This window comes from Isoptericola sp. NPDC019482 (assembly GCF_040632295.1).
Taxonomy (GTDB): Bacteria; Actinomycetota; Actinomycetes; order Actinomycetales; family Cellulomonadaceae; genus Isoptericola.
On sequence record NZ_JBEYBQ010000016.1, the window covers coordinates 1 to 57,671 of the forward strand.

The window sequence follows — 57,671 nt, forward strand, 5'->3', positions numbered from 1 at the left end:
GACGTGAACCGGTTGACGTACTCCCACACCCGCTCGTTCGACGTGTGGAACAGGTGCGCCCCGTACCGGTGCACCTCGATCCCCGTGTCCGGGTCGGTCTCGCTGTACGCGTTGCCGCCCAGATGGTCACGACGGTCGATCATGAGCACCTTGCGCCCCTGCTCGGCCATCCGCTCCGCGACGGTCAGGCCGAACAGCCCGGTACCGACGACGACGAGGTCAACCATTGGTGCCACGCCCCTTTCCGCGGACGAGACGCGCAAGCTTCGTCGGAACGTAGGTCATCGCACGACCGACTCGCCACGTCTCCGAGGCACGAATCTCATCAATCTTGGCCTTGTGGCGGTCGATCTCCCGCTCCAACTTGCGCATCTGCCTCACGAGCTCGTCCTCATCGTCCCGTGCAGCCACGTACTCCACCTTGTGGGACTTAGTGCCCCCTTCGCTGGCCTGGACAAAGGCGATGTCCCAGTAGGAGCCCGAACCGTGCTCCAACGAATGCCGAATCATTCCGAGCATCGCCCGTTCCTTCGGCTGGGTAAAGAAATCCAGCGGCTTGTCGGAAACTCCAAGCTCTGGAAGCCAGTCCGTGACCAAAGTCTTGTAGAAATCTTCCCGAGCATCCGCAGGGAGGTTGTTCAGGTGCCAGAGCAACAGGTGGAGACTGTAGTTGACAAACTTGCGCTGAAGCTGCGGGTAAATACCGCTGCGCATCAGTTGTTCCCGAATCGCGAGCAGGGCCCGGTATGCATTGTCGGGAGACTTCGTCGTCGAGTTCGAGATCGACGTGCTCACGTTCCTCCGGTGCGATATGAGCTCCTCGTCAAGGATCGTGATCCGATCGCAGCACACGAGCGCGGAGTAGACGAAGTAGGCGTCATTGGTTGACGTCAACTCCTGGAAGCGGAGACCAGTGTTCAGGAGGTAGGTCCGCAAGAACAGCTTGTCCCACGGCCAGCCCACGAACGTAAAGAACGGGTTGGCAGAAATCTGCATCCCTGAGAACGGGCGGTGCTTGGGCAGGTCCTTGATCTTGACGGCATGCCGGATCGGGCTGGTCTTGCCGGACTCCGTATCGAGATTGCGCGACCGGAACACGCAGATCGACGCGCGATCCGCCTTCGCCTTGCCGTAGGCCCTACCGAGCATGCCCCGATCGAACACGTCGTCTGCGTCCAGGAAGGCGACGTACTCCCCCTGCGCGTGCTCAAGCCCGAGATTGCGCGCGGCACCGGCGCCCTGGTGCTCCTGCGTCATGAGGATCACACGGTCGTACGGGTCAGACTCGGCGAAGTCCTGGAGGTACTCGAGCGAGCCGTCGGTCGAGCCGTCATCGACAAGGATGACCTCGACGTCGCGCAGCGACTGGTTTCGCAGCGACGCAAGGCACTCCTTCAGGTAGGGCATGGCGTTGTAGACAGGCATCACCACCGACACTCGAATCCGCCACTGCTCATACTGATAGAAGTACTCGTCCGGGTCCCGCATGATCCACTGGACGCGGTTCCACTCGCCGACGCCGAAGGCGGACTGGATCAGCGCCCCGCGCTCGTTATCCTCCTTCAACACCTCCGAGACCATCCTGCAGAACTCCCGGCGCAGACCGGGCGCGAGCCGCTTCATGGTGAAGTCGATGTTATGCCAACGCTTGAGCCCGTATACACCGGTGAACCTCTCAGCGAGCTCGGGTCGCTGGAGCAGCCACTCGCGAATCCAGTCGTACTCCTGCAACGCGACGTCGGCCTTGCCCGTCGACTTTACCGAAGAGTTCGGGTTGTCACGACGGTTCTCGTAGAACACATCGTTGATGTACATGATCCGACGTGCCTGGCACATCGTCTGGAAGAAGAACCCGTTGTCCTGATACGAGGCGCCAGGGGTCTCGTGGTGCCAGATGTCGTTCTCGAGGAGGAACTCGCGCCTGTAGATCCCGCACCAGGTGTTCATCGGGTAGCGGAAGACCGCGATCCGCTCACCCGGGTCGATCACCTCGCCGTAGACGGACGTGTCGTTGACGCACGGCACGACCACATCCGTCCGGTGCTCTTCGGCTCCGCGGAACCGCAGGTAGTCGGCCTTGACGATGTCTAGGTCGTGCTCGTTTCCCGCCTGCCACAAGGTCTCGAACATCGCGGGTCGCACGACGTCGTCGGGCTCCAGGATCCCGATGTAGTCACCGGTCGCATGCCGGAGCGCAACGTTCATCGCGACGCCGTACCCAGCGTTCTCCTGAGTGATGACCTTCAGGCGGTCGCCATGGGCCTCCGCGTAGCGCCGCAGGATGGTCGGGCTGGAGTCGGTCGAACCATCATCAACGCAGATGATCTCTAGGTCGGCCATCGTCTGTTCGATGAGGCTGTCGAGGGCAGCCTGGAGGTACGGCTCGACGTTGAACACAGGAACCAGTACCGAGACACGCGGACGGCCGGGATCGTGATCGGTCGCTACCGGAGTGTTCTTACGGTCGGTCATCGAATCAGGTTCCTATCTTCGCAGTTTGCTGAATGAAGCTGTCGGGAGCGGCATGAGGGATCGTCTGTCATGCGGCGACCCGTGTCTCGGTGATTGCGAGCGCTGCGCGAGCAGCGCCTTGCGGGACCTTCCGCTCGCGAATCGCATCACGCAGTTCGTCGGTGCGACCGCCCGCCATCATCTCGGCGATGGCGCGGCCAAGCCCTTCGGCACCATGGGCCACCAGGCCAAGACCCGCCTCAACGACGGCACGCGCGCGCTTCTCCTGGTCGTCCATCAGGGTCGTGGCACTGGGCAGGTAGACCCCTGGAGTGCTGGTGTGCAGATTCTCGTGTACAGAGTTGTACCCGGCGCCAGTGACCGTGTAGTCCCACGCCGCTGAGACGTCGACGAGGGGGAATTTGCCCTCGATCGTCATTGCGTCGGCTGCCACGGAGCGGGGTAGCAGCGGTGACCGCACTACCACTGGCACGATGTCGCCGGCGCCCCTGATCGCCTTCACCGCAGCGATCGTTGCCGTTCCGTCGGTGTTGCCTCCGGAGACCTGGACCAGCGCGTACCTTCGGGACGGGTCCAGACCCAAGGTCGCCAACGCGTTCTCTCGCGACTCCCGCTGACTAGGTGCCAGCGAGACCGGGTCGGTCCAGGTCGCATCGCGGAACGGCTCGGGGGCCGTCGCTCGAGTCTCCGCGACGTCTGCCGGGACCACGACGCCACTGACATGTTCCCTCCACGCCTCGACCTGGGCGAGGTCGGAATCCTCACGCCAGAGCCCTCGGCGCACCCAGACGAGAGGCACGTCCGCGTACTCGGCGACATCGGTGAGGGCGGGGTATACCCAAGTCCCATCGAAGGCGATCACGTCGACCGGATGCTCTGCCATGTCGCTCAAGAGGCGGCGCGCGAACTGCCGGCGCCAGCGATCGATGCCACCGTTCGTCGTGGCCGGGCTCGGGAAATATTCGACGGGGAACCCTGCGTCTCGGACCGTCGCGGCCGCCGTCGAGAGAGTCAGGATCCGCCCGGTGAGCTGACCTCGGGAGTGCCGGATGATGGCCGAACAGCGCGCAATGTGTCCCATACCGCCGCCGTTGCTCGTCACGAAGAGGACCCGCGGCACGTCCGACGTTGCGGTCCGCGCCTCCCCTCCCGGCCGGAACCACGCGAGTCCGGCCGTGGTCGCAGCTACCTCGCGCGTCGTCCGCTCGATCCGCGCCAGGGACAACTCCTGGTGGTACTCATGGCGAGAGGCCTTTGCCCGCGTGCTCTCGACGGACGCCTCGACGCGCTCGATCCGCCGCAGTGTCCGGCGCTCGGAGCGTGCGATCAGCACGCCGCTCACCACCGCCGTGCTCAGCGCGACCGCGACGAGTGCTCCCAGAACCGCGACAAACACCACCCACGGGCGGGGACGCACGACAGCGGCAGTCGCGCAAGCCGCCCCTGCCAATGCCGCGACGAGTGCCACTCCGGCGAGCAGCCACCGCTGCCGGCGCGCACCGAAAAGTAGCCTCACCGCAGCACGCCTCGGGTGTCGATGATCCGTGCGTCGGTCAATGGGTTCCGGAGGCGCTCTCGGAAGGTGCTGTGGTCGACGAGGATGACGACCGCGTCCGCGACCGCAAGAGCAGTCTCGAGGTCTTCGAGCTGCACGTTGATCTTCTCGCCCAGGGCCGCGGGCAGGGTTCCGACATGGGGTTCGACGGCGAAGATCTCGGCGCCGGGGAGCCGGCATGCCAGATCCGCGACGATCGCCACCGCTGGCGACTCGCGCAGGTCATCGATGTCTGCCTTGAACGACAGGCCGAGAGCGGCGATGGTCGGCGACTCGATCCCTTCGACAGCGTCGAGCACCTTGTCCACCACCCAGTGCGGCTTGCTGTCATTGACAATCCGCGCGGTCCGGACGAGCCGGGCTTCTTCGGGCGCAGCATCGACGAGGAACCACGGGTCCACGGCGATGCAATGGCCGCCCACGCCCGGGCCGGGCTGCAGGATGTTTACGCGCGGGTGGTGATTGGCCAGACGGATAAGCTCCCACACGTCCACGCCGACCTTGTCGGCGATGACGGAGAGCTCGTTGGCGAAGGCGATGTTGACGTCGCGGAACGAGTTCTCGACCAGCTTGGCCATCTCCGCGGTGGTGGAGTCCGTGAGGAGGATCTCGCCCTGGCAGAAGACGGTGTACAGCTCCTTCGCCATCTCCGCCGCCTCGGGCGTGAGCCCGCCGACGATGCGGTCGTTGGTGACCAGCTCGATCATCACGCGACCGGGCAGCACACGCTCCGGGCAGTGCGCCACGTGGATCTGGGGGCGACCGTCCGAGCCATCCAGGGAGAGGTCGGGGCGAGCCTCGAGGACCCACTCCGCCATCTTGCGGGTCGCGCCCGGAGGCGACGTCGACTCGAGGATGAGGAGCTCGCCGCCTTGCAGCACGGGTGCCACGGCACGAGCTGCCGCCGCGATGTAGGAGAGATCCGGCTCGTGGTCCCCCTGGAACGGAGTAGGCACAGCGATGATGAAGGCATCAGCGTGCTCCGGAGCGTCCGTCGCGCGCAGGGTCCCGTGCTGCACCGCCCCGGCGACGTAGGTCGCCAGGTCCGGCTCGACGAACGGCACGTCCCCGCGGTTGACCGCCTCGACCGTGGTCGGGTTGACGTCCACGCCGACGACCTTGACGTCCTTCGACGCCAGGATCGCCGCGGTCGGCAGGCCGATGTACCCCAGCCCGACCACGCACACCGTGTTGATACCCATGCCGTACAACCCTCGTCAGACAAGAACGTGCCGGTCGGCACGCCCGTAGCAGATGACGTCGCCGGCTGCGAGCAGCTCGGCGTCGGTGACGGTCCAGGTGTGCCGCCCCTCCCCGGAGCGCACCTGGACGAAGTTGAACCGGTCCGCGGAGTAGATCCGCGCCCCGGCGTCCACGGCCCTGTGCAGGAAGGTCGTGTCTTCGCCTCGTGTTACCTCGCCGAAACGCGCGCCCGTGGCAACCGACCGACGCGCGACGATCGTAGGTCCCATGACGAAGTCTGTGAACCGGTGCTCCCGGTCGGGAAAGCGCAGAATCGTCGCGTCGTGGCCCTCGAGGTACATGTAGTGCGCCTGCTTGCCCACGACGTCGGCGCCGCTGTAGTCCAGCGCGTACAGCTGGTCGGAGAGGTACTGCGGCCCGTACAGGTCGTCGTCGTCCAGCTTGGCGACCACGTCCCCGTCCGCGGCGTCGACGAGCCGGTTGAGGCACGCCCCCAGCGGGACGTCGCTCCCCGCGTGCAGCAGCACGACGTCGTCGACCCCGGCCTCCTTGGCGCGCACGCGCAGGTCCGCCTCGTCCACCTCGAAGCCGTGCGTCAGCAGCGCGAGCTGCACCTGCACACCCTCCTGCGCGCCGACGGTGCGCAGCACGTCGTCGAGCCGGTGCGGGCGGTTCGTGGACACGAGCGCGGTGACGCTCGGCCGCACCGCCTCCGCCGACGGCGCGAGGGCGACGTCGTGCAGGACGCGCTGCACGCGCGAGCCGTAGGTGTGCTCGCGCCAGATGCGCCGCTGCCCGAGGTGGACGGCGCGGTCGCGCAGCTCGGGCGAGCGCACGAGCGCACGCACCGTGTCCGCGGCCTCGGCCCGCGTCGTGACGGCGAAGACCTCGTCCGCGGGGAAGAACTCCCCCGTCGCGGCGCTGGGCGCTGTCACGACCGGCGTGCCGCAGGCGGTGATCTCGAAGATCCGTCGCGCGCACATGCTCGGCGAGTCCACCACCGAGTTCACGTTCAAGAACACCTTGTAGTCGCGGTACGCGGTGAGCATCTGCGCGTAGTCGAGCGACCCCACGACGCGGGACGCGAACGGCTCCGGGAACTCGTACTGGTCACCCTGCCCGCGGAACCGCGAGAAGATCTCGAGCCCTGTGGCCATGCGCGGCGAGACGTCCAGCGCACCGCCCAGCAGCATCTCCGCCTGCTCCCGGCGCTCCGGGTACTTGTGCGCGAACCACGTGCCGGCGAACGCGACGTCACGCCCAGGGCCGTCACCATGCGTGCGCACCGGGTTGTGGATCGCGGGCTGCGCGCCGAACTCGAGCACACCCACGCGGTCGTGGCCCAGCCGCTCCCGGTACGCGTCGAGGCGACCGACGTCGGTCGTGTAGACCCGGTCGAACAGCGCAGCCGTCTCCACGAAGTCCTCGAAGTGGACCGGGTCCTCCTTGTTCCAGAAGACCGTGGGGATACCGCGCTCGCGCGCGGCGTCGAGCATCTCCACCAGCGCGGGCCGCGGGGCCGACGTGCCGGTGAGGTGGTACTGCCACGCGCCGCCGTTGCCGCGCCACGCGGACTCCACGAACACCAGATCCAGCCCGTCGAGCTGATCGCGCCACGACGACGGCTCGAGGAGCACCTGCTCCCACTCGTAGCCGAAGGCGAGGCGGGAGAAGTCGTCCAGGATCACGCCGGCCCGCAGCGCGCGGGACGGGTCGCGGCGCGGCATCGTCCACGGGTCGAAGGTGAGGCCGTCGCTCGTCACCCGGCCGGCGCCCGACCGCTGCTCCCCCATCGCCCGACGTCGCCGCACGAACGCCTTCAGCTGGGCCGGGCCACCGTGGCGCAGGTGCCAGGCGGCCTTCCGGACGGTCGTCAACGACCACCGGCGATCGGCTCGTGCGGGCATGCGTTCAGTCCTTGGTCGGGGGCGGGCGCGCTCCTCGTCGGAGAAGGCTTCCCGGTCGCCGTCGAGCACTCTCCGACGGCCGGGGCAATGGTAGCGGGAACACGCCCGTACACCGCACCGGATGTTCACGGTTCGGTCACGGCCAGCCGCGGAAATCCGCCGGAACGGGGCAGAAGCCGCAGACCGTTTTCACCCGCTCGCGCCGACGCCGGCGCAGGGCCGCCCGCCCCACGTCGTCGGTCAGAGTCGGGGCGTGGTGCCTCCGACCGCGGACGCCGTGACAGCGGTCTCCTCTCGGCCGCTCTGACCTCGGTCGCGCGGCCCCCTCCATTCCGAGCGCGCCGGGATCTTTGTCAGATCGACCCGGTGTGCGAATCGCCGCGCGACGTCCTGCACCTCTTCCATGAGGCCCGCGTTCAAGGTGATCGGATCGAGCCCCAGGTGCAGGAACCTGTCGTGGGCGACGTGCAGGTCGTTCTCATCGGCCTCGAGCCGCGGATTGGGGACGTTCTCCACCGGGGCGCCGGTGCGCTCCCCGATCAGGCGTGCCAGGTCGCGCACGCGGTGGGTCTCCGTCATCTGGTTGAAGATCGCGACCCGGTCACCGGGCTCGGGAGCGTTCTCGAGCGCGAGCTGGATACATCGCACGGTGTCCTGGATGTGGATGAAGGCGCGCGTCTGACCACCTGTCCCGTGAACCGTCAACGGATGGCCGACGGCCGCCTGCATGAGGAACCTGTTGAGGACCGTGCCGTAGTCGCCGTCGTAGTCGAAACGGTTGATCAGACGTTCGTCGAGCTTGGTCTCCGCCGTCTGCGTGCCCCACACGATGCCCTGATGGAGGTCCGTGACGCGCACGCGATCGTTCTTGTTGTAGAAGAAGAACAGCAGCTGATCCTGCGTCTTCGTCATGTGGTAGACGCTGCCCGGATTCGCCGGATAGAGGATCTCGTTGTCGACGAGCTCTCCCTCGGCCACCTCCACCTTGACCTTCAGGTACCCCTCGGGGATCTGCATCCCCGCGGTCCCGTACCCGTACACGCCCATGGTCCCCAGATGCGCGACGTGGATGTCCAGGCCGCTCTCGACGATCGCCGCCAGGAGGTTGTGGGTCGCATTGATGTTGTTGGTCACCGTGTACCGCTTGTGCTGGCTGCTCTTCATCGAGTACGGCGCCGCACGCTGCTCGGCGAAGTGGACGACGGCGTCCGGCCGCCATTCGAGAAGCAGCGTCAGCAGCCGGTGATAGTTGACCGCGACGTCGAAGTTGTGGAACTCGATCCGCCGGCCCGACACCTCCTCCCACGCTCGCAAGCGCTCGCCGAGAGGCCGGATCGGCGTCAGCGACTCCACCTCGAGCTCGATGTCGATGTTCCGTCGGGAGAGGTTGTCCACGATGGCCACCTCGTGGCCGATCGCGGAGAGATGCAGTGCGGTCGGCCAACCACAGAAGCCGTCGCCGCCGAGTACCAGGACCTTCATCGGTTTCCTCTCGTGGGCGCCGGGCCGGAGCCCGCGCTGCTGAACGTCCTGCTGTTGCAGGTCTGCTGAATCGGCTCCGACGACGCGCCCGTTCAGCTCGGCTGCGGCGAAGGCCTCCTCGCCGTTCCGGCCCGGTTGCGCCCGCCCCAGGCGACCGGTCGCGGGGTCGAGATGGATGCCGCACTCCTTGGGCGTGTCCTGCTCCCACCACCACCGCCCGGCACGGACGTCCTCACCTGGCGAGATGGCGCGGGTGCATGGCGCGCAGCCGACGCTCGGGTAGCCCTGGTCATGGAGCGCGTTGTACGGCACGGAGTGGTCCTTGATGTAGGCCCACACCTCGTCCGACGTCCAGTCGACCATCGGGTTGAACTTGTGGATGCCGTAGCCGTCGTCCCACGAGGTGAGCGGAAGGTCCGCGCGGCCCGTGCCCTGGCCACGCCGCAACCCGGTGAGCCAGGCGCGCTTCCCCGCGAGAACCCGAGCGAGCGGGTGGACCTTGCGGATCGCGCAGCACTCCTTGCGCATCTCCACGCTGTCATAGAAAGCGTTGGGCCCGTTCTTGGTGACCCAGTCCTGCACCTCGTCCTGGTCCGGGTACACCATCGTGACGACGGCCCCGTACCGCTGTCGGACGTTCTGCGCGGTGCGATACGTCTCCTCCGGAAGGCGCCCGGTGTCGAGACTGATGATCTGGATGTCGAGCTTCTCGCGCACGATCAGGTCCGTCAGGACCATCGACTCCGGGCCGAAGGCGTTCGCCAATACCGCCGGTCGAAAGTCGTGCTCGATCTCTCGGAGGCGTTCGAGCGTCCGCTCGAGCGCGGCCTCGTACTCCACGCGAAGATCCCTTCGTCGAAAAGGACGGGCGATCGCTGCGGACGAGCTCCAGACTATTCGGAGCCCCGCACCATGGTGACGCAGGACACACGATCCGTCGACCCTGGCGAGGGACGACCGGCGCCTTCGGTGGGAACGGGTTCATCGGGCACGACGACGGCCCCGGCCGGTCGTGGAGACCGTGCCGGGGCCGTCGGTGCGACGCCGTCAGACGAGCGTCAGAGACCCAGCGCCATCTGGATGGGCTCGAGCGTGAAGTACACGAGGAACATGGCCGCGGCGACCCACATGAGCGCGTGGATCTGGCGCACCTTGCCGAGCGCGAGCTTGATGATGACGAACGCGATGAAGCCGGCGCCGATGCCGTCGGCGATGGAGTACGTGAACGGCATGATGATGATGGTGAGGAACGCGGGGATCGCGATCTCCACGTTGCGCCACGAGATGCCCGCGACCTGCGCCATCATCAGGTAGCCCACGAAGACGAGGGCGGGCGCCGCGGCCTCGTAGGGCACCAGCGCGACGATCGGCGACAGGAACGTCGCGAGCAGGAACAGGGCGCCGGTGACCACGGCGGCGAGGCCGGTGCGCGCGCCGGCGCCGACGCCCGTCGTCGACTCCACGTACGCGGTGTTGGACGACGTGCTGCCGACACCGCCGAGGACCGCGGCGAGCGAGTCGGCCACGAGGATGGCGCGGGTGCGCGGCGGGTTGCCGTCCTTGTCGAGCAGCTTGCCCTCGGCGCCGACGGCGACCATCGTGCCCATCGTGTCGAAGAAGTCCGCGATGAGCAGCGAGAAGACGAGGAGGACCACGGACACGGCCGCGATGTTCTGGAACGAGCCCAGCAGGGAGAACTGGCCGATCAGGCCGAGGTCCGGCGTCGTGACCACGCCCGAGAACGTGGGCGCGTTGAGGTTGAAGCCGTCCGGGTTCTCCGCGCTCTTGGCGCCGATGTGGAGCGTGTTCTCCAGCACGACGGCGAGCGCCGTCGCCGTGACGATCGCGACCAGCATGGCGCCGCGCACCTTGCGCACGAACAGGACGATGGTGAGCACGAGGCCGACGATGAACACGAGCATCGGCCAGGTGCCGAGGTTGCCGAGCGTGACGATCGTGCCCTCGCCGGGCACGACGAAGCCGGCGTTGACGAGGCCGACCAGCGCGATGAACATGCCGATGCCGACGCTGATCGCCGTCTTGAGCTCCACGGGCACGGCGTTGAACACGGCCTCGCGGAACCCGGTGAGCACGAGGATCAGGATGATGATGCCCTCGATCACCACGAGCCCCATGGCGTCGGCCCAGGTGACGTTCGGCAGGCCGGCGATCGAGTACGCGACGACGGCGTTGAGGCCGAGGCCGGCGGCCAGGCCCAGGGGGTAGTTCGCGAAGACGCCCATGAGGAGCGTCGCGACGCCGGCGATCAGCGCCGTGGCCGCGGCGACCATGCCGAGCGACTCCGGCGTGGCCTCGGTGCCGCCGCCGAGCACCTGGCCCGTGCCGTCGGGCACCGTGCCGATGATCAGCGGGTTGAGCACGATGATGTAGCTCATCGCGAAGAAGGTCACCAGACCGCCGCGGATCTCCGCGCCGATGGTGGAGCCTCGCTCGGTGATCTTGAAGAAGCGGTCGATCGCGCTCAGCTCGCCCTGCGGCGGCGCGGTGGTCTGGTTCGCCATGGGCAGAATCGTGCCAGATCCTGTGAAGGACTCCTGCACGGAAACCGCGTGGTGACGCGGATTTCACACCGGGGACGCGCGACGGGCGAGGTCGGGTCAGTACGCGCCCCGCCCCGTGACCACGGCCTTCGCGGTGCGGGCGAGGATGAGCAGGTCGCCGAAGACGGTCCAGTTCTCGGCGTAGAAGACGTCGAGCCGCACGCCCTCCTCCCACGACAGGTCGGACCGTCCGCCCACCTGCCACAACCCGGTGAGGCCGGGCTTGACGCGCAGCCGGCGCCGCACGCGCGCCTCGTACTGCGACACTTCCGACGGCAGCGGGGGCCGCGGGCCGACGAGCGACATCTGCCCGGCGAGCACGTTGAACAGCTGCGGCAGCTCGTCGAGGGAGAGGCGGCGCAGCACCCGCCCGACGGGGGTGACGCGGGGGTCGTCGCGCAGCTTGAACAGGACGCCGGACCCGTCGCTGGGCCCGGCGAGCACGGTCTGCTCCCGGTCGGCGCCGTGGCGCATGCTGCGGAACTTCAGCATCTCGAAGGTGCGGCCGTCGCGACCCACCCGGTCCTGGCGGAACAGGACGGGGCCGCTGCTGGTGACCCGCACCAGCGTGGCCACGACCGCGATCACGGGCAGCAGGAGCAGGGTGATGAGCGCTGCACCCGTCCAGTCGACGACGGACTTGAGCACGTATCGCGGCCCGGTGAAGCGGGGGGCGTCGACGTGCAGCAGGGACACCGACTGCTCGGGGGTGACGGTGATGCGCGGTCCCGCGACGTCGGCGAGCTCGGCGGTGAGCATGAGGTCCACGCCCGCGGGCTCGAGCTCCCAGCCGAGCCGGCGCACGACGTCGGCGGTGATCGCGTCCGACCCGCTGACCGCGACGCAGTCGGCGCCCACCTGGGCCGCCATCGTGCCTGCGGTGCGCAGGTCGCCCAGCACGGGGACGCCGAGGATCTCCTCGCCGGGGCGCACGTCGTCGGACGTCGGCACGCACACGCCGACGACGCGGTAGCCGGAGGGGCGGTCGTTGAGCTCGTGCACGAGCCGCTCCACCTGCTCGCGCATCCCCACCGCGAGGACGAGCGTGACGCACCCGCCCTGGAGGCGCTGCCGGTGCAGCCACCCGCGGCACAGCCACCGCCCGCACAGGAGCGCGACCACGCCGGTGGGCACCGCGACCAGCAGGAACGTCGAGATCCCGGGCCGCGCGAGCAGCAGGGCCAGCAGCGCGAGCGGGGCCACGAGCCGCCACGACGCGTCGAAGACCCGCTGGTACTCCGCCGGCCCGGACGCGAACACCCGCACGTCGTAGGCACGGCCGGCCCACAGGCTGCCGAGCCACGCCGTCACGAGCACGACGACGCACAGCACCTGGTCGCCCAGCACGGACGGGGTGGCGTGCTGGGCGACGGCGGCGCCCCGCACGACGGCGGCGGCCAGGGCCGCGACCACCACCACGACGACGTCGGTGCGGACGAGGCGGCGCCGGTACGCCGTCTGCCACGAGCCGGTGCGGAAGGAGTCCCGCACCTCCTTGAGCCGGGCCGCACGGAGGGCGGCGGTGCGCGACCGGAGAGGCTGGCCGATGTCCGGGATCGTGATCACGGCGGCCTCCTCTCCCGGGTCCGGCACCGCGCCCTGTGCGCGGCGGCGTCACCAAGGTAGGAGCGACACGACCTTTCCCGAGACCCTTTCGAGGGCCTTTCACCCCGCCTTTCACCCGACCCGTTTTTCACCCGCTGACCTGCGGTTTCACCCGCATTTCAGCCGGCCTCCGGCGTCACGGGCAGGGTGCCCGGGACGACTGCCGCCGCAGGCCACCGTCGCCTGCCCCGCGGCATAGGATGGGCCGGTGCCCTCGCTCGTCCGCCTGCTGACCCATCCCGAGGAGCGCCGTCCCGGTCCCCCGCCGCTGCGCGTGGACCTGCGGCGCGTGCTGCTCGGCGGCATCGCCCTGTGGGCGGTGGCCCTCGTCGCGACGGCCGTCGTGTACGCGATGGGCGACGCGACCGAGGAGGCCGTCGTCACGTGCGTGGCCGGCATCGTCCTCGGCGGCGCGGGCCTGCTGTGGGAGCGCAAGCACCGCGGCGAGTACCGCGGCGAGGACTGAGGATCAGCCCCAGGCCGTCGTGACCCACAGCTCGGCGGCGCGCTCCGGCGCCGCGAGCACGGTGGCCAGCAGCGCACAGCGGTCGGGCCTGCCGAGGACGTCGGCCAGCGCGGCGGCGAGCCCGGCCCGGTCGGTGGCGTGCGCCCGGCCGTCGGCGTCCACCCACCACGGCACGGGGCTGCCGGCCACGGACAGCCGGCCGTGCTCGAACCAGACCGCGGGCAGCCGCGGGTCGAGGGCCGCGACGCGCTCGTCGAGCCGCCGTTCCTGGCCCGGCCCGTCGGGCGCGGGCAGGCCGTCCTCCCCCACGACCGGCAGGTCGAGCAGGTCCGCCACGGCCGCGACCTCGGCCTCGGGCACGGGCAGGACGGCGCCCAGCACGGCCCAGCGCGCCGTGCCGGCCACCTCGACGTCGTCGGCGCGACGCACGACGACGTCGCTCGCGTCGAGCGCGGGCAGCCGGTCCGGCAGGGGGTCGAGCGCGGCCGCCCGGGCGGAGGGCGCGAGCCGCACCGCGAGCCCGGCGAGGCCCCGCCACACACCGAGCGCGGCGGACAGCGGCACCGACGTGCCGACGTCGGGCAGCCGGTCGAGCGCCGCCGGCCAGTCCAGGGGGTCGAGGCGGTCCAGCCCGTCGACGACGCCCAGCGCGCTCCGCACCTCGGGGTCGAGCGCCGCGACGGCGGGCGGCGCCGGCGGCAGCAGCGGCACGCCGTCGTGCGCCGCGAACGGCGCGCCCAGCCGGTCGCGCAGCCACCACGCGGTGTACGACGGCGCCCCGGCCACGGGGGTGACGAGCGCGCGGCGGGCGTCCGGGTCCGCGGCGATCGCGGCGAGCACGTCGGCCCACGGGTCAGGGTGCCCGGAGTCGTCGTCCTCGTCGTCGCCGTCGTCGTGCGCGTCGTCGACGTCCACCGCGTCGAGGTCCGCCACCGCCTCCACGTCCCCGACGTCGACGCTCGGACCGACGCGGTCCGCGAGGAAGCGCACGTAGTCCGCCCAGCCGGACAGCCAGCCGGCCGGGTCGTCGGGGCCGTGCTCGGGCTCGGGGTCCGCGGGGTCGGGGGTGAGGACGTCGGCCACGCGATAGGTGTCGACGTCCGCCCGCACGCCCAGGGCGCGCAGCAGCGGCGCCGGGTAGTACGCGACGGCGGCGCGCGTGACCGGCGCGAGCCCCGGCATCGCCCGGGCCGCCCAGGACCCGGGCAGCACCGCCTCGCGCGCGGGGCGCCACCCGTCCGCCGTGGGCACGGGCAGCTCGCCGAGCCAGAACGGGAAGTCGTGCGCGCCGCCGGGGTGCGCCAGCCGCGCCAGCGCGAGCACGTTCTGCACCACCTCGCGCGGCCCCTCGTCCACCGGCCCCACGAGCGTGGGCGCGGCGACCGTACCCGTGTCCGGCACCTCGGCCGCGCCGTCGAGCAGCGCCTCCGACGCCGCCAGCGCCAGCGCCCGCACCCCCGGGTCGTCGAGCAGCGCGCGCGGGCTGGTCGACGTCGCGCCCGCGCGCACCAGCAGCGGGTGCGCCGCGTCCGGGTGCACGACGCGCACGCCGAGCGTCCGCGCGACGGCCGCCAGCGCGGGGTCGTCGTCGTCCTCCGGCAGCACGACCGTGCCCCGCACGCCGGACGCCGTGCGCCCGTCCGCGAGCGGCACCCGCGCGCCGGCCAGCGCCTCCAGCACCCCCGGGTCGGCGGCGTACGGCTCGAGCGCGTCGCACAGCGCGTACCAGCGCGGGGCGGGCAGCCCGCCCGGCAGGTCGGCGACGACGTCGGCGAGCGTCGTGGGCGTCGCGCCCAGCCGCCGCGCCACACCCTGCTGCGCCGTCGTGAGCGCCACCAGCCCGGGCACGACGCCGGCCAGCACGCCGACGAGCCGCGGGTCGTCACCCGCCGCCCCCACGAGCACCGTCGCGTCGGCGGGGGCGACCCGGGCCGCGACGGGCTCGTCGTCGTCCCGGCCCGGCGTCGTGGGCGGGGCAGGCAGCAGCGGCGCGGAGCGCAACGCGTCCAGCGCGGCGTCGCGGACGGCGGCGTCGAGGTCGCCGGCGGGCATCCCCCCGGGCACGAGGCCGAGCACGTCCGCGCCCCGCTCGGGCGCCAGCCCGGCCAGCAGGTCCGCGTACGCGCGGCCGGCCTCGACCGCGAGGCGGTCCGTCAGCGGCCCCGGCAGCACGCGGCGGCGGCCCGGGTCCACCGGGAACGACGCCACCAGCAGCGCCGGGAACGTCAACGGCACGTCGGTGGGCGTGGGCGCGTGCAGCACGGCGCCGTCGTCGCCGTCGTCCGGGGCGTCGTCGCGCCGCACCGCCCACGCGACCGACCAGCGCGGACGCCGCTGCTCGAGGGGCAGGTCCGTCGTCTCGTCGTCGGCCACGACGCCCGAGCGCCGCAGCACCGCCCACCGGTCGTCGACGTCGGCGAGCACCCGCGACGCGGTCTCCCCGTCGTCGCTGTGAGCGGGCGTCTGGCCCTGTTCCGGGCCCGAGTCGGGGCCAGACGCCCGCTCACAGCACTCGACGGTGACCGAGGCGAGGGCGGGCAGGGCGAGCAGCAGCGCATCGTCGACGGCGTCGAGCTGCGCGCGCACGGACGCCACCGCGTCGTCGTCGCGCAGCACCAGCTCGACGACGGTGGCGAACCCGTCCCCCTCGTCGTCCGCCCCGTCGGGCGCCTCGCCCAGCGCCTGCGCGGGGAACGGCAGGCGCAGCACCGGCAGGTCGTCGCCGCGTCCGTCGACGGCGTCGCGCAGCGCCGAGCCCGCGGGCGCGACGTCGTCGAGCAGGTCGCGCGTCGCCGCGAGGGAGAACCGCACACCGCCGGTCGTGGAGCGCACGGTCGCCTCGTCGGCCACCGCCCGCACCGCGGCGAAGCCGACGCCGAAGCGGCCGACCTCCCCCGGGGTCTCGGAGGCTACGGCCGGCTCGGCCGGCTCGGCCGGTGGGGCCGCCTTCGCCGAGGCGCGCAGCGACGCGAGGGACGCGACGCCGTCGGCCGTCAGCGGCGCGCCCGTGTTGGCGGCGGTGAGGACGGCCATGCCGCGCGGGTCGTCGGCGAGCTCCGTGAGGCGCAGCAGCAGCCGGCCCGGCGCACCGGCACGGGCGGCGGCGTCGGCGGCGTTCTGCGCGAGCTCCACGACCACCCGGTCGCGGTAGTAGCCACGCGCGTGGTCCTCCTCCGCGTTCGCATCCTCCCGGAAGCGCGTGCCCGACCCGAGCCACGCCTCCGTGACCGCGTGCCGCAGCGCGGCGGTCCCGAAGACGTCGCCCGTCACTCGGCGTCGGGGCGCTCGGGAGCGGCGTCCGCCTCCGCGGCGTCGGTCGTGCCGTCGCGGGCCGCGTCGGTGTCGGTGCAGGTATCCGTGGAGGTGTCGGTGTGAGCGTCGGGGCCGGAGCCCGCCGGGGCGTCCGCCGCCGGCGTGCGCGGCGCGACCGTCACGGCCTCCACGCGGAGCTCGTCGATCAGCGGCGCGTCGGCCGGCCAGTCGCTCGGCGGGTGCGGGGCGTCGGTCTCCGAGTGCGCGCCGCAGCCGTGGTCCAGCGAGACGACCTTGCCGTCGTCGGGCGACCACGCGTTGGCGCAGACGCCGAAGAGCTGGCCGAGCGGGCCCTGCAGCGGCACGAGGAAGCCGCACGACGTGCACTCGGCGGGCGACGCGACCGCGCCTGGCGCCGTCGGGCCGCGCGACCCGCGGTACCAGCGCTCGGCGGCCTCGTCGCGACCCTGCGGGGACAGCACGCGCTCGCGCGCGAGGGCGAGCTCGTCGATCGCGACGGAGTCGAGCTCCTCGTCTCCGGTGGCCTTCCAGCCCGGCTCGAGGCGCGGGTCGTCGGCCTTGAAGGGCAGCGTGTCGCCGGGGCCGATGTCGCCAGGGCGCAGCCGCTCGGCCCACGGCAGCCAGGCCGGGGCGAGCAGGGCGTCGTCGCCGGGCAGCAGCTCGACCTCGCACACCGTGGCGACCTTCCCGCGCGGCACGCGCGCGAGCGTCACGGTCCAGTGCCAGCCGCGGTAGCCCGGCATCGTCGCGGCGAACCGGTGGGACATGAGGCGCTCGCCCTCGGCGACGGCGCCCAGGTGCTCGCCGACGTCCGACGGCGAGGAAGCGCCCTCCTGAGCGGCCTCGCGCGCCAGATCGACCGCGCCGAGCAGCACGGCGTCCTTGCGCGCGCGGGAGCTGACCCGCGTCGTGCGTGCGGGTGCGTCAGCGGCAGCGGTCACCATGTCGTCGTCCTCTTCGTGCTCGTCATGTCCTCGTCTCGGGCCCTCGCGTCGGGCGTGGTCGGCGGCCGGAGCGTCAGGAGTCGAGGTCGTCGGCGACGGCGCGCAGCAGCGTGGCGACGCGGTTGCCCGACGTGGCGTCCGGGTACTTGCCCCGCTTCAGCTGGTCGCCCACGCGGTCGAGCACCTTGATGAGGTCCTCGACGATGCCGGCCATCTCGGACGGCGCCTTGCGCTTGGCCTTGGCCACCGACGGCGTCGGGTCCAGCAGCTTCACGGACAGCGCGGACGGGCCGCGGCGGCCGTCGGCCACGCCGAACTCGACCTTGGCGCCGGGCTTGACGCTCTCGACGTCCGAGGGCAGCGCGGAGGCGTGCAGGAAGATCTCCCCACCGTCCTCGCTGGCGATGAAGCCGAACCCGCGCTCCGCGTCGTACCACTTGACCTTGCCGGTGGGCACCTGAACCTCTTCGTGCTCGTCGTCGACTACGGCCCCGCGCCGGTGCGCGGAGCCGGATCCGGCCGGTGCACGGGCGCGCGCCCGGCACACGGCCAGGGGCTCAGGCTACCGGCCGGTGCGGGAGGGTGCCGCATCGGTCCGGGCCCGCCGTCCCCCGTTCGCGCCGAACAGGCGGTTGACACCGTTATGGGCTGTTTTCGTCGCGCATTCCGGCACCAACCGCCTGTTCGGCGTCGGACCGGGTCGGCGGGGTCAGCGGATGCCCAGGTCGTCGGCGAGGCGGAGGGCGACGGCGTCGAACCACGCCTCCGGGTCGGCGACCGACCCGACGAGGTGCCCGAAGATCTCGAACGACACCGTGCCGAACAGCGTGGTCCAGGCCATGAGCGTGCGGGCGACCAGCTCCGTGGGCGCGTCCTCCACGATGCCCCGCGCGGCGACGAACTGCCGCGCCGGGTCGACGACGACGGTCGCGTCGGGGGCGCCGTCCGGGGCGGGCCGCGGAGTCGCGCCGGACGCGTGGGCGTGCGCGACGACGGTCACCAGCACACGGACGACGCGGGTGGCCGGGTCGACGGTGTCGCGCGGCGCGGCATACCCGGGCACCGGCGTGCCGTACAGCAGCCCGAGCTCCGCGGGGTGCGCCACGGCCCATCCCCGCAACGCGCGGCAGGCGGCGATCCAGCGGGCGGCGGTGTCGTCGCGGTCGGCCACGGCGGCGTCCGCCTCCTCGACGGCGGCGCCGAGCTCGTCGTAGCACTCGACGATCAGGGCGGTGAGCAGCGCGTCACGGCTGGGGAAGTAGCGGTAGACGGCGGAGGAGACCATCCCGACGTCGCGCGCGACGGCGCGCAGGGACAGTGCGGCCGGGCCGTCGGTCGCGAGGCGGGCGCGGGCGGCGGCACGGATCTCGCGGGTGAGCGTCTCGCGGGCGAGCGCGCGGGCGGTGCGGGGGGCGTCGGCCATGCGGCTCAGCCTGGCACGCGAGAGCAGCGACCACAAACGAGATCAGCGCTCTTGCCAGAGACGCGGCCGCGGTGCATGATCGTCACGACAGAGAGCACCGCTCTCGGATTGGAGCACCAGTCATGACCGACCGTCACCTGATCGTCGGCGCCGGGCCCGTGGGCCGGCACGTCGCCGCCCTGCTCGCCGAGCGCGGCTCCGACGTCACCGTCGTCACCCGCACCGGCCGCGACACCAGGGTCGCCGGCGTCGCGCACGCCGCCCTCGACGCGTCCGACGCCGACGCCCTGACCCGCGCGGCCGACGGCGCCGACGTCCTGTACAACTGCGCCAACCCCGGCGACTACACGCAGTGGGAGCGCGCCTGGCCGCCGCTCGCGGCCGCGTTCCTCACCGCCGCCGAGCGCTCCGGCGCGGTCTACGCGATCACCGGCAACCTCTACCCCTACGGCCCGGCCGACGGCCCCATGACCGAGGACCTGCCCGACGCCGCGACCGACCACAAGGGCGTCCTGCGCACCCGGCTGTGGGCCGACGCCCGGCGTGCCTTCGAGGAGGGCCGGCTGCGCGGCGCCGTCGAGGTCCGCGCGTCCGACTACATGGGCCCCGGCGTCGGCGGCAACGGGCACGTGTCGCGCGTCGTCCCGGCCGCGCTGGCCGGCAGGCGCGTCACGATGATGGGCCGCACCGACCTGCCGCACACGTTCACCGACGTGGCCGACGTCGCGCGCACCCTCGTCGCCGCGGCCGAGGACCCGGGCGCGCACGGGCGCACCTGGCACGTGCCGAGCAACGCGCCGCGCACCCAGGCCCAGGCGCTCACGGATGTGCTCGCCGCCGTCGGGCACCCGCCCGTCCGCGTCCGCTCGCTGCGCGGGCCCGCGCTCGCCGCCGTCGCCGCCGTCTCGCCGTTCATGCGCGAGCTCCGTCAGCTCAGCTACCAGTGGGAGCGGCCGTACGTCCTCGACGACTCCGCCGCCCGCGCCCAGTGGGGCCTCGAGCCCACCCCGTGGGACGAGGTCTGCCGCCGCACCGCCCAGGGCTGACGACCGTCGGGCTGTCGCCGAACAGGCAGTTGCGCACGTTCTGAGGCCGTATTCGGTGCACAACTACCTGTTCGGCGACGAGGGGGCGGCGCGTAGCATCGATCAGATGGCCAGCACGTCGCCCCGGGGCACGGCGGAGGCCGACGTCGCGGACGGCGCCGGCAGCACGGACGCGCCCCGCACGTTCACCGAGGCGGTCCGCGGGCGCGACGACGCCGAGCTGCTCGCGCTGCTGCGCGCCCGGCCCGACCTGGCCACTCCCTCGCCGTCGACGCTGCGCTCCCTGGCCGCCCGCGCGTCCAGCCGCACGGCCCTGGAGCGGGCGCTGGCGCATGCCGACGCCCGGACGCTCCAGACGCTCGAGGCCGTCGTCGCGCTCGCCGGGAACGGACCGGTGTCCCCCGGCGACGTGCGCCACGCGGTCGGCGCGGACGACGTCGCGTCCCCGGCACCGGACGACGACGGCGGGTCCGCCGTCGAGCGCGCGCTCGACGACGCGCTGGCCGCGGCGCTGCTGTGGGACGCCGGCGCGCCGGGCCACCCCGACCTGCGCCCGGCGCCCGGGCTGGACGACGTCCTCGGCCCGCATCCGGCGGGACTCGGGCCGTCCCGGTCCGGCGAGCGTCTCCAGCCGTCCGGGAACGCCGCCGGAATCCTGACCGACGGAGACGCTCGCGGCGTCTCCCTGCCCGACCTGCCCCGCGGCGGACGCGAGGTGCTGGACGCGCTGACGTGGGGCCCGCCGATCGGCCTGGTCCCGGCGCCGGGCACCGCCGCGCGGGCCGCGGTGGACGCCCTGGTCGACGCGCGGCTGCTGCTGCGCACGGACGCCCGGCACGTGACGCTGCCGCGCGACGTCGGGCTGGCGCTGCGCGGCGGCCGCACGCACCGCTCCCCCGAGCTCGCGCCACCCCGGCCGGACGGGCGCACCGTGCCGGAGCCCGCCGTCGACGCCGAGGCCGCGAGCGCCGCCCTCGAGCTGGTGCGCCGGGTCGACCTCCTGGTCGCCGCCTGGGACGACACGGCCCCGGCGGTGCTGCGCAGCGGCGGCCTCGGCGTGCGCGACCTGCGCCGTACGGCCCAGGCGCTCGGCGCGGACGAGGCGGACGCGGCGTTCGTCGTCGAGCTGGCCGCGGCCGCGGGCGTGGTGGCCGACGACGGCGAGGCGCCGCCGTCGTACCGGCCCACGACCGTCGCCGACCGCTGGGAGGGGATGGACGACGCCGAGCGCTGGGCGCTGCTCGCCGCGGCGTGGGCGGGCTCGCGACGCACGCCGTGGCTGGTGGGCTCCCGCGACGAGAAGGGCAACCTGCGGGCACCGCTGTCCGGCGACCTGCAGCGCGGCTGGGTGCCGCGGCTGCGCCGTCAGGTGCTCCAGGTGCTGGCCGCCCAGCCGGGCACGGCGCTCGACTCGGCCGCCGTCATGACCGTGCTGCGCTGGCATGCGCCGCGCACCGTGCCGCCGGAGCAGGCGGTCGCCGGCCTGCTGAGGGAGGCCGCGCTGCTCGGCGCGACCGGTGCGGGCGCACTGTCCGGACCCGGGTCCGCGGTGCTCGACGACGCGGACCCCGCCGGTCTTGAGGAGTCCCTGCGCGTGGCGCTGCCGCCGGAGGTGGACGAGGTGCTGCTGCAGGGCGACCTCACGGGCATCGTGCCGGGTCGGCCGTCGCAGGCCCTGGCCGTCCTGCTGGAGCGGTCGGCGGACGTCGAGTCACGGGGTGCGGCGACGACGGTGCGGTTCTCGCCGTCGTCGGTGACGCGCGCGCTGGACCACGGCACGACGGCGGACGAGCTGCTCGACGCGCTCGCCGCCCGCTCGCGGGTGCCCGTGCCGCAGCCGCTGGAGTACCTGGTCCGGGACGTCGCTCGGCGGCACGAGTCGCTGCGGGTCGGCTCGGCCGGGTCGTACGTGCGCGCGGCCGACCCGGCGGTGCTGGCCGGGCTCGTCGCGGACCCGCGGCTCGCCCAGCTCGGCCTCGTGCGCCTCGCGCCGACCGTCCTGGCCGCCGCGGTGCCCGCCGTCGAGCTGCACGACGCGCTGCGCGCCCGCGGCCTGCTGTCCGCCGTCGAGGGCCCCGACGGCCGCGTGCTCAGCGCCCGCCTGCGCCGCCCGCCGCGCCCGGACCGCACCGCCCGCGACGCGCGTCGCGGGCCGTCCGCGGAGCCGGAGACGACGTCCGACGACGCGCGCCGGAACCTCGTCGCCCGGCTGCGGGCCGCGGACGCCGGCGACGAGACGGCCGTGGACCGGCTGGCCGGCGCGCACCGCGCCGCGCCGTCGTCGGACGCCGGCTCGCCTGCCCGCGCTCCCCGGACGACGAGCAACGGGGGCCCGCGCACCACGGAGCCCGGCGACGCGCTGGCCACCCTGCACGACGCGCTGCGCGACGGGCGCGTGGTGTGGATCGAGATGGTGGGCGCGTCGGGCACGCTGGAGCGGCGCGCGCTCAAGCCGCTGCGGCTCGACGGCGGCCGGCTGCGCGCGCTGGACCCGGCACGCGAGGCGGAGCTCACCGTCGCCGTGCACCGCATCGCCGGCGTGGAGCCCGTGGACGGCTGACCTCGCCGGACGCCCGCACGGAACAACCGCGCCCGCCCGCGGCGTTGAGACCCTGGATCGCCACCCCCGGAAGAAGGAGCCGCATGACCGACGGCCCGCTGATCGTGCAGAGTGACAAGTCCGTCCTGCTGGAGGTGGACCACCCGCGCGCCGACGACGCGCGCCGCGCCATCGCGCCGTTCGCGGAGCTCGAGCGCGCGCCGGAGCACGTGCACACGTACCGCCTCACCAGCCTGGGGCTGTGGAACGCGCGCGCCGCGGGGCACGACGCCGAGCAGGTCGTGAACACGCTCATCGAGTACTCGCGCTACCCGGTGCCGCACGCGCTGCTCATCGACGTCGCGGAGACGATGGGCCGCTACGGACGGCTGACGCTCGCCACGCATCCCACGCACGGTCTCGTGCTCGAGTCGACCGACCGGGCGGTGCTCGCCGAGGTGCTCAAGTCGAAGCGCACCGCCGGCCTGGTGGGCGACCGCATCGACGAGCAGACCGTCGTCGTGCACCCGTCCGAGCGCGGCCACCTCAAGCAGGTCCTGGTGAAGCTGGGCTGGCCGGCGGAGGACCTCGCCGGGTACGTCGACGGCGAGAAGCACGAGATCGCCCTCTCCCCCACCACGCACCCGCGCACCCCGCACGAGGAGCCGAAGACGTGGGAGATGCGCCCGTACCAGGCGCAGGCCGTGGACGGGTTCTGGCACGGCGGCTCCGGCGTCGTCGTGCTGCCCTGCGGCGCCGGCAAGACGATCGTCGGCGCGGGCGCGATGGCGAAGAGCGGCACCACGACGCTCATCCTCGTGACCAACACGGTCAGCGCCCGGCAGTGGCGCGACGAGCTGGTGCGCCGCACCACCCTCACCGAGGACGAGATCGGCGAGTACTCGGGCTCCCGCAAGGAGATCAAGCCCGTCACGATCGCGACCTACCAGGTGCTCACGACCAAGCGGAAGGGCGTGTACAGCCACCTCGAGCTGCTCGACGCCCGCGACTGGGGCCTCATCCTCTACGACGAGGTGCACCTGCTGCCGGCGCCGATCTTCCGCATGACGGCGGACCTGCAGGCGCGCCGCCGCCTCGGCCTCACCGCCACGCTGGTGCGCGAGGACGGCCGCGAGGACGAGGTGTTCAGCCTCATCGGGCCCAAGCGCTACGACGCCCCGTGGAAGGACATCGAGGCGCAGGGGTACATCGCGCCCGCCGACTGCGTCGAGGTGCGCCTCACGCTGCCCGAGCACGAGCGGATGGTGTACGCGACCGCCGAGCCGGAGGACAAGTACCGCCTCGCCGCGTGCGCGCCGGGCAAGAACCGCGTCGTGGAGCGGATCGTGGCGCAGCACCCGGACGACCAGGTGCTCGTCATCGGCCAGTACCTGGACCAGCTCGAGGAGCTCAGCGCGCACCTCGACGCGCCGCTCATCACGGGCGCGACGACGGTCCGCGAGCGCCAGAAGCTGTTCGCCGCCTTCCGGGAGGGCGAGATCAGCCGGCTCGTGGTCTCCAAGGTCGCGAACTTCTCCATCGACCTGCCGGAGGCGTCGGTCGCGATCCAGGTGTCCGGGTCGTTCGGGTCGCGGCAGGAGGAGGCGCAGCGGCTGGGGCGCGTGATGCGGCCCAAGGCGGACGGCCGGACGGCGCACTTCTACGCCGTCGTCGCCCGCGACACCGTGGACCAGGACTTCGCCGCCCACCGGCAGCGGTTCCTCGCCGAGCAGGGCTACGCGTACCGCATCGTCGACGCGGAGGACCTCGAGGCTCCCGACGCCGCGAGGTAGTCGGCGACGACGGCGTGCGGGCATCCGCCCGCCGTCGCACGGTGGCCGCATGACCCGTTTCGGCTACACCCTGATGACCGAGCAGGCCGGCCCGAAGAGCCTCGTCGACTACGCGGTGCGCGGCGAGCGGGCCGGCTTCGACTTCGAGGTCATGAGCGACCACTACTTCCCGTGGCTGGACGCGCAGGGCCACTCCCCGTACGCGTGGAGCGTGCTCGGGGCGGTGGCGCACGCCACGGAGCGCGTGGGGCTCATGACGTACGTGACCTGCCCGACCCTGCGCTACCACCCGGCCGTCGTGGCCCAGAAGGCGGCGACGGTCGGGCTGCTCTCCGACGGCCGGTTCACCCTCGGCCTCGGCGCCGGGGAGAACCTCAACGAGCACGTCGTCGGGGCGGGCTGGCCCGCCGTCGACGAGCGGCACGAGCTGCTGGCGGAGGCCGTCGAGATCATCTCCGTGCTCTTCAGCGGCGACCTCGTCAGCTACAGGGGCGACCACTTCCAGGTGGACTCGGCGCGGCTGTGGGACCTGCCGGACGAGCCGGTCGAGATCGGCGTGGCCGTCTCGGGCCGGCAGTCGGTCGAGCACCTCGCGCCGCTGGCCGACCACCTCGTGGCGACCGAGCCGAAGGCGGGCCTGGTCGAGCGCTGGGACGCCGTCCGCGAGGATGCGGCGCTGCCGCCGTCGCGGAAGATCGGTCAGATGCCGATCTCGTGGGACCCGGACCGGGACGCGGCGATCGCCCGCGCGCACGAGCAGTTCCGCTGGTTCGGCCTCGGCTGGCCGGTGAACGCCAACCTGCCCACCACCGAGGCGTTCGACCGCGCCACCGCGTTCGTGCGCCCCGAGGACGTCGCGGACGCCATCCCGTGCGGCCCGGACCTGGACGCGGTCGTCGAGGCCGCCTCCGCCTACTGGGAGGCCGGGTTCACCGACCTGGCGCTCGTGCAGATCGGCGACGAGCGGCAGGGACGGTTCCTCGACGAGGCGGCCGGCCCGCTCCTCGAGCGGCTGCGTGCGGCGGCCCCGGGCGACGTCGGGGCCTGACGGCGGCCGGGCAGCGACCGGGCAGCGACCGGGCGCCGACCGGGCGGCCGATCCGTCGGAGGTGCCGCAATTGCGTCGTGTGCCCGCGCGCGACACGATCAGGTCGTGAATCCCCGTGTCGTCCCCGCTGCGCCGCGCCGCGCCGCAGCGGCCGTCGGTGCGTGCGTGCTGGCCCTGCTGCTGGCCCTCGCCGGCGCCGCCGTCCTCGCGCTCAGCGCCTCCGCCGTCCCTCCCCTGACCCAGCTCGACAGCGAGATCACCGATCAGTCGGGGGTGCTCGACGACGCGGACGAGGCGCGGGTGCAGGCCTCGCTCGACCAGCTCGCGGACGAGACGCCGTACCAGCTGTTCGTCGTCTACGTGGAGTCGTTCGACGGCACGGACGGCCGCGACTGGGCGAACCGCACCGCGACGGACGCGGGCCTCGGGGTGAACGACCTGCTGCTCGCCGTCGCCACCGAGGACCGCGCGTACGGGCTGTCGGTGGACACCAACAACGGGCTCTCGGACGCGCAGCTCGACCAGGTGGAGCAGGTCGCCGAGGACCACCTGCGCGACGACGACTGGGCCGGCGCCGCGATCGCCGCCGCGGACACGATCCGCACGGGCGGCACGACGTCGTCCGGCGGCGGTGGCTGGGGCGTCGCGGCCGCGGTGGGCGGCGTCGCCGTGGCCGCCGGGGTCGGCGGCTGGCTGTGGGTCCGGTCGCGCCGCAAGAACCGGGGCGCCGCCGCCCCCGCGGGGCCGGACGACCTGTCCGCCGTGCCGACGGACGAGCTCGAGCGCCGTGTGGGCACCGCGCTCGTCGAGATCGACGATGCCCTGCGGACGTCGGAGCAGGAGCTCGGCTTCGCGCAGGCCGAGTTCGGGCTCGAGGCCACGCAGGACTTCTCCGCGGCCCTCGAGGCCGCGAAGGCCGACGTCGCGCAGGCCTTCCACCTGCGCCAGGAGCTCGACGACGACGTGCCGGACAGCGAGCCGCGCCGCCGTCAGCTGCTCGCCGGCATCCTCGAGCTGACCGAGCACGCGGGCGCGTCGCTGGACGCGCAGACGGACGCCTTCGACGAGCTGCGCTCCCTCCAGCAGCGGGCCCCGGAGCTGCTGGACGAGACGGAGCAGCGCGCCGGCGAGATCGAGGCGCGCGTCCCGGTGGCGCGCGAGACGCTCGCCGGGCTCGCGGCGTCGTACCCGACGTCGGCGCTGGCGTCGGTCCGCGGCAACCCCGACCAGGCGACCGCGCTCGTGGCGCACGCCCGCGACGCCGTCGCGTCGGGCCGCACCGCGCTCACCGGCCGCACCCGCTCCGCCGCCGTCGCCCACCTGCGGGCGGCGCAGAACGCGCTCGGTCAGGCCGGGACCCTGCTGGACGCCGTCGACCAGGCGGGCGCGCAGCTCGCCACCGCCGGCGCGGACCTCGACAAGGGCCTCGCGTCGATCGGGCAGGACGTGGCCGACGCGGCCCGCCTCGTGCCGTCGGGCGCGACCGCGGACGGTCCGGCGGACCGGGCCGCGGTCGATGCCGCGCTCGCCGAGGCCGAGGCGGCGATGAGCCAGGCGCGCGACGCCCGCTCGGGCGGCGACCCGCTCGCCGCGCTGCACCGGCTCACCGCGGCGGAGGCCGCCCTCGACGCCGCCCTCGCCCCGGCGCGCGAGAAGGCGGAGGCGGACGCGCGCGCCCGCGCCCTGCTGCGCGACACGCTCGGCCGAGCCGACTCGCAGGTGCGCGCCACGCAGGACTACGTCGCGACGCGCCGCGGCGCCGTCGGCCCCGAGGCCCGGACCCGCCTGGCCGAGGCGGCCCGCCTCGTCGCCGAGGCCCGGTCGCTCCAGGCGCAGGACCCGACGGCGGCCCTCGAGCGCGCGCAGCGGGCCGAGCGGTACGCCCAGCAGGCGGCCCAGCTCGCGGAGCAGGACACGTCGACGTGGGGCGCGAACCAGGGTGGGCAGGGCGGCCCGAACGTCGGCGGCATGGTGCTGGGCGGGATCCTGCTCGACTCCGTGCTGCGCGGCTCCGGCGGCGGCATCGGCGGCGGGTTCGGTGGCGGCTACGGCGGCGGCCGACGGCGCAGCGGCGGCTACGGCGGTGGGTTCGGCGGCGGCCGCGGCGGCGGGGGCTTCGGCGGCGGCATGTCCAGCGGAGGACGCGGCGGGAGGTCCCGCGGCGGGCGCTTCTGACCCCTCGCCCGGCGGGCGGAACCCGACCGGCGCGGCGCACGTTCTGGCAGGCACACGACGACGGCACATCACCCCAGCAGGGCGACGGAAGGAAGCACGACCATGACGCAGAAGCAGAGCATCCTCGGGCGCATCAGCCAGCTCGCGAAGGCGAACATCAACGCGCTGCTCGACCGCGCCGAGGACCCGCAGAAGATGCTGGACCAGCTGGTCCGCGACTACACGAACAACATCGCGGAGGCCGAGCAGGCCATCGCCCAGACCATCGGCAACCTGCGCCTGGCCGAGCAGGACTACAACGAGGACGTCCAGGCGGCGAGCGAGTGGGGCACCAAGGCCCTCGCCGCGTCGCGCAAGGCCGACGAGTACCGCACCGCCGGCAACACGGTCGACGCCGACAAGTTCGACAGCCTCGCCAAGGTGGCGCTGCGCAAGCAGCTCGACGCCGAGTCCGAGGTCAGGACGGCCCAGCCGATGATCGAGCAGCAGCGCGTCACGGTCGAGAAGCTCAAGACCGGCCTCGCCGCGATGAAGGACAAGCTGGGCGAGCTGAAGTCCAAGCGCGACCAGCTCGTCGCCCGCCAGAAGGCGGCGCAGGCCCAGCAGACCGTGCAGGGCGCGATCAGCTCCATCAACGTGCTCGACCCGACCAGCGAGCTGGCCCGCTACGAGGAGACGGTGCGCCGCGAGGAGGCCATGGCGATGGGCCAGGCCGAGGTCGCGGCGGCGTCCCTCGACTCGCAGTTCGCCGAGCTGGAGGCCTCGGACAAGGACATCGAGCTCGAGGCCCGGCTCGCCGCCCTCAAGGCGGGCAACGCGCCGTCGCCGCAGATCTCCCCGTCCACCGAGCAGTACTGACGGGCCGCCGCGCCCCGAGTCATCGTGCGTGCTGAAATGCTCCTCGAACCGCCCGTTTGAGGAGCATTTCAGCACGCCCGATGCGTCAGCAGGGCCGGGTCAGGTCGCGGAGCACTCCGCGCTCGCGTCGCCGGGCGTCCCGGAGCCGATGAGGCCGAAGGTGGCCGTCCCCCCGGCGCCGAGGGTGCCGTTCCACGCCGCGTTCGTGACCGTGCCGCCGGCGAGCACGCCGTTCCACACCTGGTCGACGGTCAGGCCGCCCAGGTCGACCGACCAGCCGGTGAGCGGCTCCGTCGCCGTGACGGTGACGTCGGCCTGGTAGCCGCCGGACCACGAGTTCGTGACGCGCACGTCGGCGGTGCAGGCGCCGGCCTCGCCGTCGCCACCACCGTCCTCGCCGCCGTCGCCGTCGCCGCCGCCGTCCTCACCACCGTCGCCTCCGCCCGGGCCCTCGCCGACGATGTCGCCGCCGCCGATGTTGATGTCGGAGCACAGGTAGTACGGCTGGTCGGCGTGGCTCGCCTGCCAGATGGTGTACAGCACGGCGCGGCCGTCGTACCCGGTCAGGTCGACGTCGGTCACGTACGGCGACTGGGTCGGGTACGGGTCCGTCACCTTGATCAGGTCGAGGTCGTCCCAGGTGAGCGGCTCCGTCGTCGGGTCGTAGCTCGGCTTGGAGACGTAGATGCGCAGGTAGTCCGCCCCGTGGTTGGCGCCGTCGGTCAACGTGAGCGTGAACCGGTGGTCGACGCCGGTGGCGTACCACCCGCCGGGGGTGTCGAGGTAGTCGTACCGGCCGCCCTCGGTCTGCCCGCCGGAGCAGAGCTGCCCGTCGGGGATCAGCTCCTCGTGACGCCCGCCGATGCCCTCGTGGTAGAGACCGTTCCAGTTCCACATGGCGGCCGGCTCGGCCTGCCAGGCGCCCCAGCACATCGGGTCGAGCTCGGCCATCTCGGGGTTCTGGAAGTCGTCACCCCACCGCTCCCAGCACCCGTAGTTCCGGGTGGGCGGGTCGGTGACGGAGCCGTGGGCGGCGGCGGTGCCCGCCCCGGCGGTGGCGACCGCGACGACGGCGAGCGGTGCGACCAGGGCGGCGACGGCCGCCGTCGCGACCCGGCGCCATCGGCGGGCCCGGGTGGCGATGCTGCCGGCAGGGCCGGTGCGACGAGTGGTGCGGGACATCGGTGTCCTCCTGTCTCGTGGCTCTTCGTGGTTTCGCGTGGATCCTCGTGCTGCCGGTCGCGGCGCCGCGACCCGGTCGCCTGCCATTCGGTCACCGACCGGGCACCGGGTCCACGCCACGAATCGTTTTGGGGTGGGTGCCGATACGCTGAGGGGCATGTCTCCCGCCTTCTCCGCCCCGGCCCCCGCGAGCGCTCCCGCCCCGGCAGAGGCCACGGGCCGCCGCACCTACCTCCTGGTGGACGGCGAGAACATCGACGCCACGCTCGGCATGAACGTGCTGAACCGGCGGCCGAACCCCGAGGAGCGCCCCCGCTGGGACCGCATCTCGACGTTCGCGCAGAAGCTGTGGGACCAGGACGTCGTCCCCCTGTTCTTCCTCAACGCCAGCAGCGGCCAGATGCCGATGGCCTTCGTGCAGGCGCTGCTCGCCATGGGCTACAAGCCGATCCCGCTGGCGTCGTCGGGCACGGAGAAGGTCGTCGACGTCGGTATCCAGCGCACGCTGGAGGCCCTCGCGGACCGGGACGGCGACGTCCTGCTCGCGAGCCATGACGGCGACTTCCTGCCGCAGATCGAGGCGCTGCTCGACGACGAGCGCCGCGTCGGCCTCCTCGCCTTCCGCGAGTTCGTGAACGGGCAGTTCTCCCAGCTGTCGGAGCGCGGCCTGCAGATGTTCGACCTCGAGGGCGACGCCGACGCGTTCACCGCCCCGCTGCCGCGCGTGCGGATCATCCCGCTCGACGAGTTCGACCCGCTGCGCTACCTCTGACGCTGTTGTGAGCGCGATTTCGGGGGCTATCCGGGTCCGGATAGTCCCCGAAATCGCGCTCACAACGTCCTGGCGTCGTCAGCCCGAGGCGAGCAGCTCCCGGTAGAGCGGGGTCGTGTAGCCGGGGGTGAACGTGCTCCCGCCCAGGACGGCGCGCAGCCGCTCCGCCTCTGCGGCGACGGCGGCCTCGCCGTCCGCGCCGACGTCCTCGAGCAGGCGCCACGCGAGGTCGCCGTCGGGCCGCACGATCCACAGCCCGACGACCCGGCCCTGCCACCACACGGTGGCGCCCGCGTTGCCGGCGCTGTCGAAGATCCGCTCGCGGTGCGGGCCGAGGTACCAGTCGCGGGCGGTCCAGCCCATCGTGGTGGGGTCGAGGGTCGGCAGCAGCGCGGCGTGACCGGCGACGACGCCGTCCAGAGCGGGGTCGAGGTCCGCGTCCAGGTCGGTGTCGCGCAGCATGACGCCGTCCGCGACGACGGCGTCGGCGCCCGGCGGTCCCACCTCCAGCTCGACGTCGCGCACGTCGAGCGCGGCGACGGCCCGGCGCGCCTGCCCGAGGTTCCAGCCGGTCCACCACTTCAGGTCCGCCACCGTGGCGGGCCCGAAGGCATCGAGCCACGCGCGGGCGAGCGCGACGCGCGCCGCCTCCTCGTCCATGTCGGGGATGCCGTCGGGGAACCAGTCGGTCATCGGCGACCACACGTGCCGCGGCGACGACCACGCCCCGCGCGGCTCGCCCCGCACCACGCTGCCCTCCGCGGACAGCACCGACAGCAGCGGCGACGTCATGGTGCGGCGCACGTCCCACGCCTTGTCCGTGGTGGGCAGGAACGCGGTGCGCAGCAGCGGCGCCGCCCGGGAGAGCTCGGCGCCGTCGAGCGGTCCCGCGGCGAGGGCCGCGTGCACCTGCGCCTCGGCGGCCGCGAGCAGCGCCGCCGGGTCGTCGACGGCCGGGTCGGTGGGCAGCGTCGCGAGCTCCTTGAGCAGCCGTGCCCGCAGCCGTGAGGCGACCGGGGCCGACGCCGCCGCGTGCACCACCGGCACCAGGTCGCGCGGCACGACGAACATCGTGCGCCGCATCGCCAGCACCTTGACGAGGCTGCGCCGTCCGAAGAGGGCGTCCCGGACGTCGTCGAGCCCGAGCCCCGGCACCCGCGCGAGCACCGCGAGGTGCACGCTCGGCGCGTCCGTCGCGTGCAGCGCGACCAGCCGCCGCGTGACCTCCTCCGGCGTCGTCGCCGCCGGCCACCCCGGCCCGCCCACGCCGAGCGCGAGCTGCCGCACGACCAGCCGCCGCCGGCGCTGCTCCCCCGTGATCCGCACCCGCCCATCATGGGGCGCGCCGCCGACACCGCGCCCTGTCACCCCTTGCCATCCCCTTATTACTCATTTAGAGTAAAACTTATGGACATCGAGGCAGCGGCCGTCATGGAGGTCATCACCGCACGGTCGGCGACGGACCTGTTCGCCGGAGCACCGACGGACCCCGAGGCCGCCCGCCGCGCCCGGCGGACCTATCGCCGCCTCGTCGCACTCGTCCACCCCGACGTCGCCGCCGGCCACGGAATCGCAGCCGGCGTCGCACACGGTGCGACGGCCCGGCTCAACGACCTGTACGAGCAGTGGTGCCGCGGTGCCGCGTCCGCCGCCCCCGGGCCGCGGACGGCCCCGCACGTCGTCGGGCGGCACCGCACCTACACGCTCGCCCACCGACTGCACCGGACTGAGCTCGTCAGCACGTACGCGACCGACGACCTGCTCGTCCACGTCGCGCTCAGCCGGACGCAGCGCCGCAGCACCGCCGAGCTCCTCGCGGCCGCCCGCACCCTGTCCGCGGCAGGCCTGGCGGCCTTCGCGCCCGCCCCCGTCGACGGCGGCACCGCCGCGGGCCGGACGTGGGTCGCCTACACCCTGCCCGCGGGACTGCACACCCTGCGCGAGGTCCGCGCCGCCTTCCCGGGCGGCCTGGACGGGCGCGACTGGGCGTGGATGGCCCGCCGCGTCCTGCTGGCCCTGGACCTCGCGGCGCAGCCCGCCGTCGTGGACGTCGACACCGTCCTCGTGCACCCCGCCCGGCACGGCGTCGTCCTGACCGGCTGGGACGCGAGCGCCGCCGCCGGCGAGGTCGCCGACCTGTTCGACGCGATGCTCGACGACCAGCCCGACGCCGCACGCCAGCGCGCCTGGGCCCGCGCGTCGGCCGGCCTCGCCCCGGACCGCCGTCGGGCCGAGTACGACCTCCTGCTGCGCCGCCTGTACGGCGCGCGGAGGTACCGCCCGTTCGCCCTGCCGGACGCGGCCTAGCACACAGACCACGGGGCCACCGGCCCCCGACGAAAGGAGCCCGTCATGGGCGCAGGACAGTGGGACACCAGCACCTTCACCGCCGCGGCGGCCGCGCGCCGCGCCCGCGGCCAGGACGACTTCGGCTACTCCACGAGGATGCGGCGCGTGCCGCGCGACCAGCGCACGGCCGCGCCCGCCCTCGACGCGTACGGCGCGACGGCCCGCGAGGCCCGCGACAGCGCCGAGCACCCGAGCTCCACCCCGATCGCGGTCCTGTTCGACGTCACGGGCTCGATGGGGCAGGTCCCCATGACCCTCCAGCGGCGCCTGCCCGACCTGCTCGGACTGCTCACCCGCGGCGGGTACGCGCAGGACCCGCAGATCCTCGTCGGCGCGATCGGGGACGACGTCTTCGACGCGGTGCCGCTGCAGGTCGGGCAGTTCGAGTCCGACAACCGCATCGACGCCCAGCTGCGCGACATCTACCTCGAGTGCGGGGGCGGCGGGGACCGCCGGGAGGGCTACGCGTTGGCCGCCCACTTCCTCGCCACCCGGGCCCGGCTGGACTCGCTCGAGAAGCGCGGGCGCAAGGGCTACTGCTTCCTCATCGGGGACGAGGCCAACAAGGACCGGCTGTTCGCGAGCTCGATCCGGAAGTTCGTCGGCGACCGGGCGTTCCGGGACCTCGACGTGCGCGAGGTCTACCGCCGCCTGGAGGAGAAGTTCCACGTCTTCTTCGTCGTCCCGAACCTCACCGCGTACTACGACGCCCCGTGGCTCGAGGAGCACTGGCGCGACCTCCTCGGCGAGCGGTTCCTCAAGCTCGACGACCCCGACGCGGTGTGCGACCTCATCGCCCTCACCGTCGGGATGATGGAGGACTCCATCACGCTCGACGAGGGGCTCGCCGACCTCGGCACGATGGGGTCGGCCGGGGCCACCGCGGTGGGCAAGGCCCTCGCCGGCCTGGCCCCGGCCGGCACGGACGTCGCCACCGGCGGCCTCCTGCCCGCGGACCTGTAGGAAGGACCCACGATGCTGACCACCGCACCACGCCAGGCAATCGTCGTCGTGGGCCTCGGGTACGGGGACGAGGCGAAGGGCGCCACGGTCGACCATCTCGCGGCGACCGCGCCCGACGCCGTCGCCGTGGTGCGGTGGTCCGGGGGCGGCCAGGCCGCCCACAACGTGCGGCACGGCGCCCGGCACCACACGTTCCGGCAGTTCGGCTCGGGCACGTTCCTGGACGTGCGCACCGTGCTGCGTGCCCCGATGCTCGTCGACCCGGTGCTGCTCGCGGCGGAGGCGCACGCCCTCGACGCGCAGGGCGTCCACGACCCCCTCGGCCTCGTGCTCGCCGACTCCCGCTGCCTCGTCACGACGCCGGTCCACGCGGCGATGAACCGGGCGCGGGAGCTCGCGCGCGGCGCGGGCCGGCACGGCTCGACGGGCCTCGGCATCGGCGAGACCGTGGCCTACGACCTCGCCGTGCGGGCCCGGGCGCAGCCGGGCGACACCGTCGGCAACTTCACCGTCCCGGCGGCCGCCCCGCCCGGCCCTGCGCCGACGCTCGCGACCCTGCGGGACCGACGTCGTACGGTCGCCGCGCTCGATGAGCTCGCCCGGTACGCCGCTCCGCTGCTCGAGTCGGTCGACGACGGGGACGTGGCGCACCCGTCCGTGTCCGAGATGGCGTCGCTGCTGTGCGCGATCGCCGCCGACGTCGAGCTCACCGACGACGTCGACCGCCAGCTCGCGGACGCGCTCGACGCCGGCACGGTGATCTTCGAGGGCAGCCAGGGCCTGCTCCTCGACGAGTGGCACGGCTTCCACCCGCACACCACCTGGTCGACGGTGACGCCCCGCCACCTGGTCCGCGGGCTCGAGGCCGCCGGCCACCGCCCGTTCGTGCTCGGGCTCACCCGCACCTACGCGACCCGGCACGGCGCAGGCCCCATGCCGACCGAGGACCCCGGCCTGCTCCTGCCCGAGCCGGACAACCGGGAGGGCCGCTACCAGGGCGGGTGGCGCACGGGGCACCTCGACCTGCCCGCGTTGCGCTACGCCGCGCGCGTCGCGGGGCGGGTCGACGGCGTCGCCGTCAGCCACCTCGACGCGGTCGCCGACGCCGCGGCCGCCGGGACCCCGCTCCTGGTCGCCGGCTCGTGGGGCGGGGACCCCGAGCCCCTCGCGTTCGACGCCGTCCCCGACCTCGCCCGCGCCGAGCGGCTCACGGCCACGGCGGCGGGCGCGCGCCCCGACCTCGCCCCGCTGCCGGCCGACCCGGCCGCGGTCCTCCGGCTCGTCGAGGACGCCGTGGGGGCGCCCGTCGTCCTGACGGCGGACGGCCCGCGCCGCACCGACCGCGCACGGCGCACCGCGGACTGCGCAGGGAGGACGGCCCCGAGCAGGGCAGCATGAGGGGCATGACCGCCCCCGACATCTTCAGCGTCGTCTCGGTCGACGTGGTGGCCCTCGCCTACGACCGGTCCGCGCGGCGGGTCCTGGTCGCCGCCCCCGTGCGCACCCGGGACCCGTTCCGCGGCGAGACCGCCCTGCCCGGCGTCGTCGTGCACAGCGGGGAACGCCTGGTCGACGCCGCCCACCGGGCCCTCGACAAGGTGGGCGCGACGTCGCCGCCGGGAGCGGTCGGGCAGCTGCGCACGTTCGACGAACCGGCCCGCGACCCGCGCGGCCCGTCCCTGTCCGTCGCCATGTGGGCGGCGTACGCACCCTCCGACGCACCGCCGCCCGGAGGGCCGTGGTTCCCGGTCGACGACGCCCCGCACCTCGCGTTCGACCACGACCGGATCCTCGCGGCGAGCCGGGCGATCGTCGCCGGGATGCTCTGGCGCGACCTCGACCTGACCCGCGCCCTGACCGGGCCCGAGCTCACCGCCACCGACGCGGTGGCGATCACCGAGCAGCTCACCGGGCAGGTGCACCGCGGCAACCTGAACCGCGACCTCGCGCGACTCCCCGGGCTCGTCGAGGCCGGCCTGGCGCACGGCGGCCGGGGGCGGCCGGCGAAGGTCTGGCGCTGGACCTGAGGCCGCCAGCACGGTCCGAGCCCCTTCCCAGGCAACGCTCAGACCTCGGTCGCACACTGAGGACATGAGCGCACCCGAGGCACGTCTCGTCGTCGTGGACGACGAGCCCAACATCCGCGAGCTGCTGTCCACGTCCCTGCGTTTCGCCGGGTTCGAGGTCCATGCCGCCGGTGACGGGAACGGGGCGCTGCAGCTCGTCCGCGACGTCGAGCCCGACCTCGTCGTGCTCGACGTGATGCTGCCCGACATGGACGGCTTCACCGTGACCCGCCGCATGCGCTCCACCGGCCGGCACACCCCCGTGCTGTTCCTCACCGCCCGCGACGACACGCAGGACAAGGTGCAGGGGCTCACCGTCGGCGGCGACGACTACGTCACCAAGCCGTTCAGCCTGGAGGAGGTCGTGGCCCGCATCCGCGCCGTGCTGCGCCGCACGCACGCGGGCGAGCCCGAGGACGACGCCGTCCTGCGCGTCGGCGACCTGGAGCTCGACGAGGACTCGCACGAGGTGCGTCGCGCCGGCGCCGAGATCGACCTGTCCCCCACCGAGTTCAAGCTGCTGCGCTACCTCATGCTCAACGCGGGCCGCGTGCTGTCCAAGGCGCAGATCCTCGACCACGTGTGGCAGTACGACTGGGGCGGCGACGCGAACATCGTCGAGTCCTACATCTCCTACCTGCGCCGCAAGATCGACAACGTCACCGTCACCGGCCCCGACGGCGACGACGTCGCGCTGCCGCCGCTCATCCACACCAAGCGCGGCGTCGGCTACCTGCTGCGGGCGCCCCAGGCGCCGCGATGAGCACGCCCACGCCCGGCGCACCGGAGACGACCGACGCGGTGCCCACGGAGCCGAGCGGGACGACGGCGGACGGGCGCGCGCTGCCCGCGGACCCGCGGTCCGTCCCCGAGGCGCCCGCCCCGACGTCGTCCGGCCGGTCCGCGCGCTGGGCGTGGATGGAGCGGCTGCCGCTGCGCACGCGCCTCGTCGCCATCACGGTGCTCGTCCTGGCCGCCGGGCTGATCCTCGCGGCGGTCGTGACACGCACCGTCGTCTCGGGGTACCTCGTCGACCAGGTGGACCAGCAGCTGCGGCAGTCCGCAGAGGGGGTCGCGAACCTCACTCTGCGGCAGTCGGAGTCCCCCACCTCCGGCCCGCCCACCGACTACGTCGTCATCTTCCGGGACTCGACCGGCGAGGTCAGCAGCGACCCGATCGGCTGGACCCCCAACATCGAGAAGTACGGCACACCGGACATCCCGGTCGAGACGTACAGCGAGGTCCACGACCGGCACGGCGAGCCGTTCACCGTCGAGGGGGCGGGCGGCACGACGCCGACGCAGTGGCGGGTCGCGTCCCTCGCCGACCCGACGAACCAGGTGATCGCGTACGTCGCGTACCCGCTGGCGAACGTGCAGCACACGGTCGCCTACCTGACTCGCTCGCTGCTGTTCTCGGCGCTCGGCATCGTCGTCCTCGGCGGGGCGATCTCCTTCCTGCTGGTGCACCGGTCGCTGCGGCCGCTGCGGCAGATCGAGACGACGGCGGCGGAGATCGCCGCGGGCGACCTGTCGCAGCGCGTCCCCGAGCGACCGACGTCGACCGAGGTGGGCTCGCTGTCGGCGTCGCTGAACACGATGCTCGCCCAGATCGAGCGCGCGTTCTCCGCCCAGGAGGAGTCGGAGCGCCGGATGCGGCGGTTCGTCTCCGACGCGAGCCACGAGCTGCGCACGCCGCTGGCCACGGTCAAGGGCTACGGCGAGCTGTACCGCATGGGCGCGCTCGACACGCCCGCCAAGGTGGACGACACCATGGGCCGCATCGAGGACTCGGCGCGCCGCATGAGCACGCTGGTCAACGACCTGCTGGTGCTCGCCCGCCTCGACGAGGGCCGGCCGATGCGCCGCGAGCCCGTCGACCTGGGGGCGATGGCCCGCGACGCCGCCCAGGACCTGCACGCCCTGGACCCGACGCGCGAGGTCGCGGTGACCGGGCTCGCCCCGGGCGCACCGCCGTCGTCGGGCGTCGTCGTGACCGGCGACGCCGACCGCCTGCGCCAGGTGCTCACCAACCTCGTGGGGAACGTGGCGAGGCACACACCCGCCGGCTCGCCGGCCGAGGTTGCGGTGGGCCGGGCGCCCGACGGCCGCGCCGTCGTCGAGGTGCGCGACCACGGCGCGGGCATCACCCCGGAGCAGGCGAGCCGCGTGTTCGAGCGGTTCTACCGCGCCGACTCGTCGCGCAATCGGGAGTCGGGCGGTTCCGGCCTGGGGATGGCGATCGTCGCCGCGATCGTCGGCGCGCACCAGGGCCACGTGTCGGTGAGCGAGACGCCCGGCGGCGGGATGACCGTGCGGGTACTTCTCCCGGCGGCGGACGGCTACGATGGCGCGTCGTCCTCCTCCGCCTGACCGGAAGGCTGACCAGAAGGCGTCGCCAGCACCCCGACCCGCGGTGCGATGTCGCCCCGCGGTCGTAGTCTGACGAGGAGGAGGACAGTCCGAGTCCCACGACCGAAGGTCTGATTGCGATGGGCGTCATGAGCGCCGACGCGCCCCAGTGGTTCCTCTCCGCGTTCGTCCGCACCTGTCACGGTGCCGGCGCCACCGCCGACGACGCGGAGATCCGTTCCGTCGGGGAGGACCTCATCGACCGGTGGTCCGCACCGGAGCGGCACTTCCACAACCTGCGCCACCTGGCCGACGTCCTGCACCGGGTGGACGAGCTGTCCCAGGAGACGCACGAGCCCGACCTGGTGCGCCTCGCCGCCTGGTACCACGGCGCCGTGTTCGACGCGACGCGCAAGGTCGCCCAGGCGAACCAGGGCGGCGAGCAGACGACGGTGAGCGCGGACCTCGCGCGCACCCAGCTCACGGGTCTCGGCCTGCCGGATGCCGCGGTGGCACGCACCGCCCGCCTCGTCGACTCGATCGACCGGCACAAGCCGCTGCCCGACGACGTCGACTCCGCGGTGCTCAACGACGCGGACCTCGCGATGCTGGCGGCGGAGCCGCAGCGCTACAAGGCGTACATGGCGAACGTGCGGGCGGAGTACTCGCACATCCCGCTCCCCGACTACCTGGACGCCCGCATCCGCGTGCTGACCAAGCTGCTCGCGCGCCCGTCGCTGTACTTCAGCCCGATGGGTGCGGCGTGGGAGGAGGCGGCGCGGCAGAACCTCGACGGCGAGCTGCACCGCCTGATGAAGGAACGCCGCCTGCTCGAGGAGCGGCCGGCCTCCTGACCTGGCGGAACGCCGGGTTGTCCACACCCTGTGGACGACGGCGGCCATGGTGCCCGCACGCTCCGTAACGTCGTCGTCGGCAACCCCGCAGGGGGCACGGCGACGAAGGAGGACACGTGCGGTACGAGGTCGACAGCGAGCGGGTCGCGCAGGCGAGCGCGGCGGTGAACGGTTCCGTGGCGGCGATCCGCTCCGAGGTGGGGGCGATGATGCGGCACCTGCAGGACCTGCAGTCCAGCTGGCACGGGGGCGCGGCCACCCAGTTCGCGGGCGTCATGGGCCAGTGGCAGGCCACCCAGACGCAGGTCGAGGCGGCGCTCGACGCCGTCACGGCGGCACTGTCGTCGGCGTCGCGCACCTACGCGGACGCCGAGGCTCAGGCCACGCGGCTCTTCGCGACCCGCTGACAGAGTCCAGGGCGCACGACGGCGGCCGGCCACCCCTCGCGGGGTGACCGGCCGCCGTCGTGCGTCAGCGCGTGCGCGCCGGCTCAGGCTGACTGGATCAGAAGTCCATGCCGCCCATGCCACCGTCGCCACCCGGGGCGGCCGCGGCCGGCTCCGGCTTGTCGGCCACGACGGCCTCGGTGGTGAGGAACAGCGCGGCGATCGACGCGGCGTTCTGCAGCGCGGAGCGCGTGACCTTGACCGGGTCGTTGACGCCCGCGGCCAGCAGGTCCTCGTACGCGCCGGTCGCGGCGTTGAGGCCGTGACCCGGGGTGAGGTTGCGGACCTTCTCCGCCACGACGCCGCCCTCGAGGCCGGCGTTGACGGCGATCTGCTTGAGCGGGGCGTCGATCGCGGCGCGCACGATCTGCGCACCGGTCGCCTCGTCGCCCTCGAGCTCCAGCTTCGGGAACGCGGCGGCACCGGCCTGGATCAGCGCGACGCCACCACCGGCGACGATGCCCTCCTCGACCGCGGCCTTGGCGTTGCGGACGGCGTCCTCGATGCGGTGCTTGCGCTCCTTGAGCTCCACCTCGGTGGCCGCGCCGGCCTTGATGACGGCCACGCCGCCGGCCAGCTTGGCGAGGCGCTCCTGCAGCTTCTCGCGGTCGTAGTCCGAGTCCGACTTCTCGATCTCGGAACGGATCTGGTTGACGCGGCCCGAGATGAGCTCGGCGTCGCCCGCACCCTCGACGATCGTGGTCTCGTCCTTGGTCACGACGACCTTGCGCGCCTGGCCCAGCAGGTCCAGGGTCGCGTTCTCCAGCTTGAGGCCCACCGTCTCGGTGATGACCTGGCCGCCGGTGAGGATCGCGATGTCCTGCAGCATGGCCTTGCGGCGGTCGCCGAAGCCCGGGGCCTTGACGGCGACGGACTTGAAGGTGCCGCGGATCTTGTTCAGCACGAGGGTGGCCAGGGCCTCGCCCTCGACGTCCTCGGCGATGATGAGCAGCGAGCGACCGGCCTTCATGACCTGGTCGAGCACCGGCAGCATGTCCTTGACGTTCGAGATCTTCGACTCGACGATCAGGACGTACGGGTCCTCGAGGACGGCCTCCTGGCGCTCCGGGTCCGTCTCGAAGTAGCGGGCGAGGAAGCCCTTGTCGAAGCGCATGCCCTCGGTGAGCTCGAGCTCGAGGCCGAACGTGTTCGACTCCTCGACCGTGATCACGCCCTCCTTGCCCACCTTGTCGAGGGCCTCGGCGATGAGCTCGCCGATGGAGGCGTCGCCGGCCGAGATGGCGGCCGTGGCGGCGATCTGGTCCTTGGTCTCGATCTCGACCGCGGCGTTGAGCAGCTGCTCGGTGACGGCCTCGACGGCCTTCTCGATGCCGCGCTTGACGGCGATCGGGTTGGCGCCGGCGGCGACGACGCGCAGGCCCTCGCGCACGAGCGCCTGGGCGAGCACGGTGGCGGTGGTGGTGCCGTCACCCGCGACGTCGTCGGTCTTCTTGGCGACCTCCTTGACGAGCTCCGCGCCGATCTTCTCGTACGGGTCGTCGAGCTCGATCTCCTTGGCGATGGAGACACCGTCGTTGGTGATCGTGGGGGCGCCCCACTTCTTGTCCAGGACGACGTTGCGGCCCTTGGGGCCGAGCGTGACCTTCACGGTGTCGGCGAGCTGGTTGAGCCCGCGCTCCATGCTCCGACGAGCTTCCTCGTCGAACGCGATGATCTTGGCCATGGGGACTGATCCTCCGCTGGTGGCTGAGATGGCCGGCCGGCGCCCGCGACGGACGACCCACCCCGCGGCGTTCAGGTCACGCACGCGCGGAGGGTCTCACCGAACGACCCGAATGCTTCACCCGCGGCCCGGGAGCACGCCGCCCCGGAGGGCGGCTGTCACTCACAGGCCGAGAGTGCTAAGCCATTATTGGCACTCTCGGGTGGCGAGTGCAAGACGTTCGCCGAGGGCGTGCAGCGCGCACCGGCCGCGCGGGGACGACGAAGGCCGGCACCCCGGACGCGTCCCTGCGTCCTGCGGTGCCGGCCTTCGTGACGACCTGCTGGTCGAGTCGCTGGTCGAGTCGCTGGTCGAGCCGCTGGTCGACGGCTGTCGACGGCTGTCGACGGCTGTCGACCGCTGTCGACGGCGTGGTCAGAGCGGGCGGACCTGCTCGGCCTGCGGACCCTTCTGCCCCTGGCCGACCTCGAACTCGACGCCCTGCCCCTCGTCCAGGGTGCGGTACCCGTCGGTCTGGATGGCGCTGTAGTGGACGAACAGGTCCTGCCCGCCTGCGGTCGGGGTGATGAACCCGTACCCCTTCTCCGCGTTGAACCACTTGACGGTGCCCTGGGCCATGTACCTCTCCTCGTGCTTCTCGGCCGCGGGGCAGGCACCCCGCGGTGAACGGGAGCCTAGTAGCGCCGATCACGGCAAGGGAAGCACCGATGTCCGGAATGTCGGCATGCGAGATGCCGACATCCCGGACGGTGACGACGCCTCAGCCGACGGGCGACTTGAGGACCACCCAGACGGCCTGCTCGCTGGCCGAGACGTCGTCCGAAGGCTGCACGTCGGCCGGGTCGACGCCGAGCGCCTCGGCGACCGCGCTGGCGGTGTCCGCACGGTCCGCGCCGTACAGCACGGTGGTGTCGTCGTAGGCGCCGGCGATCTCGACCGGCGCGTCCGGAGCGTCACCCGCGGCGACGTCGGTGAATCCGGCATCGTTCGCCAGGACGCCCTGGGCCTCACCCGCCGAACCCGCCGGGGCGCCGTCGTTGTAGACGATGACCGGCGCCTCGAGGTTCGCCGCCGCCGGGTCGCCGGGCAGGTCGGTGGCCTCCTCCGACTCGCCGTCCGTGGGCTCCTCCGAGGCGTCGCCGCCCTCCTCGCCGTCGGCGGGAGCCTCCTCGCCGTCCGCCGGGGCCTCCTCCGAGGCGGACGCCTCCGGCTCGTCGGCGCCCGTGCCGGCGGACTGCTCGGCCGCGGGAGGCGTGGCCGGCTCGCCGTCGTCGGACAGGAAGGAGACGATGCCGACCGCGAGGCCGCCGCACACGACGACGATCAGCAGGAACGGCCACACCGAGCTCCACCCGCTGCGCGGCTCACGATGCACACCGACCGGCGTGCCCTCGGGCCCGCGGACGTCGAACTCGTCGGGCGGGTAGGAGTAATGGCTCTTGCTCACGGCGGACAGGGTAGCCGCTCTGGGTGGCCGCCCGTCCAGGCTGCTCTCAGCAAGCCCTTGGTGCGCCGGTCCGCCCAGGTCACGCGCGCGTCGTCTGCCCGGCTGTCGGCCCTGTCCGTCAGCCCTGGCCGTCGGAGAGGCGCCGCGCCGACCGGGCGCGCTGGCGCGTGGAGCGCATCCGCCGCAGCCGCTTGACGAGCATCGGGTCGTGGGCGAGCGCCGCGGGCGAGTCGATGAGGGCGTTCAGCACCTGGTAGTAGCGCGTCGCGGACAGCCCGAACAGCTCGCGCACCGCCTGCTCCTTCGCCCCGGCGTACTTCCACCACTGCCGCTCGAAGGCGAGGATCTCGCGGTCGCGGTCGGAGAGGTCGCCGTCCGCCGACGCCGCGGACGACGCCGCGGACGACGCCGTGGACGACTCGGTCGCCGTCGTGCCCGACGCCTCCGGGTCAGGCTGGACCTCCTGGACCAGGATCTCGCTCATGGCGTCCCAGTATGGCGCGTCCGCGCGCCCGCCCCGACGACGTCGCCCCGCGTGCCGCGATCCCGCGACTTGTCAGAGCCACAAGGCGCCATACCCCGACCTGCCTCTGACAACTCACGGCGCTCGCGACCTGTCAGAGCCACGTCGCCCCATACCCCCACGTGACTCTGACAACTCGCCGGGCGGGTGCGCTAGCGTCGCCGCGTGGACACCTCGACGACCGGCCCCGGCACGACGACGACCACCCGGCCGCCCCTCGACCAGGTCATGGCGCCGGACTGGGCGGCCGCGCTGGCCGACGTCGAGCCGCAGATCCACGCGATGGGCGACTTCCTGCGCGCGGAGGTCGCCGCCGGCCGCACGTATCTGCCCGAGGGGCCGAACATCTTCGCGGCGTTCTCCCGCCCGCTCGCCGACGTGCGCGTGCTCGTCGTCGGGCAGGACCCCTACCCCACCCCCGGGCACCCGATGGGCCTGTCGTTCTCCGTGCAGCCGCACGTGCGCCCCGTCCCGAAGTCGCTCGTGAACATCTACACCGAGCTCGCGGACGACGTCGGCGTCCCCACCCCGTCGAACGGCGACCTGCGCCCGTGGGCCGACCAGGGCGTCATGCTGCTCAACCGCGTGCTGACCGTGCGGCCCGGCACGCCGGCGTCGCACCGTGGCAAGGGCTGGGAGCAGGTCACCGAGGCGGCGATCAAGGCGCTCGTCGCCCGCGGCGGCCCGCTCGTCGCCATCCTGTGGGGGCGCGACGCAGCGTCGCTCAAGCCCTGGCTCGGCGACGTCCCGACCGTCGAGAGCGCGCACCCCAGCCCGCTGTCCGCGTACCGCGGGTTCTTCGGCTCGCGCCCGTTCTCGCGCGTCAACGCGCTGCTCGAGGCGCAGGGCGGCACGCCCGTGGACTGGCGCCTCGCCTGACGCCGCGGGACGGGAGGGACGGCGCCGCACGACGAACCGCGTCGTCGCCCCGAGCGCCCACCGCCGCGCGAGGAGCACAATGGCGGACGTGACCACGCAGGCCCCCACCCCGACCCCTGACGGCACGACCCCCGGCGACGCGCCCGCGTCCGCACCCCCGTGGGCGCGCTACGTCGCGATCGGCGACTCGTTCAGCGAGGGCCTGTGGGACCCGTACCCGTTCGACGACGGCACCCCGGCCCCGGCGGGCACGGAGTCGGACGCGAAGCAGCGCGGCTGGGCCGACCGGCTCGCGGGCGCGCTGTCGGAACGTCGCACTGCCGCCGGCGCGCCCGCCCTGGAGTACGCGAACCTCGCGATCCGCGGCCGGCTGCTGCGCCACATCCTCGACGAGCAGGTCGACGTCGCGCTGGCGATGCAGCCCGACCTGGTGTCGTTCGTCGGCGGCGGCAACGACATCCTCCGCCCGCAGGCCGACATCGACGTGCTCTCGGCCCGGTTGGAGCAGGGCGTGGCGAAGATCCGCGCGACGGGCGCCGAGGTGCTGCTCGGCACGGGCTTCAAGGCGGGCGCCGGACTGAGCTGGACCCGCGGCCGCGTGGGCCAGTTCAACGCGAACATCTGGACCATCGCGCGCAAGCACGGCGCGCACGTGCTGGACCTGTGGGGCCTCGACCCGCTGTTCGACCTGCGCATGTGGGCCGACGACCGCATCCACCTCACCCCGGAGGGCCACCGCCGCGTCGCGGACGCCGGACTGGTCGGCCTCGGCCTCGAGCCCGACGACGCCGACTACGCCGTCGCGCTCGACCCGCTGCCACCGGCGGCGTTCGTCGAGCGGGCGCGCGCCAACGCGCAGTGGGCGCGCACGCACGTCGTCCCCTGGGTGCAGCGCCGGATCAAGCACACGTCCAGCGGCGACGGCCGTGCGCCGAAGTGGGGCGAGCCCGCCGCCTGGCCTCCGGCGGAAGACGCCCGCTGACGACCGGGAACGACCAGGGGGCGGACCGTGGCCAGGCCATGGTCCGCCCCCTCGTCGTTCCGGGTGCACGTTCCGGGTGCACGTTCCGGGTGCACGTTCCGGGTGCGTGGAGCCGCCTGTCGGATTCGAACCGACGACCTTCCGTTTACAAGACGGGAGCTCTACCAGCTGAGCTAAGGCGGCGGGAGCGCGGCACAGCCTACCGGGACGGGCAGGCCGTGCCGCGCGCGGGTCAGCTGCCCGCGGCGGCCGTGACCGCGTCCTGCAGGCCGGCCGGGTCGTTCCAGTTCTGCACGACCTCGCCGTCGACCAGCACGTACGGCGTGCCGGTGAAGCCGTCCGTCTCCTGGATGGCCAGGGTGGCCGAGTGGACGTACTGCCCGAACGTCTCGCGCGCGGTGCCGTCCTCGATGGCGGAGGCCACCTCGGCGGGCGCGCCCGCCTCCTCGGCGTAGGTCGCGAGCTGCTCGTCGGACAGGCCCTCGGTGTTCTCCGCGGGCTGGTTGGTGAACAGCGCCGCGTGGAAGGCGGGGAACACCTCGGGCGCCTGGTCGGCGACGTAGGCCGCCGCGGCACCGGAGCGCGTCGAGTACTCGGTGCCCGCCGAGAGGCGGTCGAGGATCGAGATCGGGTGGTAGACGACGGTCGCGTCGCCGGCTCCGACCATCTCGTCGATGCCCGCCGCGTTGACCTGCTCGAACTGGCCGCACACGGGGCACATGTAGTCGAGGTAGACGTCGATGACGGGCGCGTCGTCGTTGGTCGTCCCGGCCGCGTTGTCGGCGCCGACGGGGATGCCGCCGTTCTCCTGCGCCGTCGAGGGCATCGTCACCTCGGACAGGGGGACGTCGTCGACGTTCTTCTTCGCGCCCTGCTGCAGGATCATCCAGACCACGACGCCGAGCGCGACGAGCGCGACGGCGAGCACGGACAGGGTGATGATCCGGTTGCGCCGGTCGCGCTGCTGCTCCTTCTCGCGCAGGGCGAGCGCCTCGGCGCGGGCGGCGTCGCGGCGCTGCGCCTTCGTCATGTTCGGGTTCTTCGTCGACATCGTGTCCTCGAGGATCTCGGGGGTCGGGCGGCGCGGCAGCGCCGGACGGGGCGAAGCCTACCCGCGGCGGCTGAGCGTTCGCCGGGAACGTCCTGCCGGACCGGCGGGCGCCGGATGCGCGTCGGTCAGGGGATCTCGGGCGGCCCGCTGAGCGGCCACCACTCGATCGTCGGGTCGGTGAGCACAGGGGCGACGAGGATCACCGTCGCCACCAGGCAGACGCCGACGACGACGGCCGCGCCGATGCGGCCCGGCGCGATCTTCCCGAGGATGATGCGGCCGCCCTCGCGCGCGGTGCCGCCGGCCGGGCCGAACCAGGTGGCGAGGAGCGCGACGACCATCACCCCCGCGAGGACCCCGTTGAACACGATGTCCTCGTTCATCCCGCCCTGGGAACGCGCCTCGAGGTCCCCGCGCGGCAGGATGATGAGGTGGCCGGCGCCGAACAACCACCAGCCGGCCAGCAGCGTCAGCAGCGCGGCGCACGCGCCGACCAGCACCGCAGGGATCGACCCGAGGATCCCCAGGAGCGCGTGCCAGGGGAACAGGAGCGTGCCGACGAACCCGTCGGAGCGGCGGACACCCTTGTGCTCGCGCCGCGAGTGCAGCCGGTCGCCCGACGTCGCCACGGACCGGCAGACGAGGACGAGCGCGACGAGGGCGCCGAAGCCGATGAGCGGGCGCGTGGCCGCGAGGGCGACGAGCACCAGCGCGACGGCGACGGCGGTCCCGGTGCGCCGCCGGTGCGTGGGGCGCTCGTACGGGCCCGGGGGCTCCGGCGGCAGCTCCTCGACGAGCTGGTCGTAGCCCTTGTACCGGACGTCGCCGATCGGGATGGCGCGGGTGCCGCCGTCCTGCGCCTGCAGCCGGTCGCGTTCCAGCGCGGTCATCGTCTGCGTGGGGTCGTCGGCGTCGGCCGGCGTGGCGGGGGCGGACGTGGTGGGCCGGTCCGGCGCGACCGGCGGCGGGGGCGGCGGCGCGACCGGCGACGCCCCCGGCGCGACCGGGACGGCGCCCGTCGGGGGGTAGGACGCCGGGGCCGCGGCGGCCGCGACGACCTGCGTGGGCAGGCCCACCCGTTGCGTCTCGGCGGACTGCACGATCCGCTGCGTGGCGTCGGGCCCGGCCCACGGGTCGGGGGCGCCTCCGAGGGCGTCGTCGAGGTCGCGACGCAGGGCGCGGGCCACCTCGGTCGGCCCCCAGCGCAGGGCCGGGTCCGCCTGGAGCGCCCCCGCGAGCGCCCGCGCGGTGCGGGCGGGCAGGCCGTGGAGGTCGGGCCTCCCCTCCCGCGAGCGCCGCAGCACCAGCTCGGTGGGGCGGACGCCGAACGGCGAGCGGCCGGTGGCGGCGAACGACAGCAGGGCCGCCCAGCTCCACCAGTCGGTCTCGGCGACGGGCGCGCCGCCGTCGAGCAGCTCGGGCGCGATGTAGCCGGGGGTGCCCATGACGAACCCGGCGGACGTGGTCCGGGTGTCGCCCGGGCCCTGCGCGATGCCGAAGTCGATGAGCACGGGCCCCTGCGCGGTGATCATCACGTTGGACGGCTTGAGGTCGCGGTGCACCACGCCGGCGTCGTGCACGGCCTCGAGCGCGGCGGCGAGCTGGTCGGCGAGGGAGAAGACGTCGGCGGCGTCGAGCGGGCCGCGCCCGTCCACCTCCTCCTCGAGGGTGACGCCGTCCACCAGCTCGGTCACGACGAACGCGTACGGACCCTCCAGCTCGGCGTCGAGCACCTGCGCGACGGCGGGGTGCCGCAGGCGCTGCAGGGCCGCGGCCTCGCGCCGCAGCCGCTCGCGCCCGGCGGGGTCGGCGTCGACGTGGGCGTGCAGCACCTTGAGCGCCACCCGGCCGCCGCCGCCGTCGACCGCCTCGTAGACGGCGCCCATCGCGCCGCTGCCGAGCGGCCGGACGACGGTGTAGCCGCCGACCTCGGCCCCCTCGGCGAGGCCGCCGTCACGGGACCGCGGGGCACGCGCCACCTGGCCCGACGTCGCGCCGTCCCGCGCCGCGCCGTCCTGCGCTCCGTCGTCGCGCGCGGCCGACGGCGGGCCGGGCACCGGGGTCCGCCCCGGGACCTGCATCGCGTCGACCTCGCCCATGGGGCACACCGTAGCCGTCCGGACCCCCCGCGGCGCGCCGTGCCGCGCGGGTCCGCGGCAGGTCACAGGACGGTCGAGGACGGGTCGTGCGGGTGTGACGTCGGTCCGCGCCCCGGCGAGGCACGGGCCCCGTCGGTACCCTGTCCGGGGAGGACGTGGTCCGTTCGACGTCCTCCGGAGTCCTTGATGGAGTCCTGGCAGAACTCGTGGAGAGAGGTCCCTTGGCAGGCAAAGGTTCGTCAAGCAGCCATCGTCGGAAGGGCGACGGGTACGACCTCGTCGTCGTCGCCAACCGGCTCCCTGTCGACTTCACGGTCGACGCCGACGGCGGGGTGGACTGGCACCGCTCCCCCGGCGGCCTCGTCACCGCGCTCGAGCCCGTGATGCGCGAGGCGGACGGCGCCTGGGTCGGCTGGTCCGGCGCCCCCGACCTCGAGCACGAGCCCTTCGAGGCCGACGGCATGCTCCTGGTGCCGGTCACGCTCAGCAAGCCCGAGATCGAGCGGTACTACGAGGGCTTCTCCAACGACACGCTCTGGCCCCTGTACCACGACGTCATCTCTCCTCCGACGTACCACCGGCAGTGGTGGGACGCGTACCGCCGCGTGAACCGCCGGTTCGCCGAGGCCGCGGCCGCGCAGGCGGCGCAGGGCGCCGTCGTGTGGGTGCACGACTACCAGCTCCAGCTGGTGCCGAAGATGCTCCGCGAGCTGCGGCCCGACCTGCGGATCGGGTTCTTCGACCACATCCCCTTCCCCGCGGTCGAGCTGTTCCAGCAGCTGCCGTGGCGCACGCAGATCGTCGAGGGGCTGCTGGGCGCCGACCTCATCGGCTTCCAGCGCGGCGGCGACGCCTCGAACTTCGTGCGCTCCGTGCGACGCCTCACGAAGCACACCACCCGCGGGCCGATCATCACGGTCGCGGAGGAGGACGGCCGCCCCGCCCGCCACGTGCGGGCCGCGGCGTTCCCCATCTCGATCGACTCCCACCACTTCGACGCGCTGGCCCGCCGACCCGAGGTGCAGGCCCGCGCCAAGGAGATCCGCGCCGACCTCGGCGACCCGAAGGTGATGATGCTGGGCGTCGACCGCCTCGACTACACCAAGGGCATCCGGCACCGCATCAAGGCGTACGGCGAGCTGCTGCAGGACGGCCGGCTCGACGTCGAGGGCGCGACGCTCGTGCAGGTCGCGAGCCCCAGCCGCGAGAACGTGGGGGCCTACCAGGACCTGCGCGAGCACGTCGAGGTCCTCGTGGGCCGCATCAACGGGGAGTTCGGCGAGCTCGGGCACTCCGCGATCCACTACCTGCACCACTCCTATCCGCCCGACGAGATGGCGGCGCTCTACCTGGCCGCCGACGTCATGCTCGTGACGTCGCTGCGCGACGGCATGAACCTCGTGGCGAAGGAGTACATCGCGGCGCGCTCGGACGAGCAGGGGGTGCTGGTGCTGAGCGAGTTCACCGGTGCCGCGGACGAGCTCGCCCCCGGGCCGCTCCTGGTCAACCCGCACGACATCGACGGGATGAAGGACACCATCGTCGCCGCGGCGCACATGCCCCCGCGCGAGCAGCGGCGCAGGATGCGCCGGCTGCGCCGCAAGGTGATGGCCGACGACGTCGCGAAGTGGTCCGAGACGTTCCTCGGCGTGCTCACCGCCATGCCGGCCCGGACGAGCCGCGGGTGAGCGAGCCTCAGGTGGACGAGCCTCAGGTGGCCGGGCAGCGGGTGACCGGGCCCGTGCCAGACGGCGACGCGGCGGCCGAGGCCGCGGTGCTCGCGTTCGCCGGGCGGCCCGACCGTCCCGACCACGCGACGCGGCGGGTCGCACGGCTCGTCGCGCTCGACTTCGACGGCACGCTCGCGCCGCTGGTCGACGACCCGTCCGCGTCGGCCATGACGCCGGCCGCGCGGGCGGCGGTGGACCGGCTCGCGGCCCTCGCGGCGCGTCCCGTGCCGGCCGGCGGCGACGAGCTGCGGCTCGCCCTCGTCTCGGGCCGCAACCTCACGGACCTCGCCGCCCGGTCCGGCGTCCCGGCCGGCACGTACCTCGTGGGGAGCCACGGCGCGGAGACCGGCCGGGTCACCGCGCACGGCGTCGACGCGGTGCCGCTGCGCCTCACCGACGCCCAGGCCGCCACCCTGGAGCGGCTGCGCGAGGGGCTGCAGGACGCCGTCGACGGGCGGCGCGGCGCGTGGGTGCAGGACAAGCCGAGCGCCGCCGTCCTGCACACCCGGCTCTGCGACCCCGACGGCGCGCGCGCCGCGACGGCCGACGCCGACGCGGTCGCCGCCCGCCTCGGCCTGCACGCGATGCACGGCAAGGACGTGGTCGAGATCGCCGTCCTGCCCACCTCCAAGGGGATCGCCGTCGAGCACCTGCGCGAGGAGCTGGAGGAGGGCGACGAACGGCTCCGCGGGCTCGTGCTGTACGCCGGCGACGACACCACCGACGAGGCGGCGTTCGAGGTGCTCGGACCGGGCGACCTGGGCGTCAAGGTGGGCGCCGGGCCGACGCTCGCGGCCGAGCGCGTGGCGGACGCGGACGCGCTCGCCGCCCTCCTGCAGCGTCTCGCGGACGCGCTCGAGGGCTGACGGACAGCCCTTTCCGAACCGTCCCGGGGCCCTGACCTGGGCTGTGTCAGAACTCACGCCCGGGGCATGTACGATCGTCCCGGCGCACCGACCCGAGGCCTTCCGGCCGAGGCCCCGGAGCGCCGGGACAACAGAATGTGTCACCGCCGACACGGCAGCGTGTAAGCAACGGCACCCACCCACAACGGATCGTCCGGCACGTACCTGCCGGTGGAGGGATTGCAACCATGGCTACGGTCACCTTCGACCACGCGACGCGGATCTACCCGGGCACCGAGCGCCCCGCGGTCGACCAGCTCAACCTGCACGTCGAGGACGGCGAGTTCCTCGTCCTCGTCGGCCCCTCGGGCTGCGGCAAGTCCACCTCGCTGCGCATGCTCGCCGGCCTCGAGGACGTCAACGGCGGCAGCATCCTCATCGGCGACCGCGACGTCACGGACGTCCAGCCGAAGGACCGCGACATCGCGATGGTCTTCCAGAACTACGCGCTGTACCCGCACATGTCGGTGGCGGACAACATGGGCTTCGCGCTGAAGATCGCCGGCACCCCCAAGGCCGAGATCCGCCAGCGCGTCGAGGAGGCCGCCAAGATCCTCGACCTCACCGAGTACCTCGACCGCAAGCCGAAGGCGCTCTCCGGTGGTCAGCGCCAGCGTGTCGCCATGGGCCGCGCGATCGTGCGCCAGCCGCAGGTGTTCCTCATGGACGAGCCGCTGTCGAACCTCGACGCCAAGCTCCGCGTCCAGACCCGTACGCAGATCGCCTCGCTCCAGCGCCGCCTGGGCGTCACGACCGTCTACGTGACGCACGACCAGACCGAGGCGCTCACCATGGGTGACCGCATCGCGGTGCTCAAGGGCGGCCTGCTGCAGCAGGTCGGCACGCCGCGCGAGATGTACGACACCCCGGCCAACGTCTTCGTCGCGGGCTTCATCGGCTCGCCGGCGATGAACATCGCCACCTTCAAGGTCGACGACGGCGTGGCCCACGTCGGCGCCGCCAAGGTGCCGCTGGAGCGGTCGATCGTCGAGCAGCTCACGGACGCCGACGGCGGCAAGATCACCATCGGCTTCCGCCCCGAGGCGCTCGACGTGGTCCCCGAGGGCACCGAGAACTCGATGCCGGTGGCCGTGAACCTCGTCGAGGAGCTCGGCTCGGACGCGTTCGTCTACGGCACCCTGCTCGGGCCGGCCGCCGAGGAGGCCGAGGTCCGCTCGGGCGCCGGCGAGAACCAGGTGATCGTGCGCATCAACCCGCGCGACGTCCCCATGAAGGGCGACAAGATCCACGTGACGATCAAGCCGGGCCAGTCGCACGTGTTCTCTGCCGCGACGGGCAACCGCCTCAACTGAGTCCGTCAGTGCACCGCCGAGGGGCGGGTCCGGCTGCTGCCGGGCCCGCCCCTCGTCGCGTACCCTGACGAGCCTGAGAGTTGTGGGTGGGCTCGTGGCCCGCTCACGGCTTGCACGGGGGCCACGAGCCCACCCACAACGTATGGAGCGACGTGGAACAGCTGCAGATCACCTCGGCGACGCCGGACTCCGCGCTGCTCGACCTGCCGTGGCGCACCCCCCTGATCGACTGGCCCGCCGACGTGCTCGCCGCGCTCCCCCGCGGTATCTCGCGGCACGTCGTGCGGTTCGTGCGCCTCGACGGGCGCGTGCTCGCGATCAAGGAGATCAGCGAGTCGGTCGCGTTCCGCGAGTACGACCTGCTGCGCCAGCTGCGCAAGCTCGAGATCCCGGCCGTCCGTCCCGTGGGCGTCGTGACGGGACGGCGGGACGACGACGGCGAGCCGCTCGAGGCCGCGCTCGTCACGGAGCACCTCGCGTTCTCGCTCCCCTACCGGGCCGTGTTCAGCCAGGCCCTGCGCCCCGACACCGCGGCCCGCCTCATCGACGCGCTGGCCGTCCTGCTGGTGCGGGTGCACCTGGTCGGCTTCTACTGGGGCGACGTGTCGCTGTCGAACACGCTGTTCCGGCGCGACGCGCACCAGTTCGCGGCCTATCTCGTGGACGCCGAGACCGGCGACCTGCACCGCGAGCTCACCCCCGGTCAGCGGTCCTACGACGTCGACCTCGCCCGCACCAACATCATCGGCGAACTGTTCGACCTCGAGGCGGGAGAGCTGCTCGACGAGGAGGTCGACGCCATCGCGATCGGCGATGCCCTCGTCTCCCGGTACACGGAGCTGTGGGAGGCGCTCACGGGCGTCGAGTCGTTCGGCTCCGACGAGCGCTGGCGGGTCGCGGCGCGCATCGAGCAGCTCAACGAGCTGGGCTTCGACGTCGGCGAGCTGTCCATCACCACCGACATCGACGGCACCACCGTGCGCATCCAGCCCCAGGTGGTCGACGCCGGCCACCACTCACGCCGCCTGTTCCGCCTCACCGGCCTGGACGTCCAGGACAACCAGGCCCGCCGCCTCCTCAACGACCTCGACTCCTACGTGGCGGCCACGGACCGCCAGGAGGACGACCCGCAGATGGTGGCGCACGACTGGTCGCAGAACGTCTTCCAGCCGACGATCCGCGCCGTCCCCCGCGAGCTGCGCCGCAAGCTCGAGCCGGCGCAGCTGTTCCACGAGATCCTCGACCACCGCTGGTTCATCTCCGAGCGGGCGGGTCGCGACGTCCCGATGCCCGAGGCCACGACGTCCTACGTGGAGAACGTGCTGCGCCACCGCCCGGACGAGAAGGCCCTCCTCGGCCTGCCCCCGGGCGAGCCGGACCGCGAGGGCGACGTCGACATCGTCGACATGGACGCCGGCCCGGACGCCGCCCCGGAGGACGACCACTTCCACCTGTCGACGTAGTCCGCGAGATAGAGAACCCGGACCCGCGTTCTCTATCTCGCGGTAGTGCGGGCCTGGGCCACCTCGTAGAGGGTGATGCCCGCGGCGACGCCGGCGTTCAGCGACTCGACGTCGGACGAGATGGGGATGGACGCGACGGCGTCGCAGGTCTCGCGCACCAGGCGGGAGAGGCCGTGCCCCTCGGAGCCGACGACGAGCACCAGCGGGTCGGTGGCGAACGCGAGGTCGCGCACGGTGGTGTCGCCGCCGGCGTCGAGCCCGACCACGAACGCGCCGGACTTCTTGAGGTCGGCGAGGGTGCGGGCCAGGTTGGTCACCTTGGCCACGGGCACCCGCGCCGCGGCGCCGGCCGACACCTTCCACGCCGACGCCGTCACGCCGGCCGAGCGGCGCGACGGCACGACGACGCCGTGCGCGCCGAAGGCCCCGGCCGACCGGAGCACGGCGCCCAGGTTGCGGGGGTCGGTCACACCGTCGAGCGCGACGATCAGCGGCGGCTGCCCCGCCGCGGCGGCGGCGTCGAGCAGGTCCTCGATGTCCGCGTAGGCGTACGGCGGCACCTGCGCGGCGACGCCCTGGTGCACGGAGCCCTCGGTGAGGTGGTCGAGCTCGGTGCGGCTCACCTCGAGCAGCTGCACGGAACGGGTCGAGGCCAGCTCGAGGATCTCGCGCGTGCGGTCGTCGTGGTCGATGCGCGCGGCGAGGTGCACGGCGGTGACGGGCACGTCGGTGCGCAGCGCCTCGAGCACGGCGTTGCGGCCCGCGACCACCTCGGCGCCGCCGGTCGGGCGGCGCGTGCCGCGCACGACCCCCTTGCTCGCGCCCTTCTGCGCCTGCGCGGCCTGCTTCTTCTCCGCCGCCACCTTGCGCTTGTGCGCCGGGTGGTAGGTACGGTCCTCGGCCTTCGGCGTCGGGCCCTTGCCCTCGAGCGCCTTGCGGCTGTGCCCGCCGGTGCCGACCTGCGCGCCCTTCTTGCTGCCGGCCTTGCGGACGGCGCCGGGGCGTCGGGTGTTGCCTGCCATGGTGTCTCTTCTCAGGTGGTCGAGCGGGTCAGTCGGTCAGCGTCCAGCGGGCGCCGTCCGCGGAGTCCTGGACGACGACGCCGGCGGCCGCGAGGCGGTCGCGGATGGCGTCGCTCGTGGCCCAGTCCTTCGCGGCGCGCGCGGCGACCCGCGCGTCGAGCTCGGCGGCGACCAGCGACTCCAGGGCGGCGCGCCCCGCGGAGTCGTCGGCGTCCGAGACCCACTGTGGGTCGTGCGGGTCGAGGCCCAGGACGTCGAGCATGCCGCGCAGGGCGACGAGCTCCTCGCGCGCCGCGGCGTCGTCGCGCGACGCCAGGGCGCTGTTGCCGGCGCGCAGGTGCTCGTGCACGACGGCGAGCGCGGCGGGCACGTTGAGGTCGTCGTCCATCGCCTCGACGAACCCGGCCGGGAGCTCGGCCTTCGCGACCTCGTCGGCGGGCACCCCGCCGACACGCTCGGTGGCGCGGTCCACGAAGCCGGACAGCCGCTCCCAGGTGGTGCGGGCCTCGTCCAGGGTGTCGGGCGACCACTCGAGCATCGAGCGGTACTGCACCGCCGCGAGGGCGTAGCGGATCACCGGCGCGGGCGCCTGCGCGAGCAGCTCGCTCACGAGGAGCCCGTTGCCCAGCGACTTGCTCATCTTGACGCCCTGCTGAGTCACCCACGCGCAGTGCATCCAGCGCTGCGCGAAGCCGTACCCGGCCGCGCGCGACTGCGCCTGCTCGTTCTCGTGGTGCGGGAACCGCAGGTCGAGCCCGCCGCCGTGGATGTCGAACGCGTCGCCCAGGTAGCGGCGCGCCATCGCGGAGCACTCGAGGTGCCAGCCCGGCCGGCCGCGGCCGAACGCCGTCTCCCAGGACGCCGTCTCGGGCTCGCCGGGCTTGGGCGCCTTCCACAGCGCGAAGTCGTGCGGGTCCCGCTTGGCGGACGCCGCGGCGTCGTCACCGGTGGGCTCCGGGTTGAGGTCCTCCAGCCGCTGCCGGGTGAGCTCGCCGTACGCGGGCCAGGAGCGCACGTCGAACCAGACGTCACCGGGGCCGGTCGCGTAGGCGTGCCCGCGGTCGACGAGCCGCTGCATGAGCTCCGCCATGTCGGGCACGTGGCCGGTGGCCCGCGGCTCGTAGGTGGGCGGAATGACGCCGAGCGCGTCGTAGGCGCGCGTGAACATCCGCTCGTGAGTGGCGGCGTGCGCCCACCACTCGACGCCGGCCGCAGCCGCCTTGGCGAGGATCTTGTCCTCGATGTCGGTGACGTTGCGGATCAGCGTGACCCGCAGGCCCGAGCGCTCCAGCCAGCGCCGCAGCACGTCGAACGCGATGACGGGGCGGAGGTGGCCGATGTGGGGCGGGGCCTGCACGGTGGCGCCACACAGGTAGATACCGACCTCGCCCGGGTTCAGGGGGACGAAGGCGCGCACGTCGCGCGTCGCGGTGTCGTACAGGTGCAGGCTCACCGGTCCAGCGTACCGGCCGGTCCCTCAGCCGAAGGTGCGTCCCTCGCCGCGGTACGTGGGGACGGACTCGACGATCTCGTCGCCGCGCACCAGGTGGACGACGTCGAACCGCTCCATGAGCTCACCCGCCTTGGCGTGCCGCAGCCACACCCGGTCGCCGACGGCGAGGGGCGGCGCGCCGCGACGCCGGCGCAGCGGCGTCATGACCTCCCCCGCGCCCTCGGTGCCGGTGAGCGACCAGCCGGGCGTCGCGACGCGCGGCAGCCGCGAGCGCCCCGCCGGTCCGGAGGCGACGTACCCGCCCCCGAACGCCGTCGCCCAGCCCGGGGCGGGCACCCGCGCGACGTCGAGCCCGAAGAACGCGGCGGGCCGCGGGTCGAAGGAGCGGTACCCGTCGAACAGGCCGGGGACGAACAGCCCGGAGCCCGCGGTCACCTCGGTGACCGTCGGCCCGGCCGACGACGTCTCGAGGGAGCCCGTGCCGCCGGAGTTCACCAGCTCCACGGCGTGCCCGACGGCGGCGCCGACGGCCTCGACGACGGCCGACCGGCGGCCGTACAGCTCGGCCACCGACAGCTTCTTGACCAGCCGGACGGCCGGGTTGGTGTCGGGCAGGCCGGCGACCTGCGCCTCGTAGAACATCAACCCCCGCAGGCGGGCGCCGGGCTGCGCCTCGACGCGGCGGGCGAGGGCCGCGACGTCGTCCGGGGTGCGCAGCGGCGAGCGCCGCGTGCCCAGGTGCAGCTGCAGGGGGCCGGCGTCGAGCCGCAGGGACGCGTCGACGTCCAGGCAGACGGCGACGTCAGGCAGGTCGCCGCTCCCGACGGGCGCGGCGGATCGCAGCGCGGCGTCCAGGAGCGCGAGCTGGGCGACGTCGTCCATCATGAGCGTGATCTCGCGTCGCGCGCGGACGTCGGCGGCGAGCCGCGCGAGCGCGTCCCGGTCCACGGTGGGGTAGCCGACGAGCACGTCGTGCACGCCCTCCTGCACGAGCCACAGCGCCTCGGCGAGGGAGAAGGCCATGACGCCCTGGAACCCGGCGTCGAGCGCCCGGCCGACGAGCGCGCGCACCCGCACGGACTTGCTCGCCACCCGCACGGGGACGCCTCGGGCGCGGCGTCGCAGGTCGGCGGCGTTGGCGTCGAAGGCGTCGAGGTCGACCACGGCCACGGGAGCCGGCAGGTGCGCGGTGGCGCGGGCCAGCCGCTCCGTCTGGGTCATGACCGCACGCTACACCGGCCGCCGGGCGTCGTCGGACGGCCCGGCAGGGTGATCTGACAGGCGGTCCGACGGGTCGTCGACGATCCACCCGGAGGAGGATCCGCGCGGGCCGCCGCCCGTGGCAGAGTGTGCCGCGTGACTCCGAGCACCGTCGCCCGCACGCCGGCCCCCGCCACCCCCGACGCCCCGCTGCGCACCTGGGGCGGCACGCACTCGTGGGAGCCCGCGCGCCGCGTGGCGCCGCGCGACGAGGGCGAGCTGGGCGCGGTGGTCGCGGGCGCCGCCGCGGACGGCCTGCGGGTGCGCGCGATGGGCGCGGGCCACTCGTTCACCGCGGCGGCCGTGACCGACGGCGTGCACCTCGGCCTCGACCACCTCAGCGGGATCGAGGCGGTGGCGCCCCAGCCGGACGGCACGTCGCTCGTCACCGTCCGGGCGGGCACCCGCCTGCACCACCTCAACCGCCTGCTCGCGTCGCTCGGCCTGGCGATGCGCAACCTCGGCGACATCGACCGCCAGTCCGTCGCGGGCGCGATCTCGACCGGCACGCACGGCACCGGCGCCC

General features: G+C 73.5%; 46 protein-coding genes and 1 tRNA gene (1 of these 47 running past the window's edge). 23 read left to right on the forward strand and 24 right to left on the reverse strand.

All coding sequences use genetic code 11. The features are described 5' to 3' along the window. The 8 genes from ABZ493_RS12160 to ABZ493_RS12195 form a co-directional block, all read right to left on the reverse strand. On the reverse strand, positions 1-227 hold a 227-nt coding region (locus ABZ493_RS12160; protein ID WP_430582427.1), incomplete at its 3' end, for an NAD(P)-binding protein. Continuing rightward, positions 220-2,472 (reverse strand): glycosyltransferase, encoded by a 2,253-nt coding sequence (locus ABZ493_RS12165; protein WP_430582428.1) that lies wholly within the window; start codon positions 2,470-2,472, stop codon positions 220-222. The genes ABZ493_RS12165 and ABZ493_RS12160, both read right to left, overlap by 8 nt. A 67-nt stretch (positions 2,473-2,539) precedes the next feature. After that, positions 2,540-3,871 carry a hypothetical protein gene (locus tag ABZ493_RS12170; protein ID WP_430582429.1) on the reverse strand — a complete coding sequence of 444 codons (1,332 nt, stop codon included), beginning with the start codon at positions 3,869-3,871 and terminating at the stop codon, positions 2,540-2,542. A 113-nt stretch (positions 3,872-3,984) separates the two neighbouring features. Next, complete coding sequence (gene wecC / locus ABZ493_RS12175; RefSeq protein ID WP_430582430.1) at positions 3,985-5,229, reverse strand: UDP-N-acetyl-D-mannosamine dehydrogenase; 1,245 nt, start codon at positions 5,227-5,229, stop codon at positions 3,985-3,987. A gap of 15 nt (positions 5,230-5,244) precedes the next feature. Continuing rightward, positions 5,245-7,137 (reverse strand): glycosyltransferase, encoded by a 1,893-nt coding sequence (locus ABZ493_RS12180; protein WP_430582431.1) that lies wholly within the window; start codon positions 7,135-7,137, stop codon positions 5,245-5,247. 240 nt (positions 7,138-7,377) lie between these two features. Further along, positions 7,378-9,459 carry a phosphoadenylyl-sulfate reductase gene (locus tag ABZ493_RS12185; protein WP_430582432.1) on the reverse strand — a complete coding sequence of 694 codons (2,082 nt, stop codon included), beginning with the start codon at positions 9,457-9,459 and terminating at the stop codon, positions 7,378-7,380. 218 nt (positions 9,460-9,677) lie between these two features. Next, positions 9,678-11,141, reverse strand: a complete 1,464-nt coding sequence (locus ABZ493_RS12190; RefSeq protein ID WP_430582433.1) for an NCS2 family permease — start codon at positions 11,139-11,141, stop codon at positions 9,678-9,680. A gap of 96 nt (positions 11,142-11,237) precedes the next feature. Then, a complete protein-coding gene (locus ABZ493_RS12195) occupies positions 11,238-12,746 on the reverse strand; it encodes a sugar transferase (protein ID WP_430582434.1) in 1,509 nt (502 codons plus the stop codon). Between the two features lie 247 nt (positions 12,747-12,993). On the opposite strand from ABZ493_RS12195, the gene ABZ493_RS12200 reads away from it, so the two are divergent. After that, positions 12,994-13,251 carry a DUF2530 domain-containing protein gene (locus ABZ493_RS12200; protein WP_430582435.1) on the forward strand — a complete coding sequence of 86 codons (258 nt, stop codon included), beginning with the start codon at positions 12,994-12,996 and terminating at the stop codon, positions 13,249-13,251. Between the two features lie 3 nt (positions 13,252-13,254). Here ABZ493_RS12200 and ABZ493_RS12205 read toward each other — a convergent pair whose 3' ends face one another. The 4 genes from ABZ493_RS12205 to ABZ493_RS12220 all read right to left on the reverse strand — a co-directional run bounded on the left by ABZ493_RS12205 (position 13,255) and on the right by ABZ493_RS12220 (position 18,891). Beyond that, on the reverse strand, positions 13,255-16,521 hold the full coding sequence (locus tag ABZ493_RS12205) for an ATP-binding protein (RefSeq protein ID WP_430582436.1): 3,267 nt from the start codon (positions 16,519-16,521) through the stop codon (positions 13,255-13,257). Further along, positions 16,518-17,468, reverse strand: a complete 951-nt coding sequence (locus ABZ493_RS12210; protein WP_430582437.1) for a DUF3027 domain-containing protein — start codon at positions 17,466-17,468, stop codon at positions 16,518-16,520. Before ABZ493_RS12210 ends, ABZ493_RS12205 begins: the two co-directional genes overlap by 4 nt. A gap of 73 nt (positions 17,469-17,541) precedes the next feature. Then, positions 17,542-17,925, reverse strand: coding sequence for a cold shock domain-containing protein (locus ABZ493_RS12215; RefSeq protein ID WP_430582438.1), 384 nt, complete (start codon positions 17,923-17,925; stop codon positions 17,542-17,544). Positions 17,926-18,177: 252 nt separating this feature from the next. After that, positions 18,178-18,891: a TetR/AcrR family transcriptional regulator gene (locus ABZ493_RS12220; RefSeq protein ID WP_430582439.1), complete on the reverse strand. Its 714-nt coding sequence runs from the start codon at positions 18,889-18,891 to the stop codon at positions 18,178-18,180. Between the two features lie 122 nt (positions 18,892-19,013). Here ABZ493_RS12220 and ABZ493_RS12225 point away from each other — a divergent pair, with 122 nt between their 5' ends. The 6 genes from ABZ493_RS12225 to ABZ493_RS12250 all read left to right on the forward strand — a co-directional run bounded on the left by ABZ493_RS12225 (position 19,014) and on the right by ABZ493_RS12250 (position 28,350). Beyond that, complete coding sequence (locus ABZ493_RS12225) at positions 19,014-19,937, forward strand: NAD-dependent epimerase/dehydratase family protein (protein WP_430582440.1); 924 nt, start codon at positions 19,014-19,016, stop codon at positions 19,935-19,937. A gap of 106 nt (positions 19,938-20,043) precedes the next feature. Next, positions 20,044-22,497 (forward strand): helicase-associated domain-containing protein, encoded by a 2,454-nt coding sequence (locus ABZ493_RS12230; protein WP_430582441.1) that lies wholly within the window; start codon positions 20,044-20,046, stop codon positions 22,495-22,497. An 83-nt stretch (positions 22,498-22,580) separates the two neighbouring features. Further along, positions 22,581-24,269: a DNA repair helicase XPB gene (locus ABZ493_RS12235; protein ID WP_430582442.1), complete on the forward strand. Its 1,689-nt coding sequence runs from the start codon at positions 22,581-22,583 to the stop codon at positions 24,267-24,269. 49 nt (positions 24,270-24,318) lie between these two features. Then, complete coding sequence (locus ABZ493_RS12240) at positions 24,319-25,317, forward strand: TIGR03557 family F420-dependent LLM class oxidoreductase (protein WP_430582443.1); 999 nt, start codon at positions 24,319-24,321, stop codon at positions 25,315-25,317. Positions 25,318-25,422: 105 nt separating this feature from the next. Continuing rightward, the gene (locus ABZ493_RS12245; protein ID WP_430582444.1) at positions 25,423-27,492 is read left to right on the forward strand and encodes a TPM domain-containing protein; all 2,070 of its coding nucleotides are present in this window, start codon (positions 25,423-25,425) and stop codon (positions 27,490-27,492) included. A 102-nt stretch (positions 27,493-27,594) separates the two neighbouring features. After that, positions 27,595-28,350 (forward strand): PspA/IM30 family protein, encoded by a 756-nt coding sequence (locus tag ABZ493_RS12250; protein ID WP_430582445.1) that lies wholly within the window; start codon positions 27,595-27,597, stop codon positions 28,348-28,350. Positions 28,351-28,449: 99 nt separating this feature from the next. Here ABZ493_RS12250 and ABZ493_RS12255 read toward each other — a convergent pair whose 3' ends face one another. Continuing rightward, the gene (locus tag ABZ493_RS12255; protein WP_430582446.1) at positions 28,450-29,532 is read right to left on the reverse strand and encodes a lytic polysaccharide monooxygenase; all 1,083 of its coding nucleotides are present in this window, start codon (positions 29,530-29,532) and stop codon (positions 28,450-28,452) included. 157 nt (positions 29,533-29,689) lie between these two features. Between ABZ493_RS12255 and ABZ493_RS12260 the strand changes: the two genes are divergently transcribed. Next, the gene (locus tag ABZ493_RS12260; RefSeq protein ID WP_430582447.1) at positions 29,690-30,304 is read left to right on the forward strand and encodes an NYN domain-containing protein; all 615 of its coding nucleotides are present in this window, start codon (positions 29,690-29,692) and stop codon (positions 30,302-30,304) included. A gap of 78 nt (positions 30,305-30,382) precedes the next feature. On the opposite strand, the gene ABZ493_RS12265 is transcribed toward ABZ493_RS12260, so the two are convergent. Beyond that, complete coding sequence (locus ABZ493_RS12265; RefSeq protein WP_430582448.1) at positions 30,383-31,630, reverse strand: winged helix DNA-binding domain-containing protein; 1,248 nt, start codon at positions 31,628-31,630, stop codon at positions 30,383-30,385. Between the two features lie 81 nt (positions 31,631-31,711). Between ABZ493_RS12265 and ABZ493_RS12270 the strand changes: the two genes are divergently transcribed. The 8 genes from ABZ493_RS12270 to ABZ493_RS12305 all read left to right on the forward strand — a co-directional run bounded on the left by ABZ493_RS12270 (position 31,712) and on the right by ABZ493_RS12305 (position 39,295). Continuing rightward, positions 31,712-32,611 (forward strand): hypothetical protein, encoded by a 900-nt coding sequence (locus ABZ493_RS12270; RefSeq protein WP_430582449.1) that lies wholly within the window; start codon positions 31,712-31,714, stop codon positions 32,609-32,611. A gap of 45 nt (positions 32,612-32,656) precedes the next feature. Then, the gene (locus ABZ493_RS12275) at positions 32,657-33,616 is read left to right on the forward strand and encodes a hypothetical protein (RefSeq protein WP_430582450.1); all 960 of its coding nucleotides are present in this window, start codon (positions 32,657-32,659) and stop codon (positions 33,614-33,616) included. A gap of 12 nt (positions 33,617-33,628) precedes the next feature. Continuing rightward, positions 33,629-35,014, forward strand: a complete 1,386-nt coding sequence (locus ABZ493_RS12280; protein WP_430582451.1) for an adenylosuccinate synthetase — start codon at positions 33,629-33,631, stop codon at positions 35,012-35,014. A gap of 5 nt (positions 35,015-35,019) precedes the next feature. Further along, a complete protein-coding gene (locus ABZ493_RS12285) occupies positions 35,020-35,643 on the forward strand; it encodes a hypothetical protein (RefSeq protein WP_430582452.1) in 624 nt (207 codons plus the stop codon). 64 nt (positions 35,644-35,707) lie between these two features. Then, positions 35,708-36,445, forward strand: a complete 738-nt coding sequence (locus ABZ493_RS12290; RefSeq protein ID WP_430582453.1) for a response regulator transcription factor — start codon at positions 35,708-35,710, stop codon at positions 36,443-36,445. After that, positions 36,442-38,055 (forward strand): HAMP domain-containing sensor histidine kinase, encoded by a 1,614-nt coding sequence (locus ABZ493_RS12295; RefSeq protein ID WP_430582454.1) that lies wholly within the window; start codon positions 36,442-36,444, stop codon positions 38,053-38,055. Before ABZ493_RS12290 ends, ABZ493_RS12295 begins: the two co-directional genes overlap by 4 nt. Positions 38,056-38,183: 128 nt before the next feature. Beyond that, positions 38,184-38,888: a hypothetical protein gene (locus ABZ493_RS12300; protein ID WP_430582455.1), complete on the forward strand. Its 705-nt coding sequence runs from the start codon at positions 38,184-38,186 to the stop codon at positions 38,886-38,888. 116 nt (positions 38,889-39,004) lie between these two features. Beyond that, positions 39,005-39,295, forward strand: a complete 291-nt coding sequence (locus tag ABZ493_RS12305; RefSeq protein WP_416344546.1) for a WXG100 family type VII secretion target — start codon at positions 39,005-39,007, stop codon at positions 39,293-39,295. 97 nt (positions 39,296-39,392) lie between these two features. On the opposite strand, the gene groL is transcribed toward ABZ493_RS12305, so the two are convergent. The 4 genes from groL to ABZ493_RS12325 all read right to left on the reverse strand — a co-directional run bounded on the left by groL (position 39,393) and on the right by ABZ493_RS12325 (position 42,949). After that, positions 39,393-41,018, reverse strand: coding sequence for a chaperonin GroEL (groL, locus tag ABZ493_RS12310; protein WP_430582456.1), 1,626 nt, complete (start codon positions 41,016-41,018; stop codon positions 39,393-39,395). A 414-nt stretch (positions 41,019-41,432) separates the two neighbouring features. Continuing rightward, the gene (locus ABZ493_RS12315) at positions 41,433-41,636 is read right to left on the reverse strand and encodes a cold-shock protein (RefSeq protein ID WP_416344544.1); all 204 of its coding nucleotides are present in this window, start codon (positions 41,634-41,636) and stop codon (positions 41,433-41,435) included. A gap of 142 nt (positions 41,637-41,778) precedes the next feature. Beyond that, on the reverse strand, positions 41,779-42,465 hold the full coding sequence (locus ABZ493_RS12320) for a LytR C-terminal domain-containing protein (RefSeq protein ID WP_430582457.1): 687 nt from the start codon (positions 42,463-42,465) through the stop codon (positions 41,779-41,781). Between the two features lie 118 nt (positions 42,466-42,583). Beyond that, on the reverse strand, positions 42,584-42,949 hold the full coding sequence (locus tag ABZ493_RS12325) for a DUF3263 domain-containing protein (RefSeq protein ID WP_430582458.1): 366 nt from the start codon (positions 42,947-42,949) through the stop codon (positions 42,584-42,586). Between the two features lie 267 nt (positions 42,950-43,216). Between ABZ493_RS12325 and ABZ493_RS12330 the strand changes: the two genes are divergently transcribed. Both ABZ493_RS12330 and ABZ493_RS12335 read left to right on the forward strand, forming a co-directional pair. After that, positions 43,217-43,867: a uracil-DNA glycosylase gene (locus ABZ493_RS12330; protein ID WP_430582505.1), complete on the forward strand. Its 651-nt coding sequence runs from the start codon at positions 43,217-43,219 to the stop codon at positions 43,865-43,867. A gap of 88 nt (positions 43,868-43,955) precedes the next feature. Next, positions 43,956-44,849, forward strand: a complete 894-nt coding sequence (locus tag ABZ493_RS12335) for an SGNH/GDSL hydrolase family protein (RefSeq protein WP_430582459.1) — start codon at positions 43,956-43,958, stop codon at positions 44,847-44,849. Positions 44,850-44,956: 107 nt separating this feature from the next. Here the strand turns inward: ABZ493_RS12335 and ABZ493_RS12340 are convergent. The 3 genes from ABZ493_RS12340 to ABZ493_RS12350 all read right to left on the reverse strand — a co-directional run bounded on the left by ABZ493_RS12340 (position 44,957) and on the right by ABZ493_RS12350 (position 47,999). Beyond that, positions 44,957-45,032 (reverse strand) — tRNA-Thr (locus ABZ493_RS12340). Between the two features lie 49 nt (positions 45,033-45,081). Continuing rightward, positions 45,082-45,879, reverse strand: a complete 798-nt coding sequence (locus ABZ493_RS12345) for a thioredoxin domain-containing protein (protein WP_430582460.1) — start codon at positions 45,877-45,879, stop codon at positions 45,082-45,084. Positions 45,880-46,025: 146 nt separating this feature from the next. Next, entirely contained in the window at positions 46,026-47,999 is a 1,974-nt protein-coding gene (locus ABZ493_RS12350; RefSeq protein WP_430582461.1) for a serine/threonine-protein kinase, read from the reverse strand. 221 nt (positions 48,000-48,220) lie between these two features. Here ABZ493_RS12350 and ABZ493_RS12355 point away from each other — a divergent pair, with 221 nt between their 5' ends. From ABZ493_RS12355 to ABZ493_RS12370, 4 genes are all read left to right on the forward strand, one after another. Continuing rightward, a complete protein-coding gene (locus ABZ493_RS12355) occupies positions 48,221-49,687 on the forward strand; it encodes a trehalose-6-phosphate synthase (RefSeq protein WP_430582462.1) in 1,467 nt (488 codons plus the stop codon). Continuing rightward, positions 49,684-50,595 carry a trehalose-phosphatase gene (gene otsB, locus ABZ493_RS12360; RefSeq protein ID WP_430582463.1) on the forward strand — a complete coding sequence of 304 codons (912 nt, stop codon included), beginning with the start codon at positions 49,684-49,686 and terminating at the stop codon, positions 50,593-50,595. The genes ABZ493_RS12355 and otsB overlap by 4 nt, the downstream gene beginning before the upstream one ends. Positions 50,596-50,822: 227 nt before the next feature. After that, entirely contained in the window at positions 50,823-51,947 is a 1,125-nt protein-coding gene (gene ugpC / locus ABZ493_RS12365) for a sn-glycerol-3-phosphate ABC transporter ATP-binding protein UgpC (RefSeq protein ID WP_430582464.1), read from the forward strand. A 152-nt stretch (positions 51,948-52,099) separates the two neighbouring features. Then, positions 52,100-53,410, forward strand: coding sequence for a DUF4032 domain-containing protein (locus ABZ493_RS12370; RefSeq protein WP_430582465.1), 1,311 nt, complete (start codon positions 52,100-52,102; stop codon positions 53,408-53,410). A 32-nt stretch (positions 53,411-53,442) separates the two neighbouring features. Here the strand turns inward: ABZ493_RS12370 and rlmB are convergent, their stop codons facing one another. Genes rlmB through ABZ493_RS12385 form a run of 3 tightly spaced genes read right to left on the reverse strand, consistent with a single transcriptional unit; the run spans position 53,443 to position 57,106 of the window. Next, positions 53,443-54,432, reverse strand: a complete 990-nt coding sequence (gene rlmB, locus ABZ493_RS12375) for a 23S rRNA (guanosine(2251)-2'-O)-methyltransferase RlmB (protein ID WP_430582466.1) — start codon at positions 54,430-54,432, stop codon at positions 53,443-53,445. Between the two features lie 28 nt (positions 54,433-54,460). After that, entirely contained in the window at positions 54,461-55,885 is a 1,425-nt protein-coding gene (gene cysS, locus ABZ493_RS12380) for a cysteine--tRNA ligase (protein ID WP_430582467.1), read from the reverse strand. Positions 55,886-55,909: 24 nt separating this feature from the next. After that, on the reverse strand, positions 55,910-57,106 hold the full coding sequence (locus ABZ493_RS12385) for an alanine racemase (protein WP_430582468.1): 1,197 nt from the start codon (positions 57,104-57,106) through the stop codon (positions 55,910-55,912). A gap of 135 nt (positions 57,107-57,241) precedes the next feature. Here ABZ493_RS12385 and ABZ493_RS12390 point away from each other — a divergent pair, with 135 nt between their 5' ends. Continuing rightward, positions 57,242-57,671: the start of a D-arabinono-1,4-lactone oxidase gene (locus tag ABZ493_RS12390; RefSeq protein ID WP_430582469.1), read on the forward strand. 986 nt of this gene lie beyond the right edge of the window; 430 of the gene's 1,416 nt are visible here — the first part of the coding sequence; the start codon lies at positions 57,242-57,244; the stop codon falls past the right edge of the window.

Bases quoted from the DNA above. Each gene is read 5' to 3' on its own strand.
- ABZ493_RS12250 (WP_430582445.1), top strand. From the start codon at position 27,595: ATGACGCAGAAGCAGAGCATCCTCGGGCGCATCAGCCAGCTCGCGAAG.
- ABZ493_RS12190 (WP_430582433.1), bottom strand. From the start codon at position 11,141: ATGGCGAACCAGACCACCGCGCCGCCGCAGGGCGAGCTGAGCGCGATC.
- ugpC (WP_430582464.1), top strand. From the start codon at position 50,823: ATGGCTACGGTCACCTTCGACCACGCGACGCGGATCTACCCGGGCACC.
- ABZ493_RS12180 (WP_430582431.1), bottom strand. From the start codon at position 7,137: ATGCCCGCACGAGCCGATCGCCGGTGGTCGTTGACGACCGTCCGGAAG.
- ABZ493_RS12285 (WP_430582452.1), top strand. From the start codon at position 35,020: ATGACCGCCCCCGACATCTTCAGCGTCGTCTCGGTCGACGTGGTGGCC.
- ABZ493_RS12275 (WP_430582450.1), top strand. From the start codon at position 32,657: ATGGGCGCAGGACAGTGGGACACCAGCACCTTCACCGCCGCGGCGGCC.
- ABZ493_RS12270 (WP_430582449.1), top strand. From the start codon at position 31,712: ATGGACATCGAGGCAGCGGCCGTCATGGAGGTCATCACCGCACGGTCG.
- ABZ493_RS12290 (WP_430582453.1), top strand. From the start codon at position 35,708: ATGAGCGCACCCGAGGCACGTCTCGTCGTCGTGGACGACGAGCCCAAC.
- ABZ493_RS12220 (WP_430582439.1), bottom strand. From the start codon at position 18,891: ATGGCCGACGCCCCCCGCACCGCCCGCGCGCTCGCCCGCGAGACGCTC.
- ABZ493_RS12165 (WP_430582428.1), bottom strand. From the start codon at position 2,472: ATGACCGACCGTAAGAACACTCCGGTAGCGACCGATCACGATCCCGGC.
- ABZ493_RS12240 (WP_430582443.1), top strand. From the start codon at position 24,319: ATGACCCGTTTCGGCTACACCCTGATGACCGAGCAGGCCGGCCCGAAG.
- ABZ493_RS12280 (WP_430582451.1), top strand. From the start codon at position 33,629: ATGCTGACCACCGCACCACGCCAGGCAATCGTCGTCGTGGGCCTCGGG.
- ABZ493_RS12345 (WP_430582460.1), bottom strand. From the start codon at position 45,879: ATGACGAAGGCGCAGCGCCGCGACGCCGCCCGCGCCGAGGCGCTCGCC.
- ABZ493_RS12230 (WP_430582441.1), top strand. From the start codon at position 20,044: ATGGCCAGCACGTCGCCCCGGGGCACGGCGGAGGCCGACGTCGCGGAC.
- ABZ493_RS12385 (WP_430582468.1), bottom strand. From the start codon at position 57,106: ATGACCCAGACGGAGCGGCTGGCCCGCGCCACCGCGCACCTGCCGGCT.
- ABZ493_RS12260 (WP_430582447.1), top strand. From the start codon at position 29,690: ATGTCTCCCGCCTTCTCCGCCCCGGCCCCCGCGAGCGCTCCCGCCCCG.
- ABZ493_RS12210 (WP_430582437.1), bottom strand. From the start codon at position 17,468: ATGGTGACCGCTGCCGCTGACGCACCCGCACGCACGACGCGGGTCAGC.
- ABZ493_RS12225 (WP_430582440.1), top strand. From the start codon at position 19,014: ATGACCGACCGTCACCTGATCGTCGGCGCCGGGCCCGTGGGCCGGCAC.
- wecC (WP_430582430.1), bottom strand. From the start codon at position 5,229: ATGGGTATCAACACGGTGTGCGTGGTCGGGCTGGGGTACATCGGCCTG.
- groL (WP_430582456.1), bottom strand. From the start codon at position 41,018: ATGGCCAAGATCATCGCGTTCGACGAGGAAGCTCGTCGGAGCATGGAG.
- ABZ493_RS12295 (WP_430582454.1), top strand. From the start codon at position 36,442: ATGAGCACGCCCACGCCCGGCGCACCGGAGACGACCGACGCGGTGCCC.
- ABZ493_RS12350 (WP_430582461.1), bottom strand. From the start codon at position 47,999: ATGGGCGAGGTCGACGCGATGCAGGTCCCGGGGCGGACCCCGGTGCCC.
- rlmB (WP_430582466.1), bottom strand. From the start codon at position 54,432: ATGGCAGGCAACACCCGACGCCCCGGCGCCGTCCGCAAGGCCGGCAGC.
- ABZ493_RS12300 (WP_430582455.1), top strand. From the start codon at position 38,184: ATGAGCGCCGACGCGCCCCAGTGGTTCCTCTCCGCGTTCGTCCGCACC.
- ABZ493_RS12255 (WP_430582446.1), bottom strand. From the start codon at position 29,532: ATGTCCCGCACCACTCGTCGCACCGGCCCTGCCGGCAGCATCGCCACC.
- ABZ493_RS12325 (WP_430582458.1), bottom strand. From the start codon at position 42,949: ATGAGCGAGATCCTGGTCCAGGAGGTCCAGCCTGACCCGGAGGCGTCG.
- ABZ493_RS12235 (WP_430582442.1), top strand. From the start codon at position 22,581: ATGACCGACGGCCCGCTGATCGTGCAGAGTGACAAGTCCGTCCTGCTG.
- ABZ493_RS12315 (WP_416344544.1), bottom strand. From the start codon at position 41,636: ATGGCCCAGGGCACCGTCAAGTGGTTCAACGCGGAGAAGGGGTACGGG.
- ABZ493_RS12330 (WP_430582505.1), top strand. From the start codon at position 43,217: ATGGCGCCGGACTGGGCGGCCGCGCTGGCCGACGTCGAGCCGCAGATC.